The sequence below is a fragment of the Pelagibius sp. genome, from assembly GCF_965249265.1.
GTDB lineage: Bacteria > Pseudomonadota > Alphaproteobacteria > Kiloniellales > Kiloniellaceae > Pelagibius.
On sequence record NZ_OZ252224.1, the window covers coordinates 4,744,389 to 4,801,229 of the forward strand.

The window sequence follows — 56,841 nt, forward strand, 5'->3', positions numbered from 1 at the left end:
GCGTGACGGGAACCGTCTTCGGCTTCCAGTTCACGCTCGAGGATCAGATAGGGTTCGAAGAGCGGCTTGTCGTTGGCTGGATTGTCGTCGCCGTCAAGCACGTAAACGTTCGCCAGGGTGTAGGGAAAGTCCGCACCTTCCACCGTGCGCAGCAGGAAATCCAACCCGTAATTGAATTCATGATTGCCGATGTTGCCGGCGTCGTAGCCCAGCAGGTTCATGGCCTTGTAGATCGGATGAACGTCACCCTGCTTGAGGCCGCGACGCTGGGCCATGTAGTCGCCCAAGGGGTTCCCCTGAATGAGATCGCCGTTGTCGAAAAACATGCTGTTTTTCACTTCCGCCCGGGCCGCCTTCACCAGGTTGGCCACCTTCGCCAGGCCGACAGCGTTAGACTGGCTGTCGCGGTAGTAGTCGTAGTCCACCACATGCATGTGGATATCGGCGGTTTCCATCAGCCGCAGCTTGACCTTGTCCGCAGCATCGGCGGGAAAAGCGAGAACGGCGAGGGCGATAACCGCCAGGCTGGCGGCGAGAGGGGTCGATTTCATGTGTCTGACTCCGGCATAATCGGGGGATTCGGGGTCCAAACCAACACAACCCAGCCTAACCCGAACCGAGAAGATCTGTCAGCAACGGTGGCGCCCGACGAAAAGGCTGATTGCCGGCGCGGAGAGCCAAGACGGAGCGCAACGATGTCTGAAGCAGTTTCCCTGGCCGTCGCCGGTGCCGGGTTGGTCGGCAGACGCCATGTCGAGGCGATTGCCGCGTCACTAGGGGTTGCCGAACTGCACAGCATCGTCGATCCGTCACCGGCGGCACGGGACTATGCCCGGGGCCTGGGTATCGCCTGGTCAGCGGATCTTTCCTCCGCGCTGGGCGACAACAGGGCCGGCAGCAAGGCAGACGGGGTGATCCTGGCCACGCCGAACGCTCTGCATGTCAGCCAGGGTCTCGACTGCGTGGCCGCCGGGGTGCCGGTCCTGGTCGAAAAACCGGTAGCCGTCGACGTCGCCTCCGCCGGGGAACTGGTGGCGGCAGGCGAAGCTGCCGCGGTTCCGATCCTCGTCGGGCATCATCGGCGGCATAATCCCCTGATCGCCGCCGCCAAGGCGCAAATCGATGCGGGCGCCCTCGGCAAAATCGTCGCGGTTCAGGGCACCTGCTGGCTGATGAAGCCGGACGACTACTTCGATACCCCCTGGCGGCGGGAACCCGGGGCCGGGCCGATCCTGGTCAACCTGATCCACGACATCGATCTGCTGCGCCACCTCTGCTGCGAGATCGTCAGCGTCCACGCGCTGGCAACCAGCACAATCCGTGGTCATGCGGTGGAGGAGACCGCTGTCGCCTTGCTGCGCTTCGCCGGCGGCGCCCTCGGCACCATCACCCTCTCCGACACCATCGTCGCGCCCTGGAGTTGGGAGTTGACGGCCGAGGAAAACCCGCATTACCCGGCGACCGGCCAGGCCTGCTATCAGATCGGCGGCACCCTGGCTTCCCTGGAACTGCCGTCCCTGAAGATCTGGCGCAATCCCGGCGTGCGCTCCTGGCGGGAGCCCATCACCGCGACGCCCATCGCACGGCAGACACCAAAAGCTCTCTCCGGCGATCCGGTCGCCGCGGATCCGCTGGTTCGACAGATAGTGCATTTCGCCGCGGTCATCCGCGGCGACGCCCAGCCACTTGTATCGGGTCGCGAAGGTCTCAAGACCCTGGCTGTTATCGAGGCGATCAAGCAATCCGCCCGCAGTGGAAAGACCGTCGTCCCGGAGTCAGTATCCGGCCCAAAGGAGACGTAAGAACGGCGATGGGGGATGCCGGACGAGGCGCCGTCGTGGGAACAGCGCCTCGCCCGACTGGGAAAGCTGGGAGCCTCGTTGAGGCTGACTGACCCCGCCGCCACTTAGATGCAAATCGTGCCGGCAGGGTCCCCGGAATGGCTTTTAGCGGATCACGCGGTGGCGCGGATCACCCCCAGGGGTGAGCGAACCCCCGGTCACTCAGCAGCCCTGGCCACCACTGTCCGCTCCGCCGGCATATAGAGCGACACGGTCGTCCCATAACCTGGCCGGCTGTCAAGCTGGAGGCTGCCGCCGTGCAGCTCAATCAGGCGCTTGGAGAGCGGCAGCCCAAGCCCGGTGCCCTCGAACTTCCGGCTCAGCCTGCTGTCGACCTGGGCAAAGGGCTTCACGGCCAGTTCCATCTCCCCGGGCGTCATACCGATGCCCGTATCGCAGACCTGGATCACCACGCCGTTATCGTCGGCGCGATAGGCCTTGAGACTGATCTGGCCGTAGTCCGGGGTAAAACGCACCGCGTTGGCCAGGAGATTGATGAGGATCTGTTTGAGCTTCACCTTATCGGCGCGCAGACGCGGCAGTCCGGGCTCGATGTTCACATCGACATCGAGTTCGGTCTCGGTCGTTCGCCGCCGGACCATGATCAGGGACTCATCGATCATCGTCGCGATCTCGAAGTCGTCGTCCTTGACCGTCATCTTGCCGGCTTCGATCTTCGAGAGATCGAGCACATCATTGATGATCGCCAGCAGATGCTGGCCCGACAGAAGAATATCCCCGGCATAGTCAACATAGTGTGCGTTGCCGAGCGGACCGCGCACTTCTCTTTTCATGAGTTCGGAAAACCCGATGATGGCGTTGAGGGGCGTGCGGAACTCGTGGCTCATATTGGCCAGGAACTCCGACTTGGTCCGGTCCGCAAGCCGCGCTTCGGAGAGCGCCGCCGCCATCACCTTCTGATCATCTTCCAGGCGTGCAGCCATAGTGTTGAAGCTGCGCGCAAGTTCGCGAAATTCGGGCGGTGCGCTGGGCGAGCCATCCGCCACGCGCGCCGTCAACTGACCGCCGGCGATCTTGCGCGTGGCGGCCACAACAGCATCGATCGGGCGCATCAAAAGACCTGAGACAAACCACGACAATATGCCGGCAACGATCAGCCCCACCAGCATGACGGTGAAGGCGGCGCGCTGAAACGCCTGGGCACGCTCCTCCAACTCCTCAATCGGCTGGGGCACCATGACACCCCAGCCGACACCGGGCACGGTGGTAAAGCCGGAAACCATTTCTTTTTGCATGGCCGGAGAGAAGAACGTCGCCACACCGGTTTCACCGCCCATCATCCGACGTACCGGATCAACCTTCGCCAGGTTTTTCATCTGGCGCTGCCAGTCCGGATTGGGGTGCGCCAACACATTGCCCTGATGGTCAACGATGGCGGCATGGCCCTTACGCCCAAAGGCAATGGCCTGCTGCAGGCGAACCAGATAGTCGGTCGAAATGCGGCCGACGGCGAAGGTTCCGTCGTCGAGCCGGCGTACCAGCAGGATCGCCGGGCGGCCTGCGGGGTCGGCCAGAACCGGGCTGAACAAGCGGCCGTCCTCGGCAAGCGAAAGCACCTGGCGCAACACGCGCGGCGAAAGCGCGTCAACCGTCTCACCATCAAGACTGACCTGATTGTACGTGCGGCCAGCCTCGTCAACGAGACAGAAGTGCTGAAAGCCGAGTTGCTGAGCCAGGCTGGTCATGCTGTCGAGAAAACGGCCGGAGGCGGCAGCATCGGCGAAGACTTCAAAGGCGGCTTCAACATCCAGCGAGTAACGCTCCAGAGCGGCGGTCATATTGCTGGCGAGAAGCAAATGCTTCTCGTGCACGGCTGCCATCTCGGTCTCAAACGAAGAGCGCTGAACCCATACCCCCAAAAAGAGCACCGGCACGATGGCCACGGAAATGAAGGCCGCAGCCAGCAGGCGCCTGAAAGGCAAAGACATATCAGGCGCCCGGAGCCGCATCCCCATCCCCTGGGAGAAGGGCACGCTATTCGCCGCCCAACCCGTTAGCCAACGCACCGTTGCGACACTCCCCTTCGAACGCTCATCACCACGCCCGCACGCCGGCTTGCACAGGTGCCCGACCGGAACTAGGCGGCTTCCGGTTTTCGAACATCAATGAGCAGAGTTGAAGAACTGGACAGTCTCCCGAATCTGTTTCCTCAGCCAAACACTAGGCGCAACACCGTTTCCAGGCTTACGGCATCGAACCCGCGCTGCCGTCACCCCAAAACGTCACCCCAAACACGTTGATTTTGCTTAGATCGAGAGGGCAGTTACCGGCTTCGAAAACATCACCGATCCAACAAGTGCCATAAACACAACAGCTTGGGGCGGCCACGCTTCACCACTTCGACATGTTTCCGGCGCCAGCCATTGATCAATAACGGCACGCCGAAAAGGCAAACTACGATAAGGGTTCTTAAACCTAAGAGAGCTAATTTGCCCCGGAATTCAGTCGTATCCAGCAGCACATTTGAGAGCAGATGTGGTCCGCAAAATGACGGGAAGAGGCAAGGAACGCCGCAGGGATCGGCGCTGTCCGGTCGAACTGCCGGCGCTGCTCGGTGAACTCGCGGTCATGCTGACCGATATCTCTGTCGTCAGCTTCGGTGCCGTCGCCCGCATACGCAAGGCAAGCGGCCCGAACCTCTCGGTCGGCGACATCGACTCCCTGGAAGTCCAACTGACGCCCGACCGCGTCGTCCATCTGACCGTGGTAATCGAGCGCGCCCCTGACCCCGAGGGGCACTTCGGCGGCCGCTTCGTCAATCTTTCCGATGAGAACTACCGCCTGATAGAGGCGACAATCGTCGGCTGGAAGAACCAGAACTGAGACGGACAGACTTCAAGCTGATCCGCCTTAGCCGAAGTGTTCCTTGAACAAACCGATGCATTGGCGAAAGCCGGCCTCGAAGTCGCCATTGCCGGGGTGGTAGACGCCCTCAAAGGAAATCACCCCGTCGTAGCCGTCCCCGCGCAGGGCATCGGCTATGGGCTGAAACAGCGGCGCCAACTGTCCCTCGCCCATCTTGCGCACCTCCAGAGTGGCACGGGGGGTGTCGACCTGAACGTCCTTGATGTGAACATGGCCCAGATAGCCGTCCCGCACTTCCTCGTAACCGTCGGGATAGGCCAACTCGTGGCACCAGCAATTGTTGGCCGGGTCCCAAAGCACCTTCAGGGCGTCTTTGGCATCCAGGTCGTCGATCAGCTTCCGGGCCGTGTAGTTTGAGTTCACCATGGTGCCGTTGCCGGTCTCGACCACCAGGGTCATCCCCTCCGCCTTGGCCAGTTCGACCGCCGGTGCGATCAGGGGTGGCAGCGTGTCCCAGGCGCCTTTGGCGACGTTCCACTGTTCGGCCCCATTGCGGCCCCAGAGAATCTGCTCCTTCTTCGAGGTCATGATGCGGACCAGCGGCGAGCCGAGTTCATGAGCCATATCAATGACGCGCTTCAGGGCCTCCATGTGTTTTCGGTGCAGATCGTCACCCGGCCGGTTGGCCGTGGTCATGCCCGCGAAGATGTGGCGCGACAGACAGGAAACCGGCTTGTTGTGCCGCTCCAACAGATCTTTGATCTTCGCAATCTCTTCTTTGGAATGACTGCCGACTTCGTTGTCCCAGACATACTGCAGTTCGGCGTAGTCCAGGCCGAATTCATCCATCACTGTCAGGGTATGTGCCAGGTCACGGCTGATGCCGTCGCAGATAACACCCAGTTTCATTCTCTGATCCCCTTCAAGGCTGCGCCGCCGTGCGGAACAGAACTAACTGCCGTTGAAAAGTCTGCCCAATCCGGGCCGTGACGGGTCGAGGCCGGCAAGCGTCAGCATTTGCCACGCCAAGGCCAGATTGCTCGACAGCACCGGACGCCCGATACGCGCCTCCGCCTCTTCGACGATACCGGCGACCCGCAGATTCGTGCAGGCCACGAAAACTGCATCGCAATCGCCCTGGCCGGAAACGGTTTCGATGGCCGCGAGGATGGAGCCTTCGGTGATGCGGGCCACGCGCCGGTCGTCGCCTTCCTTGAACGATCCGAAGCCGACGATTGCACAGCCGTTGTCCTCCAGCATCGCGCGCATCTTCGCCGAAACCTCGGCGACATAGGGAGTCACAAAGCCGATGCGCCGCGCCCCGAGTGCACGGCAAGCCGCGATCGCGGCGCTGATTGGTTCGGCCACCAGCGCATCCGGCCACACCCGATGAATGGCGCGTGCCACGCCCTCGGGCCCGATCACGGCGGCCGCCGAGGTGCAGCCATAACCGATCACATCGAAGTCGAGAGAGATGGGAAACAGTTCGGCAGCCGCCGGCAGATCCTCTTCCATCTTGGCCAGGGTCTCCGACGAAACCTGCGGCGGCATGGGAATGCGGCTGTGATAGAGCGCGACACCGGGCCGCTTCATCAGCTGAACCATCTCGTGCTCGATGGTCTCGTCGGTCTGCAGCACGATCAAACCGAGGTTTGCCAGCGTTCCGATGCCCCCGTCGGTCTGATAGCGAAGCTGCATCCCGGCCCTCTACCCGATGATCGGGAGTTCAGGCGCCGCCCGTTCGGACAGCAGGGTCGGCGCGCCGTCCCGCACGACGATGTTTTCTTCGTGCACCATGATCTTCCCCGCGCCATAGCTGAGCGAAGGTTCCAGCGTCATCACCATGTTTTCCTGAAGGACGGTCCGGTCGAAAGCGGCGTTGGACGGCCACTCGGTCAGTTGCATGCCCAGGCCATGGCCCAGCCGCCCGACATCGCCCCCCTGATTGTTGTGGGCCTGATCGTCAAACTGCGCGATCACTGATTGCATGGCCTGGAATAAATCAGCGGCGGCGACACCGGGCCGCGCCGCCTTCAGGCCGGCCTCGGTCGCCGCATAGAGAACTTCATGGGCACGGCGCGCCTCGTCCTCGGCGGCACCAATGGCGAAGTTGCGGTCGAAGTCGCAGAAGTAGCCGTCGAAGACCGAACCGGTGTCCAGCATCAGCACATCGCCGATCTGAAGCGGGCGCGGCGACGGCGGCGAGATCACATCGGAATATCCGCCCCGACCGGCACCGCCCACGAGATAGGGCACATCGTCGGCGCCCTGGGTCAGACATTCGATCTTGAAAGCCCTGAAGGCCTCGGTCAGCGGTTGACCGGCGTGGAACAACCCATCCGCCGCGGCAAAAGTTCGCGAGGCAACGGCGCAGATATGCCCGATCTTCTCGATCTCCGCTTCGGACTTCACCATCCGCAGACTCTTCACCAGCGCGGTCGCGTCTCGGATCGTCAGACCGGGCAGGTGTTCCAGAAGCCGCTCGAAATCGCCCAGAGGCATTCGCAGATGGGTCTCATGCCCCTTCAGCATCCCCACCGCCGCACCTTTTTCGGCATAGGGTTCCAGCAGTTCCCGCAGCAAAGAGAGGCCGTCGTCGGCCGGGCTGGGAGCGGACCAGGTCCGGATGTCCCGCACCCAGGTCCGGCGCATCAGATCGGCACCGATTTCCGGGATCACCGCAACCGGCGCCCCCGTCTTCGGCAGGAAGAGAAACCAGGGCCGCGTCGGGCTCTGCCAGAACAAGGTGTGGAAGCCGCTGAAATAGCGGATCTCCGGCTCCGTGGTCAGAAGAACACCGCCAAGGCCCTCTTCGGCCATCAAGGCCTGGGCCCTGTCCAGCCGCCGCTCGAATTCGGCCTGCTCGAAGCCGCGGGCCGGGGCCGCGTCAGGCATGTTCCAGGGCCTGCATCATCTCGGCATGAACCGCCGCATCCGTGATCCCTTCGGAACCGATGACCATGACAACCGACTCGTTGTCCAGCTTCAGTGCCTCCCGCAGACTACGGCTGCGGGCCGCCATGATGGCAGCGGCCAGCCCGGCGACCGCGGACTCCCCTGCCTCGATAACCGGATCACCCGCGCCGGGGGACGCCAGCAGGCGCAGCGTCGGCGCCACCACCGCATCGGGAATGGTGACGAAATCCTCGGCCTCTTCGCGCAGGATGGCCCAGGCCATGCCCGAGGGCTCCCCACAGGAGAGGCCCGCCATGACGGTTTCTTCCTGGATCTGCACAGCCGTCGCTTCATCGGCCTTGGCGCTTTCAAAAAGACAGGCCGCCCGATCCGGTTCGACGATAACCACGCGCGGACTGGCGTCGCCCCAGTGTTGGCGAAAGGCCGCGCAGATGGCGGCCGCCATGCCGCCGACTCCGCCCTGCAGAAAGACATGGCTCGGGGCCCGGTCCAGCGCTTCGGTGATCTCGCCGACCAGAACGCCGTAGCCCGCCATGACGTCGCGCGGCGGCTCCGAGTAGCCTTCCCAGGAGGTGTCGGAGACCACGAACCAGCCATTGGCCTCGGCCTCCTCGCGCGCCAGGCGCACGGAGTCGTCGTAGTCGCCGTCGATGCGGACGACATGCGCCCCCAGATCGCGCATCGCCGCGGCCCGCCCCTCGCTTACCTCGGCATGGATATAGATGCGGCAGGGCGCCCCGAACCGCTGGCAGCCCCAGGCCAGCGAGCGGCCGTGGTTGCCGTCGGTCGCCGAGACCAGCGTTATCAGGGCGGCTTCCTCAGCAAAGCAGCCCTCGCGAATATCCCGCAGGGTGACAGCAGAGGTCCGCCCCTTGGCCGCCAGCGCCTTTCCAATCTCATGCTGCAGGACCCTGAGCGCGGCATAGGCGCCACCCAGGGCCTTGAAGCTGCCCAGACCGAAGCGGGGGCCTTCGTCTTTATAAAGAACACCGCCAAGACCCAGGCTCGCCGCCAGACCATTCAAATGGAGCAGTGGTGTGGCTGCATAGCCCTGCCAGGCCCTGATCTCGGCCGCCGCATCGCCGAAGGCCGCGGGCGGCAAGACCGTCCGATAAGCATCGCCGCGATGGGGCGTGAAACCAAAGTGGTCAAGCTTAGCCTGGTCGAAACTGGCGAGCATCTCGTCTCTCTCTGCACGGCGAAAGGTCTTCCGGCGGCGACAAGCGGCAGGCAAAGGGTTCTGCCCGCTGAGCCACCACAGTCATCCTAAGTCATAGTTACAAACCGAGCCCAAACAATTGTGCGGCCGGCGCTACCTTGGGGCGCAGCGGTCATGTTCCGCTCGCCTGGCCGCTTCCGGCATCGATCCCAATGCACGATCCCCACGGTTACGATACCGCGCTGCGCATGTAAGATGACCCGGTTGGGATGTCTTCGGGTAGAGTCTCTTCGGGTGGTCTGGCGGTTAGTTGGGAATGGCCCTTATCCACGCCGCCCTATGCGGAGAGACTGTAAACACCGGAGCTGGAATTGAATTCTGTGAACGGCTGTGTCCGACGTCTTTACCTCTGACCGCAAGTTGGCCCCCTACTGGTGGGATCGCAGCCCAAGGCCGGAGTTGGCCGAAGTCGCCTTCCCCGAAACCGTGGACGTGGCCATTGTGGGATCGGGCTATACGGGCCTCAGCGCCGCCCTGGTCGTCGCACGCGCGGGCCGTTCCACGCTCGTCCTGGATGCCGAGCACGCCGGCTGGGGCTGCAGCACCCGCAACGGCGGGCAGATCAGCACCTCCATAAAGCCGGATCACGAGACCTTGGCCCGTCGCCACGGCGGCGAAGCGGCATCGGCGATCATTCGGGAAGGGCAGAGCGCGCTGGCCTGGATCGGCGACTTCATCGCCGGCGAGGGAATCGACTGCGACTTCAAGGTCCCCGGCCGCTTTCATGCGGCGCACTCTCCCCGGCAGTATGAGCGACTCGCAAGGGCCATCGCCAGCCAACCGAAGGGACTGGCCGTGCCGGCCCATGTCGTGCCCCGTGACGAGCAACGCCGGGAGATCGGCAGCGATGCCTATTTCGGCGGCGTCGTCTTCGAGAAGCATGCCTGCCTGGATCCGGGCCGCTTTCACCAGGGCCTGCTCGAAAGGGTTCTCGGCGCCGGGGCAGCGGTTATGCCCTATTGCCCGGTCACGAGCATCGAAAGCGACGGGACCAGCCACACCCTCATCACCGCGCGCGGTAAAGTGCAGGCCCGCAAAGTGGTGGTCGCCACCAACGGCTATACCAGCGGGCTGTTCCCCTGGCAGCGCCGCCGCGTCATTCCGATCGGCAGCTACATGATCGCGACCGAGCCACTGGCGAAAGACGTCATGGACCAGGTGATGCCGACCGACCGCATCGTCAGTGACAGCCGCCGCGTGGTCTACTACTACCGCCCCTCGCCGGACCGTCGCCGCATTCTCTTCGGCGGCCGGGTCACCAGCGGCGAGACCGATCCCCTGCGCAGCGGCGCCCTGCTTCACCGGGATCTGGTACGGCTGTTTCCGGAACTCTCGGCGACCCGTGTCAGTCACTCCTGGATGGGCTTCGTCGCCTATACCTTCGATACCCTTGCCCACCTTGGCCGCCACAAGGGCGTCTACTACGCCATGGGCTATTGCGGCTCCGGTGTCTCCATGGCCGCCTATCTGGGGACCCGGGTGGGACAGAAAGTGCTTGGCCTGCCCGAGGGTCGCACCGCGCTTGACGACATCCCGTTCCAGACCCGCCCGCTTTACAGCGGCAGGCCCTGGTTCCTCGCCGCGCCGGTGGCCTTCTACCGTGTCTGCGACAGGCTCGGTCTCTGAACCCGCTCTAGACGGCGTCCTGAAGAATCAGGTCGCCGGCCTTCTCGCCGGTCATGATCGCCGGGGCATTGATGTTGCCCGACGTCAGGGTCGGAAAGATGGAGGCATCGGCGATTCGCAGCGCTTCGGCCCCATGAACCCGTAAGGCGGGATCGACAACGCAGGTCTTGCTGTCCGGCCCCATGCGGCAGGTTCCTGCCGGGTGATAGACGGTGACGCTCTCCTTGCGGGCGTAGGCAAGCAGGCTGGCATCGTCGTCCCCTTGCGGGCCGGTCTGCGCCTCTCCCGCAATCACGCGGCGCAGCGCCGGTGTTTCCGCAAGCTTCCGCAGGAAGCGGAGCCCCTCGACAACCTCCTGCCGGTCATGCTCGGTGGAGAGGTAGTTGGGCTGTATCTCCGGCGCCTCTGCAGGGTCCGGTGACTTGAGCCGCAGAAAGCCGCGGCTGGTCGGCCGACAGGGTGAGAAGCTGAGGTGGAAGGCGGCATAGGGGTCGGGGTTCATCAGCGGGCGCGTACCCGGCGGCGCCTTCAGATAGCTGAGCGGCGAGAAATAGAGTTGCAGGTTGGGGCGGTCGAGGTCGGGCCGGCTGCGGATGAAGCCGCCGGCGTGGTTGAGGCTGAGCGCCAGGGGGCCCCGTCGCTGCGTTACGTATCTCACGCCGGCCCAAAGCTTGCCCCACCAGGGATAGAGCTGATTGTTCAGGGTCGGCACCTTGCTTCGGTAGATGATCCCGAGATCCAGGTGATCCTGAAGGTGATGACCGACGGCCGGGCTGTCCATCACCGGTTCGATGCCAAGGCCTTTCAGTTCCCCCGCCGGCCCGATACCGGAGAGCAGCAGCAGCTTGGGCGTGTTCACGGCGCCGGCTGAGAGAATGACCTCTGCGGTCGCGCGTGCGTTTCGACGCTGACCTTTGCAGAGATACTCGATACCGACGGCACGCCGCCCCTCGAAGAGGATGCGCCGGGCCTCCGCCCCGGTTTCGATGTGCAGATTGGCGCGCCCGCGCGCCGGCCAGAGATAGGCGCGCGCGGCGGACATGCGCATCCCGTTTTTCACGGTGATGTGGTAGGTGCCGACGCCTTCCTGCCCGGCGCCGTTGAAGTCCGCATTACGGAACAGTCCGGCCTGCTTGCAAGCGCTCAGGAAATCCTCGCAGGTCGGATGCAGGTCGCGCGACGGGGCCATGACGTGCAAGGGGCCGGCGCCGCCGTGATGCGCGCTTTCACCCCAGGCGTGGCACTCCATGCGTTTGTAAAGCGGCAGGACATCCTGCCAGCCCCAGCCGGGGTTGCCCGCGGCGCGCCAGTCCTCATAGTCCTCGGCCTGACCGCGGATGAAGACCATGGCGTTGATCGAGCTGGAGCCGCCGAGCACCTTGCCCCGGGGCCAGTAGCTCGTCCGTGCGCCGAAACCGGGAACCGGCTCGGTCACATACATCCAATTGACCTGGGGATCGTAGAACGACCGGCCGTAGCCGATAGGCACCTGAACCCAGAAGCGGCGGTCGTCCGGCCCAGCTTCGAGAAGCAGAACCCTGTGACGACCGCTTTCGCTCAGACGGGCGGCCAGCGCAGAGCCCGCCGATCCGGCGCCGACGATGATGTAGTCATAGCTCTCGGTTTCAGGACTTGTCATGCTTGCAGACTATCCGCCGGATTTGTCCCGCTGGACCAGGATAGACAATAGGGCAAGCAAGCCCGAGCCGACCATCAGGAAAAAGGAAACCGCATTCAAAACCGGTGTCGAGCCGACCTTCGCCATGCGGTCGAACATGGTGATGGTCAGGGGCGCTTCGGAGCCGACAAGGAACAGGGTGGTGTTGAAGTTTTCGAAAGAAACGAGAAAGGCGACGATGCCGCCGGCAATCATGGCCGGGCGCAGAAAGGGCAGCGTAATCGTCGTCAGCACCCGCGCACGGCTGGCCCCCAGATTGAGCGCCGCTTCCTCCATCGCCGCATCGAACTTTTTCAGCCGCGCGATGATCACGAGGGAGGTGATGGTGGTCACGAAGGAGAATTGGCCGAGGACGACCAGCAGAATACCGGGGCGCAGAAACTCCAGCTCGATGCCGTAGCGGTCCTCCAGTCCATTGGCAACGGTGCTGGCGAGCACCAGGATCGAGATGCCGAGAATGACCCCGGGAATGACCAGGGGGACGATCATCACGATATAGAAGAAGTTCTTCGCCGGAAACTCGCGGCGCACGAAGAGGAAGGCGTTGCAGGTGCCGGCGGCAACCGACAGGGCCGCGACCGCACAGGCGATGATGAAGGAGTAGTAGAGGCCCCGCAGCAGCCGCCGGTCGTGGAACATCCCGAGCTGAGGCTCGGTATCGTTGAAGAACCAGTTCAGGGTGAAGCCCTGCCAGGGCAGGGCCGGGAACAGGGAGTCGTTGAAGGCGAAGGTTCCGGCGGAAACCAGGGGGGCGGCCAGGAAGATGAAGAAGGCCAGCACATAAACCCGGTACCCGATCAGGAAAGCCCAGTTGTTGCCGTTTTTCATCATGACGCTGCCCTCAACTCCGCGCGATAGTGCCGGCGAGGGTTTGGCGCGAAAGCTTCAGGCCAAGCCAGACAACGAAGGAAGTAAAGGCTAGCAGGAGGAAACCGAAGGCGGCGCCGGATTCCCAGTTGTAGCGGGTGATGAACTGTTCATAGATGGTCTCGGTGAACCAGCTTGAGTTCTTGCCGCCGAGCAGGATCGGCGTCAGGTAGCTGCCGGCGGTCAGCATGAAGACGATGATGCAGCCCGAGACGATGCCCGGCATCGCATAGGGAATGATGATTCGGCGCAGCACCGTCCAGCCGTTGCCGCCGAGGTTGTAGCCCGCCTCGATCATCGCATCGTCCATGCCGTCGAGGGTGGAGACCAGCGGCACGATCATGAACAGGATGACCGTGTAGACCAGCCCGATGACAACGGTGACGTCGTTGTAGAGCAGCTCGACCGGCGCGTTTAGAAGCCCGATGGTCTGCAGCATCGAGGAGACGACACCGGTTTCGCGCAGCAGCAGGATCCAGCCGAAGGCGCGGATAAGATCGCTGACCCAGAGCGGCACGAGGCAAAGCAGAAAGAGGGCGCCGCGCGTCCGCCAGCCGGCGACCTTGGCGATGTAATAGGCGATGGGAAAACCGGCCAGCAAGGCCAGGGCGGTCACCAGCAGCGACATGGAGCCCGTGCGCAGCAGGGTGTTCCAGTAGATCGGCTCCTGCAGGAACTCGATGAAGTTGCCGAACCCGAATTCATAGACCCGCGGCGCCACCTTCTCCCGCAGGGCCAGCACGCCCATACCGATGTGCGGCAGGACGATGAGCAGCAGAATCCACAGCGCAAAAGGCATGAACAGCAGGATCAGCGAAAGCCGCTTGATGTCGCTCTGGGACATTACCGGTCGGCCCGGGCGGCAAAGCAGAGCGCCTGGTCGGGCGACCAGGTCAGGATCACCGTCTCGCCGGGCTGCACGTCGTCCGCACTGCCGGTCAGGGTGACATCGGCTTCGATCAATTCACCGCTGCCGGTACGGACCAGAACCCGGCTGTTGGCGCCGTTGAAGAGCAAGCTGTCCACAACACCTTCCAGGTGATTGTGGTTCGCAGCGGGCGCGGCGCCGCCCTTGCCGGTGCGGATGAATTCAGGACGGACGAAGACCTCGACCGTGTCGCCGGTTTGCGGAGACTGCCCGCTGCCCGCTGTGCAGACCAGGCCGAGGCCCGCCGCCGTTTCAACCCTGATGCCGCCGCCGGCCGCCTCCAGGACCCGGCCTTTCCAGCGGTTGGCATCACCGACAAAGCCGGCGACGAAAGCACTGGCGGGATTGTGGTAGAGCTGCTGGGGAGAGCCGATCTGCTCGAACTTGCCGTGGTTCATCACGGCCACGTTGTCGGACATCACCAGCGCTTCCGACTGATCGTGGGTGATGTAGACGAAGGTAGTGTTGAACTGATGCTGAAGCAGTTTCAGCTCGATCTTCATGGCCTCACGCAGCTTCAGGTCAAGAGCGCCGAGCGGCTCGTCCAACAGCAGTACATCGGGGTCGAGCACCATGCAGCGGGCAATGGCGATGCGTTGTTTCTGGCCGCCGGAAAGCTGGTGGATCTCGCGCTCGCCCACATCCGGCAGGGCGATGCGTTCCAGCACGCGCTTTACCTTCTGCTCGATCTCGGCCCTGCCGGCGCCGTTGCAGCGCAGGCCGTAGGCGATGTTCTCGTAGACGTTCATCATCGGGAAAAGCGCCAGATGCTGGAAGACCATCTTCACGTTGCGCTTGTTCGGCGGCGTGTTGAGGACCGAGGCTCCCTTGATCTTGACGTCCCCGGCCGTGGGATCCTCGAGACCGGCGATCATCCGCATCAGGGTCGTCTTGCCGCAGCCCGAAGGGCCCAGGATCGAAAAGAAGGAGCCGCTTGGGATCTTGAAGGAAACTTCATCGACCGCGCGCAGGCGTCCGAAGTTCTTCGAGACGCCGGTGCATTCAAGGTCGTAGTCGTGGGAAGCGTTCATGCAATTGCCCGTCGGGGAGTAAAGGACCCCGGGAAGGAGAGACGCGGCCCCTGGTCAGAAACCTGACGGCTTAGACCAGGGACAGCGTCTCTGCGAACCGAACTGCCGGATCAGCCGCCGGTGGCAGCCTTGATCTTCTCGAGGGCCTTGCCCTCCATGTCTTCGACACCCGGCGGGATGTTCGCGAAGAACTGCAGGTTCGCGATGTCCTCGTCGGAGAAGGCAGCCGCGAAGGCCGCTTTCTTGTCGTCAGGCAGCAGTTCCTTGCTACCCTTCACCGCGGCGGCGCTGCCGGTGCTGGCGGACATCAGCTTCACGATCTCCGGCTGCAGCACGAAGTTGATCCACTTGTAGGCCGCATCATCGGCCTTGCCCTTGCGGGGCAGGGTGAAGGTGTCGATCCAGGCGAGAGCACCGGTCTCGGGCGGTACGAAGACGATGTTGGGATTCTGGTTGTAGAGCCGGTAGGCCGTGGAATCCCAGGTCTCGGAAGCGATCACTTCGCCGGAAAGTATCAGGGCGGAAAGGTCGTCCCCGCCTTTCCAATAGGTCTTGATGTTGTCTTTGCAGGCGATCAGCTTGTCGACAACCTTGTCGAGAATGGCCTGATATTTGTCGAGATCCGCATAGGCCGCGAAGGGATCCTCACCCATGGCAAAGGCCGTGCCCAGCAGAATGGTGCGCTTCAGGCGCATCGAGGTCTTGCCGGCGTACTTCGGATCGCAGAGATCGCCCCAGCCCTTGACGTCCGGCGCCTTGGTCTTGTCGGCCATCAGGCCGGAGGTGCCCCACTGGTGCGGTACGGAATAAACCTCGCCGTCGATCGTGGTGTTGGCCTTCACGCCGTCCAGCAGCTTGGACTGCATGACCGAGGTGTCGATCTTCGACAGGTCCATGGGCTTGTAGATATTGTATTCGAGCTGCGCTGCATAGATGCGGTCGTGGCTCGGCTGTGCCAGGTCATAACCGGCGCCGCCCGTCGCCCGCAGCTTCGCGATCATCTCTTCATTGTTGGAGAAGGTCACCTCGACATCGATGTCCGGGTACTTCTCCTCGAACAACTTGACGACTTCCTCCGGCGCGTAGGACCCCCAGGTCAGAAGCCGCAGCGTTTCGGCCTGAGCCGTCGTTGCCCCCATGAGGGCCCCCGTGAGAATGGTGGCAGCCATCAAGGCTGCGGTCAGTTTTCTGCTTGGCATTCAAGCCTCCCTTATTGGCCGGCCGCCCGAGCAGACAACCGGCAATTTGATGCCCGAGCCTAAAACGATAATGGACTGCAAAATATATCCATTGCCGATATTGGATCAGACCAATTTTCCTGCCAGTTCCGGCAGATGGCGCAGCTTGTCCACGCCGCGCCGGATTTCGTCCGGCGTAACCCCTCCGAAACCGAGAACCAGCCCTTTACGATCGATCGGCGCGGCGCTGTAGCTCGACAATGCCGCGAGCACGATGCCGCGCTGGCGGGCCGCGGTAACGATCGCCTCTTCATCGGCGCCATCGGGCAGAAAGCCGACGGTATGGAAGCCGCTGGCCGTCGGGCGGACATCGATCCTGTCGGTAAGGTCCGCAGCCGCCTCGATCAGGGCGTCGTGCCGGGCTTTGTAAGCCTGGCGCATGAGCCGGATGTGGGTCGAGAAGAGGCCCTCATTCATGAAATCCGCGACGATGGCCTGGGGCGCCGTCGGCACGCCGCTCAGCCAGGCCGCGCTGATCTCCGCAAAAGTGTCCTCCAGACCGCGCGGCGCCAGTACGAAACCCAGCCTGAGAGAAGGAAACAGCGACTTGGAGAAGGTGCCGACGTAGATCACCCGCTCCTGGGTATCGATGCTCTTCAGCGGCGGCTGCGGCTGGTCGCCGTAATAGAACTCCCCATCATAGTCATCCTCGACGATCAGGGCATCGGCATCCTCCGCCGCGCCCAGCAGAGCGAGGCGTCGGGAAAGGCTCATTACCATGCCCAAGGGCTGTTGATGGGAGGGCGTCACAAAGGCGAGACGGAAGTGCGGCGCCTTGCGCAGGCCGTCGCTAACGCTCAGGCCTTCGCCGTCGACCTCCACCGGCACGATATGGGCGCCGCCGGCGACGAAGGCATTGCGCGCGCCGATCGCACCGGGGTTTTCGAACCAGACATGGTCGCCGGGATTGAGCAGGAGGGTGGCGATCAGGGAAAAGGCCTGCTGGGCCCCGGATACGATAAAGATCTGCTGTGGATCGCACTTGATACCGCGCGCGGCGTTCAGATGGGTTGCAATCGCCTCCCTCAGGGGCTGGTAGCCGGAAGGATGGCCGTATCCCATCACATCCTCGCGGCCGGCCCGCCAGTGCCGCGCCGAAAGCCGTGCCCAATGGGCCATCGGAAACAGGTCCAGGGCCGGCAGCGCGGTAATGAACGCCTGGGACTTATGGGGCAACCAGGACCTCGGTGCGAGGTCACGCTGGGCATGACGCGCGGCACGGGAGAGATGATGGTCGGCGGGCTTGCTGTCAGCCGGGCGCGTTACCGCGGCTGCAGCTCGCTGGCCGGCCAGCGCTTCGCTGACGAAAGTGCCGGCCCCCACCCGGGCTTCCAGCAAACCCTCCGCTGTGAGCCGCTCCACCGCATCGATGACGGTGGTGCGCGAGACGCCGATTTCCTTTGCCAGGGTTCGCGTCGCGGGCAGCCGCTCGCCCGGATTCACGCCGCCGGTCAGCAGGATCTCCTTCAGGCCCATGTAGAGCTGGACGCTGATCTTTCGCCGCGCGTCGCGGTCGATCCGTATCGATGACAACAGCGCCCCGGCGTTTGTCTTCATCACTGCTTCCTCAGAATTGGCCTATAGAACGAACGAAAATGGACCTTAAATCAAGGCCAATTCAGTTTATCGTGGCGAATCTGTGATGCCTTTTTTAGGAAACGGCGCCTTTGGCCGCCGGCCGGGACAACTATGGAAATCGTCAGCGTCGAAACCTTCACGGACGAATTCGTCTGCTTCCTGCGGGTCCGCACCGGGGACGGCGAAGAGGGTTGGGGCCAGGTCGCGCCCTACAACGCTGACATCACCGCGCAGGTCGTACATCGGCAAGTGGCGCCCTATGCCCTGGGCGAGAGCGCCGCGAACATCGACTACCTCGTCGACATCATTCCCGAGAGAGAGCACAAGTTCCCCGGCGCCTATCTCAGGCGCGCTATCGGCGGCCTGGACACCGCGCTCTGGGATCTGCGCGGCAAGCGCGAAGGCAAAGCGGTCTGCGAACTGATCGGCGGCACGCCGGGGCCGCTGCGCGCCTACGGCTCCTCCATGAAGCGGGATATCACGCCGGCGCAGGAGGCGGACCGCCTGAAGGATCTGCGCGACCGCCTGGGGTTCGATGCCTTCAAGTTCCGTATCGGCGCCGAATGCGGCCGCGACGTTGACGAGTGGCCCGGCCGCACGGAGGAAATCGTGCCGACCATGCGCCGGGCAATGGGCGACGGCGTGGCCCTGCTGGTCGATGCCAATTCAGGCTTCTCGCCGGCGCGAGCCATAGAGGTCGGACATCTGCTGCAGGACAACGGCGTTTCGCACTACGAAGAGCCCTGTCCCTATTGGGAATACGAGCAGACCAAACAGGTGACCGAGGCCCTGGACATCGACGTCACGGGGGGCGAGCAGGACTGCTCGCTGGTCGACTGGCGGCGCATGATCAAGGGGTCTGTGGTCGACATCGTCCAGCCGGACATCTGCTACCTGGGCGGCCTGACACGCACCCTGCGGGTCGCGAAGATGGCCGAGAAGGCAGGTGTCCCGGTCACCCCCCACAGCGCCAACCTGTCGATGGTGACGCTTTTCACCATGCATCTGCTGCGCGCCATCCCCAATGCCGGCAAATATCTGGAGCTCTCCATCGAGGGCGCCGACTACTATCCCTGGCAGCAGGACCTTTTCGTCGAATCGCCCTACGAGGTCACGGCCGGAAAGGTCACAGTGAGCGACCGGCCGGGTTGGGGGGTCACCGTCAACCCGGACTGGCTCGCCAGATCCACTTACAGCATCAGCGCCTTGGAAGGTTGATCCGATGAAGAACCAAAAGGACCTGATTGACCGGGCACTGTCGGGCGATCCCTTTCCCGGCCTGCCGCAGGGCCACTTTATCGACGGGGCATTTTGCGCGGCCGCCGCCGGGCGCAGCATGGAGAGCCTGGACCCCGGCCGTGCCGAGGCTTTCGCCGCCTTTGCCCGCGGCGATGCCGCCGATGTGGATGCCGCCGTGGCCTCTGCCCGCCAGGCTTTCGAGACCCAGTGGCGCGATATGCCCGCGGCCGAGCGTGGACGCCTGCTCCAACGTGCTGCCGAACTGATCCGCGAAAACGCAGAAAGGCTGGCGGTGGTCGAATGCCTCGACAGCGGCAAACCGATCGGCGAGGCGCGAGGCGACGTACAGGGCGCCGCCCGCGCCTTCGAATACTATGCCGGCGCCTGCGACAAGCTGCAGGGCGACACCTTTCCCATCGGCCCCGCCTATCTCGGCTACAGCCTGCAGGAGCCGGTCGGCGTGGCGGCCCAGATCATTCCCTGGAACTTCCCGATCTCCACAGCGGCCAGGGGTATCGCCCCGGCGCTGGCGGCCGGCTGCACGGTAGTCGCCAAGCCCGCCGAGCAGACCCCCTTCACGGCGCTGTTGCTGGCGGAAATCCTCAAGGAAGCCGGCCTGCCTGACGGCGTCTGCAACGTGGTGACCGGCACCGGCGCCGAAGCCGGCGCGCCGCTGGCCGCCCACGACGGGATCGATCACATCACCTTCACCGGTTCGGTCGCCAGCGGCACGGCCGTCATGAAGGCGGCCGCGGAGAACGTGACCCGTGTCGTCTTGGAGCTGGGCGGCAAGTCCCCGGTAATCGTCCTCGGCGACTGCGACCGCGAAGCCGCGCTCGACGGCGTGATGGGAGCGATCTTCGAGAACGCGGGACAGATCTGCTCCGCCGGCTCCCGCCTGATCGTCGAGCGCAGCTTGCACGACGGTTTCGTCGAGGCGCTCTGCCGGCGCACCGAAAAGCTGACACTGGGGCACGGCCTCAGAGATCCCCAACTCGGCCCCGTGAATTCGGCCGAACAGCTCGCCCGTATTGCCGGCTTCATCGAGCGCGCCCGGGAAAGGGGCATTGAGGTGGCCACCGGCGGCGCCGAGACGACGGATCCGGAAACCGGCAAGGGGTGGTTCTTTCAGCCGACCATTGCCGCTGCCGACAGTCCGAACGACGAACTGGTGCAGGAGGAGATCTTCGGCCCCGTGTTGACAGTGCAGATCGCCGAAGACCCGGAACACGCGCTCACTCTTGCCAACAACAGCCAATACGCCCTGGTGGCCGGCGTCTATACCGGCAACTTCGCACACGCCCACCGCATGGCGCAGCGCCTGGATGCCGGGCAAATCTACATCAACGAGTACTTCGCCGGCGGCATCGAAGTGCCCTTCGGCGGCAACAAAAAATCGGGCTTCGGCCGTGAGAAGGGCCTGGAGGGCCTGCTGAGCTATTGCCGCACCAAGGCCGTCGCTGCCCGCATCTAGCGGCCGCACCGGTCCAGACGATTTCCTAAAGTCGCGCTGGCTGTGAGGTCCTTCGCGCTATGGCACTGTCGGCAATCACGACTCTTTCGACGTGCCTTCGACACTGAATACAGGTTGCGAATACAGGCTGCTATATTCTCGCACCTGCTGCCAGCTTCTGCCTTTTGCGGAAGCCTGACGCGTTGTTGCCCGCCGTGAGTTCCTGCCAACGACGCACAAGGTAGTTGTGTTCATCCATAATGGAGTTCCAGACGCCGATGTTGGCGAAACGCTGCCAGTACGACCCGCCGTTGCGGGACTCGCCGGCGCGCACGACGACCTTGCCATCCGGCCCCAGGAGATCGCAGGCGGCGACCTTGCCCATGTACCAGTAGTCCCATTCGTCGTCCGAAAGGTATTCACGAATCCGCTCCGGTGCCGAAAAGTAGTATCCCTGCCGCGCCATCATTGCGCCGGCCCAGCCCGACATCCACCAATTGAGGTAGTCGTAGACCACGTCAAGCGTCCGCCCTTCCGCGCGTGAAGAGATGCACATGCCGCCCTGCCAGGCCCGGTACCCCTGCTTTGGCGCGGCGTAGCGGACCGGAATGCCGCGTCCCTTGAGCCCCATCACGCTGGGCGACCACATGCTTTCTATCGCAACATCGCGCCGCGCCATCAGCTCGTCGGCTTCGGCGAAGGAATTCCAGAATGCCTTGAAGTATCCGGCCTTCTTTCTCTCCAGCAGGATATCGATCAGGCAGTCGATTTCCTGCAGCGTCATGTTTCCTATGTCGTTGAACGCCATCAGGCCCTGGGCTTCGGCGGCAAGCGCGGCATCGATGACGCCGATCGCCGGGTCGTTGACCAGGGCGACCTTGCCACGCCAGCGCTCGTCCAGCAGCCAGCCCCAACTCTCCGTCTCATAGGGAGTGCCGGCCGCCACCTCTTCCAGGTTATAGCCGAAGCTGTCGACGTTGTGGGCGGCCGGCAGCATGCTGATCTTGCCGGCGGGTGACGGCCCGAGCCCGCGTCCCGGATGGACATACAGCCGGTTCACCGGATTATCGCCATGCCCGAAGCGCGCTTCCGGGGTCAACCGCCCTTCCTTGGCCAGGGTATTGACCTCGTTCCAGGAATCGATGCGGCTGATGTCGATGGGTTGTATGGCACCGGACAGCCATAGCAACTCGACACTGTGAAACCACTGATCGTAAACGTCGTAGCAATCCGGCCGCATCACCCCTTTGGCCTGCGCCGTCACGCCATCAAGGGCCTCGTATTCCAATACGATACCAAGATCTTTTTCGGCCTTTTGCCTGACCGGCTCGATCAAGGTCACGCCGGTCCCCAGCACCCGCAGGACCGGCTTCCCCAAGGTGTGGACGCTCGGGGCCGCCGGCTTGCGCTTTTGGCGCGGCTTTACCACCCGCCCATCTTCTCAGAGGGCGCGGAACCTCGATCGTCGTGGGTTACCGCCGGCATCTTCAAACCTTTCGCCTGAGCACGTAAGACCCGCTCTCATGCAACAGGGCCTGCCAGTCCGGTTCAATAACAATCGTCGTGGTGACCTCCTCGATCACCGCCGGGCCGGCGACTTCGTCCCCGGCGCCGAGTTTCTCGCCGTCGTAAACCGGACAGTCGACAGCCTTGCCATCGCTGGAAAAGATCATCGGCCGCTGAGACTTCAGGGCGCCTTCAGCACCGCTGCCGGCCCCCAGGCGGGGCGGGTTCGGCTTCGCGACACGGCCGTAAATCGTGCTTTCGATGTTCACCACCTCCACCGCATTGTGGCGTTCGGAATAAGTGTAGAGCTGCTCGTGGCGCTGGTGAAAAGCCTCCTTCACCTGATCGGCGGTTCCGGCGGCGATATCGAAATTGCCGATATCGACGGTGCATTCATGGACCTGGCCGACGTAACGCATATCCATGCTGCGCCTGACATCGATGTTGTCACGCGCGAAGCCATCGGCCTCCAGATGCGCGATCCCCTGTTCTTCAATCTCGGAGAAGAGGCGGTTCAGCTGTGCGAAAGCCTCCTCGCCCTCGAAGCGCAGGGGTGCCGAGGCCATGTAGTTGTACTTCACATCGGAGATGACCTGGCCGAAGGCGCAGAGACCCGAGGCAAGCTTGGGCACCAGAACACTGTCGGTCCCCATCTCGCGGGCCAGGGCCGTGATGTGGGCAGCCCCCGCCCCGCCGGCTGCGACAAGCACGAAGTCCCGCGGATCGAAGCCGCGTTCCACCGACACCCGGCGAATGCCGTTGACCATGTTGTTGTTCACGATGGTGAAGATACCATAGGCGGCCTTCTCCACGGAAATCCCGAGAGGATCGGCAATACGCTGCTTTATCGCGGCATAGGCCTTGTCGCGATCCAGGGCCATGCGCCCGCCCAGCAGCGCACCGGGGTTGACGTATCCCAGGACGATGTTGGCGTCGGTGACCGTCGGCTCCGTTCCGCCCTGGCCGTAGCAAACGGGGCCCGGATCGGCGCCGGCGCTCTGCGGGCCGACCTGCAGCAGCCCCATGTCATCGATCCAGCCGATCGAGCCGCCGCCGGCCCCCAGGGTTTCCACCTGAATCATCGGCACCCCGATGCGGTAGCGCAGAAAATCGATGTTCTTGTTGAGGTTGGTATTGCCGTCCTTGGTGAGCGTTATGTCGAAGGAGGTCCCACCCATGTCAACGGTGATCACATTCTTCTGCTCGAAGGGATCGGAGACGAAAAGGCCAGCCTGCGGCGCCGAGGCGGGACCGGAGTTGATGGCATAGACCGAGCGGTCCGTCATCGCGCCACCGATGGCAAGCCCGCCGTTCGATTGGAAGTAACGCACCGGGTACTTGGCACCGTGATCCGCGAAATAACGGTCCACTGAGTCCACGTAGCGCTTCAGGGTCGGCCCGAGATAGGCGTTGGTCACTGCCGTCGAGGTGCGCGTGTATTCGCGCACCTGGGGATAGAGTTCACTGCCCACCGTCAGAAAGGCACCCGGCATCATCTCGCGAACGATCTCCGCCGCACGCCGCTCATGTGCCGGGTTGAGGACCGACCACAGCAGGGATATGGCCACCGCCTCCACCCCCTCTTCCAGGAAAAAGGTACAGGCCGCCCTTACATCTTCCTCGACGAGCGCGGTCCTGACGCTGCCGTTCGACAGCACCCGCTCCTGAACGCCGCGGCGCAGATAGCGCGGCACCAGCATCTGCGCCGGCGGATACTCGGCATCATAGCGATAGCCGTCTTCCTTATGACCGAGCCGGATCTCCAAAGAGTCCTCATGCCCCGCCGTGCAGATAAGGCCCGTTTTCGCACCCTTGTGCTGGATCAGGGCGTTCAGACCGACGGTCGTGCCGTTGATGCAGAGATCGCATTCGGAAATGATCTCTTCCTGCTTCAGGCCAAGGCCTTCGGCCATCAGCGACAACCCGTTCTCAATCGCCTTTGTCGGATCCTCAGGCGTGGACAGAGTTTTGAAAAGGCTGACATTTCCGGCATCCCCGGCCAGCACGAAGTCCGTGAACGTGCCGCCCGCGTCGACGCCCAGACGATACTTAGTACGCATAACCAAAACCTCCCCTTACCGGACACCGCCGCAGGCCTTGATCCCTGCCCGCCTGTCGTTTCGTGACTCCGCAGCACGCCATCACTGCGCCGCCGCCTGATCGGCCCGAAGACTGTCGGTCGCCACCTGATCGATCTCGAGTCCTTCCGCATCCTTGATAACGACGCCGTAATCGCGGCGCGCGCCTTCGATCGACACCAGACGGTTCTTCACGTCGTGCAGGACCTTCTCGACAGGCCGTTCGAAGGGATTGCCGTAGCCGCCGCCGCCCGGGTTCATGTTCGCCGCCCGCTCGCCGGGATTGATCGTCTCGATAACGTTGGTCTTGATCAGATCCACCCGATCTTCGCGGCTGATCTCGATGCGCCCGACCTTGGGTTCGACCATCTCGGACTTCGCGCCCGCCGCGCCGACCGCGGGAATGCGCCGCCCCTCGCCGAAGGTTATGAAGGTCATCGGTTTGTCGATCGGCTCGACCTCCCAACAGGTGCCGGAGCCGCCGCGGTATTTGCCCGCCCCGCCGGAATCGGTCATCAGGCTGTAGCGGTGAATGATGATGGGATAGGAGTATTCGAGCAGCTCGACATCGCCTGAGGTCAGCGCACCGAAGCAGCACTCCGGACCGCAGGCGTGCCAGCCGTCCTGCTGCGGCGTCGCACCGGCCCCGGAGATGATGGAGGCCAGCACCATGGTGACGTATTCCTCGTCGTGGCGGGTATCCCAACCGGCGATGTTACAGCCATTGGCATGCCCCCAGGAGGCCGAGACGAGATCCGGCACCGCCTGCTCGAAAGCCAGGCGAACCGCATCGGTCAGGGTTTCCATCGGGGTCGTCGTACAGTTCATATGGGGCGCCGGTTCCTTCGCGTTGCAAAGGGTGCCCTTGGGGCCCATGTCGACGGACACGCAGCGGTAAAGACCCTCGTTGTAGGGCGGCGGCAACTGGGCGAACATCATGACGCCCAGATAGACGCCTGAGTAGGAATTGCCCTCGTAGGAGTTGATGAAGTAGGGCACCTGCGGCGGGCTGCCGATCTTGATGTGGCAGCTGTCGTCGGCAATGGTCACCGTCGCCGTGATCTCCATATCGCCGAGGCCATGTCCGGCGTCCTCGACAATGGCCGAGCCACTGTAGACCCCGTCCGGCACCTTTTTCATCAGGCTGCGCATCTGGCGGTCGGCCATGCCCATCAACTCGTCGATGCAGGCACGCACCTCCTCCAGGCCGTACTTGTCCAGCAGAGCGATGAGATTGCGCTCACCGACCTGGACGGCACCCAGTTGAGCATTGAAGTCGCCTTCCTGATCGCGGCGCGCGCGCATGTTCGTCAGAATCATGTTCATGACGTCATAGCGCTTCTCCCCCTTGTCGAAGATCTTGACCGGCGGTATCCGCAGGCCCTCGGCATAGAGTTCCTTCGCATCGGGGTTATAGCCGGCGGGCACCGGGCCGCCGATGTCGGTGAGATGGCCCTTGCAGACCGTCCAGAAGACCAGTTCGCCCTGGTAGAACACCGGCTTGTACATGCAGGTGTCGATCATGTGCGATCCCATATAGGCCGGATCGTTGTGCAGCAGCACGTCGCCGGGATGGATATCGTCACCGAAATAGCCGGCAACGCACTTCATCGCCGGGATCAGGGAGCCGAGATGAATGGGGATGTCCTGGCCCTGCATGATCATTTCCGGAACGTGATTGAAGATCGCGTTGGAATAGTCGTGCGCCAGATTAAAGACGCTGGACCTTGCGGTGTTCTCCAGCGCCACAGTCATCTCGCGCTGGGTTGTCTCCAAAACGCCACGAACCACTGAGAGTGTAATGGGGTCGACTTTCTTCGCCATGGTCTTGCTCCTGAAAGTTCCTGCCGGCGCGCAAACTGCCGCCGGGTCTTACGCCGCGTCGGTTTTTCGATCGAGATCGCCTGCCAGTTCATTGAAGGCGGAGAGCGAGTCGGCAATCTCCGCCTTTGCGATGTCCCGGACGATGAAGACAATGCGCGAGCGCCTGTCGCCGTCCGGCCAGTCCTTCATATGCACAGGGGCGTGCACGACGTGCTGCACACCATGAATCACCACCGGCGTCGCCACCCCGGCGACGTTCAGTATGCCCTTCACCCGCAGGACGTCTTCGCCCCTGCTTTGCAACAGCATGGTCAGCCAGATGCCGAAGGCGGTCCAATCCATCGGCCTGTCGAAGGTCAAGGCGAAGGCGGTGATCCGCCGGTCATGACGGTTGACGTCGTGATGATGCGGTTTGCCATGATGATCGCCGGCATCATGCCGGCTCGCCTCAAGCCAGAGTTCCACTTCCCGCAGTTTGTGGTTTTCGTCATGAACATCCTGGGCCAGCAGCAGCGCAGGATCGACCGGGCCGCCGGCCGCTTCGATAACCGGCACCATGGGGTTGATCCGCCTGATCGCTTTTCGGGCTTTTCTCACGCCGCCCGGCTTGGCCAGATCGGTCTTGGTCAGCACGATCCGGTCGGCGACCGCAATCTGCTTGACCGATTCCGGTTGCCGGCGCAGATGCAGCAGAGCGTTCACCGCATCGACCGTTGCAATGACATTGCCGAGACGGAAGTGATGACGGATCACGGATTCGGAAGTGATGGTCGAGAGGATCGGCGCCGGATCGGCCAGGCCCGTGGTCTCGATCACAAGGCGTCGAAAGGCCGGAATCTCACCACGCTCCCGGCGGGAGTAGAGATCGCGGATCGCATCTTTCAGATCGCCCCTGATGGTGCAGCAGATGCAACCGCTCTGCAGCAACAGGGTGTTCTCGTCGATTTCCTCAAGCAGGTGGTGGTCCAGGCCGACCTCGCCGAACTCGTTGATCAATACGGCCGTGTCGGCAAAGGCTTCGGAGGTCAGCAGGCGCTGCAGCAAGGTGGTTTTCCCGCTGCCCAGAAAGCCGGTGATGATGTTGACCGGAATGGGATCGGGCGCGCCAGCCATCCCTCAGCCTCCCGCCGTCCGGGTGCGAAGGCGCGCCAGAACCGCCGGATCCATCGGATCGAGCGGGCGGCCGATCATCTGTTCCGCCGCCGGCCAGACCGCCATCAGGTTGTCGACGATTTCGGTTTTGCCGGTGCGGCTGCTCAGGATGAACGACTGCCCCTGCCAGTCATCGAGGCGCAGGGCAAAAATCTCCAGAATCTCGTTGATCAGCTTCACCCGGTGAAAGCGTTCCTGCCGCCGCGGTCTGACGGCGCCCTGGCCGCCAAAAGTTTCCGGGCTGGCCGACATGTCGGTCCAGTGATCTTCTCCCAGAAGTCCGCATAGGCTGCACATGGCTAAGGTTGCCTTCCCGCTTGGTGATCTTGCCTGCGGCGGCCGGAGAAGCCGAAGCGTCTCCGGCCGCCGCAGGCGGACAGTGCGCTACTTCTTTTTGCCTTTGCCTTTTGTCGCCGCCTTGGCGCGCCGCTTGCGCGGAGAGCGGCGGGCGAAGTCGTCGGCGATCTCGTCGAAGGTCAGGAACTTGACCCCCGGATGCTGGACGATGTGGTTGTAGAGACGCTCCAGCATCATCAGAACCTGCGGGCGGCCCGACACATCCGGATGAATGGTCATGGTGAAGACACCGTAGTCCATTTCGCGATAGACCCAGTCGAACTGGTCACGCCACATCTCCTCAAGGTGGCGCGGATTGACGAAGCCGTGGCTGTTCGGCGCCTTCTTGATGAACATCATCGGCGGCAGATCGTCGAGATACCAGTTCGCGGGAATCTCGATGAGGTCGGTCTCCGTACCGCGGACCAGCGGCTTCATCCATTCCTTGGGCTGTTTCGAATAGTCGATCTTCGTCCAGCTATCACCGACCCTCACATAGTAGGGCGTGAAGTCGTTATGCATCAGGCTGTGGTCGTACTTGATGCCCTTCTTCAGCAACAGTTCATTACTGACGGGGCTGAACTCCCACCAGGGCGCCACATAGCCGGTGGGGCGCTTGCCGGAGAGCTTGGTAATCAAGTCAATGCTCTTGTCCATGACCGCTTCTTCCTGTTCCGGCGTCATGGCGATGGGGTTTTCATGCGAGTAACCGTGCATCCCGACCTCATGCCCGGCCTGCACCACAGCCTTCATCTGCTTGGGGAAGGTCTCCACCGAGTGACCCGGAATAAACCAGGTGGTCTTGATGTTCAGGCGGTCGAAAAGCTCAAGCAGACGCATGGAGCCGACCTCGCCCGAGAACATCCCCCGGGAGATGTCATCGGGGGAGTCCTCGCCCGCGTAAGATCCGAGCCACCCGGCGACTGCATCGACGTCGATACCGAACGCGCAGAGAATTTCCTTAGCCATCTATATGATCTCCTCCGTTATCTCTTTATTTCGACTTCGACGAAAACGAAGTCATATTCGTTGGCATTGACGACGTCGTGTTCGACGCCGGCAGAGCGGGCATAAGACTGGCCGGCGGTAAGCTTGGCTGTCGACTCGCCTTCGGGACTCCTCAGCAGCAGGTTGCCGCTGGTCATCGGCACCACGACGTAATCCATCTCGTGGCGGTGATAACCGGTGGCCGCCCCGGGCGGGAAGCGCCACTCCGTCACCCTCACCGAGTCATTATCGACCTGGATAGTCGACCGCGCCCGGGGACGCTCATCAAGCATGACCGTCTCCCCGGATCGCACCGATGGCCCGCCACGCGAGAGGCATCAGCGCGGTAGCCTTGAAAACCAAAGAGTCGTTCCTTTGCGGCCAGAGGGCCGAGACCAGAACAGAATGCATATCTATTCGCTCCTCATTCTTTCCGGGCTAGCTCAGCGCCCCCCGAACCTTCTCAAGCAGCAGTCGCCGCTCCTTTCGCGCTTCCAGAGCCGCCGCCATGTCGACACGGACAAAGCGCGTTGCCGTGTGGGGCTGCAGCTGGCCGATAAAATCCATGTCCGCCGAGATCACCGCGCCCAGGGTGAAATAACCGCCACCCGAAACCGCATCGCGGTGCAGGACGATCGGTTCCGTCCCGCCCGGCACCTGTATGGAGCCGTAGGGGTAACAGCCGTCGACGATGTTGGAGGGGTCGGAACCGGCGCCGAAGGGCTGCTCGCGCGCCTCGAATTCGATCGGCCGGCCGCCCCGGAAGCGATAGCCCATGCGGTCCGCCTCCGGCGCCACTTTCCACTCGTCGTCGAAGAAGTTCTGCCCGGACTGCTCGGTGATCAAACGCCAGTAGAGACCGGGCAGCACCCTGAGTTCGGCCGGTGCGCCGGGCATACGGCGCAGCGCTTCGGGGACGCTGCGCCCTTCCGCCGCGCCGCCGCCTTCGCCCAGGGGCACGATGTCACCCACGGCCAGAGGGCGGCCTTCGACACCGCCAAGCGCGCCGATCGGATAGGTGGAGCGGCTGCCCAGCGCGGGCGGCGTGGCAATTCCGCCGGAGATGGCGATATAGATCCGCGCACCGGCCTTCAGGTAGTCGAAGGTCAGCAGTTGCCCGGCACGCACTTTGAACGCCGTCCAGCCCGGTTTCTCCTCGCCGTCCACACGCGCCGGCATGTCGGCCCCGGTAAAGGCAACCGTTGCATCGCTCTCGAACTCAAGCTGCGGGCCCAGGAACACGCATTCCAGCGCCGCGGCGCCTTCGTCGTTGCCGACCAGAAGATTGGCGGCGCGCAGGGCAAAGCGGTCCATGGCCCCGGAGATGGGAATGCCCAGATGGAAGTATCCCGGACGGCCGAGATCCTGGACAGTGCTCAAGAGGCCCGGGTTGACGACCTTAAACGCCATGGAGCGCCTCCATCAGCTTTGCGTTGTAGCCGTCGATGTCCGCGTTGAAGGCGGTCAGGTCGAAGGCGACCTCCTTGATGAGGGGCTCGTAGCGGTTGGCCTCGACATCGGCCAGGGTCGCGTCGTACTCCGCCCGGTCGATCGGTTTCCATTTCACGATGTCGCCGGGACTGAAGAACACCATGAAGTCCCGCAGGTAAGATGTCGTCTGGGCCGGGTCGTAGATGGTCATCGGGGTGATGCCGAACATCTGGTACCCGCCGGCGCCGCGCACCGAGTAGATGCAGGAGAAGCAGCCGCCGTAGCCCACGGTCTGTTTGGGGGTGTCGGTACGCGGGCGCAGATACTTCGGCACCTCGAGCTGACGTTCGCGCTCCACAAGCTGATAGAGAAACGGCAGGCCGGCGACGAAACCGACCATCGAGACGAACCAGGGCGAGGAATGGTGCGCGGTGATGAAGTCGGCGGCGCTGTCGTAGCCGTTGATCCGCGCCGCATAGTCCAGGTCCGTTCCCTCCGGGTCCTGATGGCGCTCGCGAAAGCGCATCAGCGTCTCATGGGTCCAAGGGTCCTGATAGAACACCGGGATCTCGATGATGCGGGTGTTGAGGCGTTTCTCGGCCTTCTCCGCAACCGCTTCCAGGGCCTTCAACTCAGCCAGCATGTCGTCCGGCTTTATCCTGTCGGGATCGAACTTCACCTGGAAGCTGGCATTGGCCGGGCAGACCTCGGTCACGCCGTCGATCTGCGCCGCACGCACCGCATTGGTCATGGAAAGGCTCTTGAAGAACGCATCGAGCGACATTTCTTCGTCCATCTCGACGAAGATGTGCTCGTCCCCTCCGAAGGTGTATCTCGTTTTCATCGTTCCATCACTCTCCCGTTCCTGACAGGCGGCCTGCGTTTTCTTCCAGCCAGTGTTCCAGCCAGCGCGTGTGAAAGGCGCCGCGCCGAACGTCTTCGTCGTCGGCCAGAACCGTGAACAGCGGCTTTGTCGTCTTCAGTGCGCCGAGATCGAGCTCCCGCAGCGCGCGGCGCAGGCGCTCGATCGCCGCCTCGCGCGTGTCGTCATGGACAATCAGTTTGCCGAGCAGAGAGTCGTAGAAGGGCGGGATGGCATAGCCGCCGTAAAGCATGCTGTCGAAGCGCACGCCCGGCCCGCCGGGGGCGGTAAACACGTCGACCGTGCCGGGAAAGGGCATGAAGTTCTTCGACGGGTCCTCGGCGTTGATCCTGACCTCGATGGCGTGGCCATGCAGCCGCACGGCGTCCTGTCGCAAGGAAAGCGGCTCGCCCGCCGCGACCCTGATCATCTCCCTTACCAGGTCGATACCGGTGACGAACTCTGTCACCGGATGCTCGACCTGAATGCGGGTGTTCATCTCGATGAAGTAGAAATCACCGCTGGCGTCGTCGTAGAGGAACTCCACCGTGCCGGCGCCGCGGTAGTTTACGGCGGAAGCAAGCTGCACCGCTGCGGCGCAAAGCGCCTCTCGGGCCGGTTGCGGCAGCGTTGCCGCCGGGGCTTCCTCCCAGACCTTCTGGCGGCGGCGCTGCAGCGAGCACTCGCGCTCGTAGCAGTGAATCGCATTCGCGCCGTCACCCAGCACCTGGACCTCGACATGCCGGGCGTCCCGGATGACCTTCTCTACGTAGATCCCACCATCGCCGAAGGCGGCCTGCGCCTCGGCCCGGGCTTGCGGCGCCATCTGATCGAAGGCCGCCAGATCATCGACAATGCGGATTCCCCGTCCGCCACCACCGGCGGCGGCCTTGATCATGACCGGAAAGCCGATCTCCTCGACCAGCCGCCGCGCTTCCGCCAGGTCGTCGATGCGCCCGTCGCTGCCCGGCACCGTGGGGACGCCGGCAGCGGCCGCCGTCGTGCGCGCGGCAACCTTGTCGCCCATCAGGCGAATGGTGTCGCCGGAGGGACCGACGAATATCAGGCCTGCCGCCACAACGGCATCGGCGAAGTCCGCGTTCTCAGAGAAAAAGCCATAACCGGGATGAACCGCATCGGCCCCGGTCTTGGCCGCTGCGTCCAGAAGCGCGGCGGCATTTAGGTAAGACTTCGCCGCCTGGGGCGGGCCGATGTTCACCGCCTCATCAGCCATTTTCACCGCCAGGGACTCGGCATCGGCATCGCTGTAGACCTGAACCGTGCGAATGCCCAGTTCCCGCGCCGCCCGGATAATCCGGACGGCGATCTCGCCGCGGTTGGCAATGAGAAGGGTCTCTATCTTCATATCGAACGATCCGGCCCCACCAACGTCAGCCTTCCAACTCGGCCAGTAGCTGACCCGCCGTCACCGGGTCCTCGTTCTCAACCGCGAAAGACTTGATGGTTCCGCCTGCTTCGGCCCTCACCTCGTGAAACGATTTCATCACCTCGATGAGGCCGATCACATCGCCCACGGCAACGCTGTCGCCTTCCGACTTGTATGGCGCTTCGTCCGGCGAAGGCTTGCGGTAGAACGTACCGGGCAGTGGCGAGAGTATCTGGGTCATCTTCTAATTCCTGTATCGGCTGATCTGAGTTTTTGCGTGGTCATGCAGCCTTGATGAAAGGCTGCAGAGCACCGCGCACCGCCTGCGCGACCTCCACGGCATTGGGCGTGTCGGAATGGACGCAGACCGTCTCCGCCCGCACCGGAATGTCGTTGCCCTCGACACTTGCAACGCGACCTTCCTGAACGGCCCGCAGGCAGCGCGCCGCGGAGTCTGCGGGATCGACGGCTTCGTGCTCACGGGTGATGATCAGCCCGCCGTCCTTGTCGTAGCCGAGGTCCGCGAAGTATTCGGCCAGAAAGGTCATGCCGCGGGCCCGGCAGACGTCTTCCTGCTGGGTGCCGGCGAGGCCATAAACAGGGACGCCGTAGACGGCAACCGCATCGCAGATGGCCTCCGCTACCGCCTTGTCCCGCGCAGCCATGCCGTAGAGGGAGCCATGCGGCTTGATGTGGTTCAGCGCCATACCCTCGGCATCGAGGAAGGCTTTCAGAGCCCCCACCTGATAGAGGATGCAGGCCGTCAGTTCGTCGGGGCGCATTTTCATCTCCCGGCGTCCGAAGCCTTGCAGGTCGGGCAGGGAGGGATGGGCGCCCACCCGCACGCCGTTGGCCTTCGCCAAACGCACCGTCTGGCGCATCACGGTCGGGTCGGAAGCGTGAAATCCGCAGGCGACGTTGGCTACGGTTATGAAAGGCATGATGCCCTCGTCATCGCCCATCTTGTAGAGCCCGAAGCTCTCACCCATGTCGCAGTTGATATCCAATGCCATCAGCTTTTCCCGTTCTCGAAAATCGGTTGATCGCCCATATCCCTTCACGCCACCTGCTGACGCATTTGCTCCCGCAACGCCTCAGTCGCCGGAAGGTCGACGTCCTCATCGTCGGTGATGACCACGCCGTAGGCCTGACGGGCGTGCTCCGTTGTGCAAAATCCATCGAGCACGTCCTCACAGACCTGCTCGGGCGAGCGCTCCAGCGGATCGCCGAAGCCGCCGCCGCAGGGTGCGTAGAAGGCCATCACATCGCCGGCTCTCACCGACACGCCCGAGAACTTGGCCGGCAGTTGCTCTATCCCTCTGTCTTCCAGGACGTTGTAGACCTCGACCTTGCCGACCGCGCCCGGCGCCCCGCCGAATGCGCCCCAGGGCGTATCGAGATGGCGCTCGTTCTCGTGGGTGATCGAACCATCGGTCAGCAGTCGCTGCGCCTTGACCACGCCGATTCCGCCACGGTACTGACCGGCCCCCGGCATGACGTCGTCGCGCAACTCATAACGGTCGCAGATCATCGGGAGGTGCATGCCAAGATCCTCGATCGGATTGTTGCGGGTGTTACACATCAGGTTGTCTATGGCATCGGGCCCGTCGGACTGTGGTCGCCCGCCATAAGCACCCTCATTGACCTCCAGAAACACCCAGTAGTCGCCGCTCGGCCGAATACCGGAATAGGCAACGAAGGAGAGGCTGGCGGAATTGCCTGCAGTGACCAGCTCCGGCAGAACCGGCGACAGCGCCTTCACGATGAGGTCGATAACACGGTTGCACTGGGTGAAACGGGCCTCGGCCGCTGCGGGGAACTCCGGATTGAAGATCGATCCCTTGGGCGCGATCACCTTGATCGGACGGAAAGACCCTTCGTTTTGTGGAACGTACTCCTCAGAGGTTGCGGTATCCAGAAGCAGCGCCCGGAAGGCGAAGAAACAGGCGACCTTGGTCGAGCCCTCGAAGGGGACGTTGAAGCCAGTCGGCACCTGGTCGGCCGAACCGGTCAGATCGACCTCGACCGAATCGCCCTGGACGCGCACGCAGACCTTGACCGGCAAGCGCGTGTCCCGGTTGCGCCCGTCATCGTCCAGGAAACCCTCGGCATAGTACTCGCCATCGGGAATCTCGGCGATCCTGCTGCGCAGAATACCTTCCGAGTAGTCCATCAACTGGCCGGAAGCGGTCAATACCGTTTCCTTGCCATAGCTTTCGATCAGTTCGACAAAGCGCCGGGCGCCAAGCTTGACCGAGGCGATCTGTGCCTCGATGTCGTCCTGCAACTGTTTGGGCATGCGGCTGTTGTGGCCGAGGAACTGCCAGATCGCCTCGTTCCGCTGGCCCTTTTCGTAGAGCTTGATGCCGGCAAACAACATACCCTCGGCGAAGACATCGGGTATGTCGATGATCAGGCCGGGGGTCGCCGAGCCGATATCGACATGATGGGCGGTATTGGCCGAGAACCCGACCAGCTCGCCCTGCCAGAAGATCGGCATCACCACGGCAATGTCCGGCGAGTGGCTGGCGCCGTAATAGGGGTGGTTATGGATGACGATATCGCCTTCGTGCCATACACCGCCCTGCAACGAGTCCTGGATGCCGCGCAGGTAGCCGGGAATCGAACCGATGTGCAGCGGCGTCGAGTCCGACTCGCAAAGCGTGTTGAAGTCAGCGTCGAACAACCCGGCGCCGAGATCCTGCGACTCCCGGATGATCGAGGAGAAAGACATGCGATAAAGCACATGCCCCATCTCCTGGGCGATGGTGTCGAAGGCACCGGCGATCACCTGTAGGGTGATGGGATCGACTTCCTTGCTGGTCATGTTTCGCTCTCCAACCTGAAATTAGACGGTCACATGCATGTTGCCGGATTCCAGAACCCGGGCCGTGCACCCCGGGGGTACCAACGTGGTCGAATTGTGTTGGATGACGATCCCCGGTCCCGGCACTTCATGGCCGGCCATGAGCTTTCCCCGGTCATAGCGCGGCGTCTCCAGTGTCTGGCCGTCATCGAAGGTCGTCGGCCGGTTGAACAGAAAGGCGCTGTCGATCCCGGCACCATTGGCTTTTGCGAGCTTCGGCCATTCCAGGCTCTCGACATCCGCAACGCCGATGACGCGCAGAGTCACGACCTCAACCAGCGAACCCTCAAAGGCGTAGCCATAATCCTGCTTGTGCTGGCGGTGAAAGTTCTGCATCACGATGTCCTTGTTCTCCAAGGTCACCGGACCACCCGGCATCTCCGCCCGCAGCTCGAAGCCCTGGCCCTGATAGCGGCATTCGGCGATCCTGACGAAGCGATGCTTCTCCGGCGGCACGCCGTCCGCCACCAGCCGTTCGCGGCAGAGCTGCTCAAGCTTCTCTGCATGAACATTGATGTTATCCAAGGTCTTCTGATCTGCATCGTTGAGGATGGCGAGGACCGAGCGGGTGAACTCGTACTGCATGTCGGTCACCAGCAGCCCCACCGCCGCCGTGATGCCCGGGGCGGGTGGCACGATCACCTCGTTGGCCGAGACGATGCGCGCCAGGGCGACGCCGTGTAGCGGGCCCGCGCCGCCAAAAGGCATCAAGGCGAAGTCGCGCGGATCAAAGCCACGGGCCACCGAGTTGGCGCGGATTGCCAGGGCCATGTTGTTATTGACGATCTTTATGATACCGAGGGCTGCCTCTTCGACCGACAGGCCCATGGGCTTGGCCAGTTTCTCGTCGATGGCCTGGCGCGCCAGGTCGGGATCGACTTTCAGGTCGCCGCCCAGCAACTTGTCGGCATCAAGCCGGCCGAGAACCACCTGTGCATCGGTGACCGTCGGCTCCTCACCGCCTTTGGCATAACACACCGGCCCCGGGTCGGCCCCGGCCGAGCGCGGACCCACACGAAAGGCGCCGCCTTCGTCGAGGTAGGCGATGGACCCGCCCCCCGCACCGATGGTCGCCAGGTCGATCATCGGTGCCAGAACCGGATAATCGCCGACGTAGGTATCGCGCGGGTTCATGATCTTGATGTCGCCGGCCGGGATCGTGCTGATATCGGCAGAGGTGCCACCGATATCAACGGTGATGAGGTTATCGACCCCCGACATCCCCCCGGCCCAGCGGCCAGCGATAACGCCGCCAGCCGGACCGGACATGAGGATCGTCACCGCCTTTTCCGAACATGTCTCGACCGTGCCGATCCCGCCATTCGACTGCATGATCCGCAGCTCTGCGTTGAAGCCTTCTTCCCTCAGGCTACGTTCCAGGTTTCGCAGATAACCGGAGGTCCGCGGCCCGACATAGGCGTTCATGGCGGTGGTGGAAAAGCGCTCGTACTCGCGAATGACATCGACCACCTCGGAGGAACAACAGACATAGGCGTCGGGAAGCACTTCCTGGATGATCTCCTTTGCCCGGCGCTCATGCTGGTTGTTCAGGAAAGAGAAAAGAAACGCGATGACCACCGCGGTCAGACCGCGTTTCTTGAACAACTCAGCCGCCTCTCGAACCTCCTGCTCATTGAGTGGTGTATCCACCGCACCGGAAGGCGGCAGAATCCGTTCTGAGATCGGGATCCGGTTGCGCCGTTTGATCAGCGGCTGCGACTGCCAGGGAACATCGAACTGCATCGAGAAATTATGCGGCCGCTTGTGACGGGCGATATGCAGGATGTCGCGGAATCCCCGCGTCGTCAGCATACCGACCTCGGCACCGTTGTGTTCCAGCGTGATGTTGGTGGCGACCGTCGTTCCATGCACAACAAGCTTTACCTCGCCCGGTTCGACCTGTGCCGCCTGGCAGATCTCCTTGATGCCGCGCAAAACGCCCTTTGATTGGTCCTCCGGCGTGCTGGAAACCTTGTGAACGTGCACCTGACTCGTGCCGTCCCTGGTGGTTTCGAGAACCAGGTCGGTAAACGTCCCGCCGACATCAACGCCAATCTTGGTCATTTCTCTTTCAACCTCCATCACTTCATCTTCTTCAGCCGGTCTGCCGCCTTACGAGAGAACACGCGGCATCAGACCTCTGACAGCGCGCTTTCAATCCCCAGCCCATAAGACAACAGCCTCTCGTCGTGACCGCCCGGCGCAGAGAACAGAATGCTGGTCGGCAGCCCTCTGGCATCGCGGCCGGAGGGCAGGGCAAGACCACAGGTGGCCAGAAAGTTTCCCAGCATGGTGTTGCGCAGCGTCTTCAGATTGACCTCATGGAACAGTTCGTCATCCGCCTCCAGGGGCGCGGCCTCGGGCGCGGTATGCACGACTGTCGGCATCGCAAGCAAAGCGCCGTCGATTTCCTTGCCAAAGGCGGCGATGAGGCGGTTGCGCTTATGCAGAACGCTGAGAAGATCGCGGGCCGACATGCGCTTGCCACCCAGAATCCGGTCGACGACACGGCGGTCGATCCTCGCGCAGTCATCCCCGTCGATACGCTCCTGGTGCACGAAATAGGCTTCGGCGGCGGTGAGAGAGCCGTGTTCGGCGGTCACCGCCTCGACTTCTTCGAACAGAGAAAAGCGTCGGCGCTCGATGCCGGCACCGGCTTCTGCCAGGCGCTCGATGCAGCGCTCGAAGTTCGCCGCGACGGCTTCCTCGATACCCTCGAAGACCACGCTTTCGGGAATGACGAGGCGCAGGCTTGAAAGGTCCGCCCGGCGCACGCCGCCGGTAACCTGGCCCCGCAGGACCATGTCGAGCAGCACCGCATCCTCGACCGAGCGCGTAAGCGGGCCGACGGTATCCAGCGTATCGGAGAGCGGGAAGACAGCGGACTTGTCGATCCGGCGCTCGGAAGTCTTGTAGCCGACGAGGCCGTTGAAAGCCGCGGGTATGCGCACCGACCCACCGGTGTCCGTACCGATCGAGCAGGGACTCGATCCCTCGGCGACGCTGACACCGGAGCCCGAACTGGACCCGCCCGGCACCCGCGTGACGGCCGCGTCATGGGGATTGGCAGGCGATCCGTAATGCGGGTTGAGACCGAGGCCCGAATAGGCGAATTCGGTCAGATTGACCTTTCCAAGGCAGACCATGCCCGCCGCCGCGGCGTTGGCGACCACCGGCGCATCCTGCCCCACCGCTTCGCTGTCACGCCATAAGGCGGAACCGGCCGTCGTCGGGCTGCCGGCAAGGTCAAACAGGTCTTTCCAGGATAGCGGCACGCCGTCGAGCGGCCCCACGGCCCGCCCTTCGCGATGACGCTTCAGGCTCGCTTCGGCCTCCCGCCGCGCACGCGCCGCCGTTACGCAGAGATAGACATTCCGTTTCTCGGCCTCGGCCGCTTCGGCAAGAAAGTGCTCGGCAACCTCCACTGGATCGGTGGCGCCGCTGACGATCAGACGACCGATGCCCGCTGCCGTGGTATGCGACAGTGCTTCTGCATCGATCATCCGTTACCCCTCCTTCAATCCTCAAACCGTCAAGGCTCACGCGGCGGCAATTACCGTGGCCTCGTTCGGCAACCACGACAGGTAGACCTGCGATGTGCCCGCCTCGAAGGCCTCGCTGTATTTTTCCGTATGGCTCTCGACCATCACTTCCTTGCCGTCCGGCAGCCTGATCACGTAGGAGACGGTATGGCCGACCACGTCGGCGGTCTCGACCAGGCCTTCGATCACATTGCCCCGGTAGCGTTCGGCCAGGGCATTGCGGTCGGCAGTCAGCGGATGCACGTCGATGGCCTCCGACGGCACCACGGCGATGATGCTCGTACCCTCATCCAGGGAGCCGTCGGTCAGATGCCCCTTCAGCGCCCCATAGGGTGTATCGACAACCGCCTGGCCGCCGTCCCGCCCCCGAAGGCGGCCGGGGATATTGGTGTTCCGCCCGATGAACTGGGCGACGAAGCTTGTCTCCGGCCGTGTATAGAGCTCGTAAGGTCCGCTGATCTGCTCCACCTCGCCGCGGTTCATCACGATGACCCGGTCCGACAGCACCAGGGCCTCGGACTGGGCATGGGTGACGAAGACGAAGGTGATGCCGAGATTGCGCTGCAGAAGCTTCAACTCGTTCTGGATCGACTTGCGCAGGTTTGCATCGAGAGAGCCCAGTGGCTCATCCAGCAAAAGAATGTCCGGTTCGACCACCAAACCCCGCGCCAGGGCGATGCGCTGGCGCTGGCCGCCGGAGAGGCCTTCGTGGCGCCGCTCCGCAACATCGAGCAGTTCCAGCTTGCACATGATGCTGTCCGCCTTCTCATGCCGCTCCGCGGCCGGCAGGCCCTTTACCGCCAGGCCGTATTCGATGTTTTGGCGCACGGTCATATGCGGGAACAGCGCGTAGTTCTGGAAAATCGTGGATGTCGGGCGCCGCTCCGCCGGCAAGTCGTTGATGCGCTCGCCACGGATGCGCACTTCTCCGGAGGTGATCGATTCGAAGCCCGCGATCATGCGCAGCGTCGTCGTCTTGCCGCAGCCGGACGGCCCGACGAAGGAAATGAATTCGCCCTTCTCGACTTGAAGGTCGAAGTTTCGAACGGCCAGCGTGCCGTTGTCGTAAACCTTCTCGACGCCGATCAGTTCCAGATCGTATGCCACGAACAGTCTGCCTCCAGTAATCGGAGCGCCGGGTCGGACCGAAGCATCCAGGATGCTCCGGCCCAATCCTTCGCTCTTTCGACGGGAAGAATCCTCAAGCGTTGAGGAATTCGTCCCACTTTGCGATGACGTGGTCGTACTCGTCGGGCCACTGGTGCCAGTAGGCGACGCTGGACGCGCGCTCGGCCAGCGAACCGCCGTCCCGCAGGTCGCCTTCCTGAATCCCGCGCGAGGGGGCGCCCTTCCAGGGAGCGCCTTCGTACCAGAAGGCATAGCGGTCGGGATCCATCGCATCCTTCACGTTGGTGGTCGGCGAGTAGTAGCCCTGCTCGGAGACGGTGATGGCCGGCGGCCCGGACAGCCAGTAATCGGCATAGGCATTGACGGCCCCCTTGTTGGGCGTACCGGCGATCGGCGTGATGCCGATGGACCAGGCACGGTAACCTTCCTTCGGCACCGCATAGCGGCAGGGCGTTCCCTGCGCCTTGACCGCCATCACCGCCGGCTGCCAGGCATCACAGACCACCATCTCGCCGGAAGCCAGAAGGTTCACCAACTCGCCGAAGTCGCCCCAGAGCGCGCGGAACTGGCCTTCCTTCTTCTTCGAGATGAGGAATTTCATCGCCTCATCGATTTCCGCCTGATTGGGATTCCCGGGGTTCTTGACGTCGGACATGCCCAGGCTGTTCATCGCCAGAACGGCCTGACCCAGCGCGATCAGGGGATCGGTATTGAGGCCGGAGCGCCCCTTCCACTTCTTGTCGAAAATCGCGGTCCAGGTGTTTGCCTCTTCATCGCTGACCACGGAGGGGTTGTAACCGATCGAGTCATAGTTATAGACCGTCGGCACCATGTAGAGCTTGGTCTGTGCATCGTCTGCCCAGATCTGACCGGTGATCTGTGCCCGCTTCTCCCACTTGGGATCCACCTTGGTGAAGGTGTCGCGGATGTTGCCCCAGTTCTTCAGGTCGGAGGTCGCAACCGGATCGACATTGTTGGTCATCACCACCGCGGGCAGGCGCTCGCCGATGGTCTCCCAGCAATCGAAGTCCTTCGAGCCGGAGAGGATCTTGGTCTGGGCATCGGGGAACGTCGCCGCCGTGCCCGTGGTGCCGCCGACACCGGACTTGCTTCGGAATTCGTCAAGGATGCGTTCCTGCACCGTCACCGAGAGGCCGATGGTGCGCAACTGCTGCTTCGAAATGTCGGCTGCCGCCGCATAGGCTTTACGCGAGTTCAGAAACGGCGTTCCGCCGCCCAGAGCCAACGCCGTTGTAGCAACCGTTCCCTTTAACGCCGCAGACAGAACATCGCGGCGAGAGTGCTGATTTTTCACAGACATCTGTAGTGTCTCCCTTCAATGACTCTCGTTCGAATGGCCAATGACCTGAACAGCCTTCCTGCGTATCAGTACCTCCCCACAAGAAGGCCGCCATCGACCACAACTGTCTGCCCGGTCATGTAGCGGGCAGCATGCGACGCCAAGAAAACGGCGACGTCGGCAATATCATCGGGTTCTCCAACCCGGCCGATCGGTATGAACGCGGCCGCCTTTTCCAGGCCGGCCGGCCCAAGTGAATGTTCTTCCGAGAGCGCCTGGGCGGTGCGGACATAGCCCGGCGCGATGCCGTTGACCCGGATGCCGTCGCGGGCGAGCTCGACGGCCAGCCCGCGTACCAGTCCGACAACGCCGGACTTGGCGGCGGAGTAGTGAACATGCTCGTCCCAACCGTAGGCGACACCCATGATGGAGGAGAGCGCGACGATGGCCCCGCTTCCTTTCGCCCGCATCGCTGGAGCGGCGGCCCGCGCAACGCGCATGATGCCTTTCAGGTCGATGTCGAAGGTATGATCCCACTTCTCATCGGACATCGCTGCCAGGGGCACCCTGTGGGCGATCCCGGCATTGGCGACCACCACGTCGAGCGCGCCGAACTGCGCCTCGGCGGCTGCGACCACGGCGTCGGCATTCTTACTGTCCGTGACGTCCAGATGCTGGAACTGCGCCGCCCCGCCGCCGCCGTTGATTTCCGCCGCGACCGCTTCGCCCTCCTTGTCGAGAACGTCGGTTACGATGACGTGGTAGCCGGCTTCGGCGAAGGCGAGGGCGGTCGCGCGCCCGATGCCGATGCCGCCGCCGGTGATAAGTACGCTCCCTTGATCCGTCATCGCCTTCATCAACCTTTGTTTCGTCCTTGGGCTTCCGGCTGCAAACCGAAAGCGTTGCGCCCTAAAGCATCACATCCCCGGAGTTCGGCCCCAGTGTCTGTCCGACGTAGATCCGGGCCGCCGGCGAAGCCAGGAACGCCACCGTGTCGGCAACGTCCTCGGGCTCTCCGAAATGACCGAGCGGCAGTTCGCCGGCCTTCGCCTTGCGCCAATCCTCCGAAAGATTGCGCACCAGCTCGGTGTTGATCGGCCCCGGCGCCACCGCATTGACCCGCACGCCGCGTTTGCTGACTTCGCGCGCCAGCGCCTTGGTAAGACCGATGATCCCCGCCTTCGCGGCGCTGTAGTGCACCAGTTCGACCCCGCCGATCTGCCCCAGTTGGGAAGCGATGTTGACGATCACCCCCTCACCCCGCTGCAGCATCGGCACGACCGCGGTCCGGGCGCAGAGAAAGGTGCCGCGCAGGTGCACGGCAATCATGCGATCCCAGTCTTCGACGGAGAGCTCTTCGAAAAGCGATTGCTGAACGATGCCGGCGTTGTTGACCAGCAGGCTGCAGTCACCGAATACCTCGGCGCAGTGCCGGAAAATCCGGGAAACATCATCAGGGTCGGAAACATCGCCCGCGACCGCCGTGGCAGCACCACCATCGGCAGTTATCGCTGCCGCAATCCTTTCGGCGGCCGCCATCTGCAGATCGTTGACGACGATCTTGGCGCCGGCATCGGCCAGGCGCCGGGCAATGGCCGCGCCGATGCCGTTCCCGGCACCGGTGACCACGGCGATATGATCCGCAAGCGGGCTCATTGGATGTCTTCCTGAATGGCGGCTTTCTTTGCCCGCCGCACCGAAAGCGACATCAGGATTCCGTAGACGGCGAGAATGGAGAAAGAGAACAGTGTCGTCAGAACGCCGAAGGCAAAGATGTTCGGATGGATCTCGACAGAGAAGGTGCCGTAGATCGCCAGCGGCAGGGTCAGGTCGGCACCAGCAGCGAAAAGTGTGCGCGGGAACTCGTCGTAGCTGAGCGTGAAGGCAAACAGCATGGAGCTGAGCACGCCGGGGAAGATCAGCGGGAAGGTGACCTTTCTGAAGGTGCGCGTCGGCGTCACACCGAGGCTCCAGGCCGCCTCTTCCACCGATCTGTCGAAACGATTGAAGATCGCCAGCATGACCAGGAAGGCAAAAGGAAAGGTGTAGAGAACATGGGCCACATAGGTGGTGCCCCACCAGGCGCGGGAGATGCCCAGATTGTTGGCGACCAGCGCCAGGCCAAGGCCGACCAGAACGCCGGGAACGATCATGCCCAGCACGACCAGATAGAAGACGAAGCTGGACCCTTTGAACCGGCGGCGGAAAGCCTGGGCCGTCATGGTGCCGAGAACGGTCGAGGTCACCATGGTCATGAAAGCCAACGTCAGAGAGCGGACGATCGCCTCGCCGATCGGCAGGGGAGCGATGCGCGAGGGCGGCGTCAGACCGAAGATGTGCTCGTACCAGTAGGTCGACCATTCGATGATCGGAAACTGCGGCCCGCCTTCGGGTCCGGCCTGGAAACTGAGGATCCCGAGCACCACGAAGGGGGCGTAGAGAAAGCCGATGAAAAGCGCCGTGTAGAGCGCCAGGGCGGAGCGAAGGAAGGGCCGGTTCTCCATGGGCTAGAGCTCCTTCCTCAGATCCACGAAGCGCAGCAGGACCGCCACGACGACGGCCATGACGGCGGTCAGGATCACGCCGGCAACGGCGGCAAAGGCCCACTTCAGGGAACCCACCTGGGTCACGATGATATTGCCGAGCAGGTTGACCTTGCGCCCGGACAGCGCGGCCGAGGTGGCAAACTCGCCCAGCACCATGACCGAGACGAAGATCGCCCCGACCACGACGCCGGGCAGGCTGAGCGGAAAGATGATGGTGCGGAAGATGCGCCAGGTACCCGCGCCGAGATCACGCGCAGCCTCGATCAGACTGGGATCGATACGCGAGAGCATGAAGGCGATGGGGCCGACCATGAAGACCACGTAGATCTGGGTCATGCCCACCACGACACTGAACTCGGTGAACAGCAGCACCTCGATGGGCTCCGCGATCAGTCCCAGTTTTTCCAGAACGATGTTCACCGCCCCTTCCTTGCCGAGCATCGGGCGCCAGGCCAGGACGCGGATCAGGAATGAGGTCCAAAAGGGCACCACGCAGAGCACCAGGACGATGGTCTGCACGGTCTTGTTCTTGATGAAGAGACCGATGAAGAGCGCGGTGGGATAACCCAGCGCAAAGGTCGTCGCCAGAACGATCAGCCAGATCTTGATCGTTCTCAGCAGCGCGGCGAAGTAGGTCTCGCTGGAAAAGAAGGCAACCCAGCTGTCCGCGGTCAGGGTCGGCTCGATGCTGAAGGTCTTCTGAGTCCAGAAACTGACGTAGACCATCATCAGCATCGGCACGACCAGGAACAACAGCATCCAGATCGTCCCCGGTGCGATGAGCATCGCCGTGATCCGGCGGGCCGAGGAATCGCCGCCTCCGGATACTGTCTTCACGCCCTCTTCCGTTGGCCCGCTTTCAGGCCCGCCTTCGGACAGAACATCGTTACCGCGACTAGCGTCCATCATCGGCCTTGAGGTCTCTCATTGGAAATAGACAAGCGCTTCATCGGGCGACCACGACAGCCAGTAGTCGTTACCGGCGGCGAATTCTTCAGGACGCCGATGGCTGAGGTGGTACTCCACCTCAAGCACCTTTCCGTCGGCGCCGCGGAAGAAATAGGTAATGCGCGGCCCCGCATACTCGCTGGTGATGAAGGTCGCCCGGACGCCGGTGCCGCCGTCTGCCGACAACTCCTGCAGCGGAACCACCCTGATCTTGTCGAAACGCACGCAATAGACGCCGGCCGCCGCAGCCCCGGGCGAACAGGCAAAGCTGCTGGTGCCGGCGTGAAACGCGCCTTCTTCATCACGGCGCCCCTCAAACATGTTGTAGCAGTTGAGAAACTTCGCCACGCGGGCCGACTGCGGGCGGTTATAGACGGCGTCGGGGTCGGAGATCTGCGCCAGCCGGCCGCTGTCGAGAACGGCCACCCGGTCGCCCATCGCCAGCGCCTCTTCCTCGTTACCCGTCACATGCATGAAGGTGATTCCAAGCTGCTGGCGAATGCGCCGGAGCTCGACGCGCATGCGCGCCCGCAAGTTGGCGTCCAGGGCACCAAGCGGTTCGTCGAGCAGGATAATCTTCGGGTCGGCGACCAGGGTCCGCGCCAAGGCGACTCTTTGCTTCTGGCCGCCGGATATCTGATCAATGCCACGATCGCCGAGATCGGAAAGCCCGACCAGGGCCAACATCTCATCGACCCTGCGGCGAAGCTCCGCTTCATCCTCCAGGGGGTCGACTTCGCGATTGCGCAGCCCGAATGCCACGTTCTCGAAGACCGTAAGATGGGGAAAGAGAGCGAACCCCTGGGACACAAAGCCAATGCCCCGCCGATAGGCGGGCACCTGGGCGAGAGAGCGCCCCTCCAGAAGAACGTCGCCGGCATCTGGCTTCTCGAAACCGGCAATGACCTTCAGAAGAGTTGACTTCCCGGAACCGCTGGGGCCAAGAAGCGAAATGTATTCGTTGGCCTCCAGCGTCACCGACAGACTGTCGAGGGCGGTGTCGTCTCCGTAGCGCTTGGTGACGTTCTTGAGTTCCAGAATGGCGGTCATGCGGCGGAGGCCATGGAGGCACGATTGACGGTGCTCTTCGCAGCCTGGCCCCGACCACGCGGTTCGGGCCCGGCCGCCGGGCGCAAAGAGCCCGACCCGCGCCGGGGAGCAATGCCTGCCCTGCTCCAGGGAACAACGAAACGATCGTGAGTTTCGATTTTCACGCCAGCCCCCCTGATTTGTTTGCCGAGGACGCGTTGCTGGACAGCGTCATCCGGTTTCCGCGTTGCCTTAACGGCCTTAGCGGTTGTGTATTTTCAAAACGGTATCTGAAATGAATTTTGCATGCAATAATCTTTTATTGAAGTGCGCTGCCTTCGTAACATTCGACATCGGCCTACAAACAGATGTGTTCATTCTAAAAATATAAGTTATTAGAAATATTATTTCCTGATGGAGAAGCTCGCTAAGATGAAAAATGACCTTCGCATGCAATCTTCGATTTTAGGATCAAATGCCGACTCTGCAGCTCCGGCGTGCTGGCAGGTTCGAAACAGTCGCACTAGAGTGTGCGCGAATCTCTTGTCCAGCCATGCCTAGCGCCTTAGTGAATCAATCCCTCCCGACACCGGCACCGCCGACCGTCGTCTGCACGCAAACGCCGCAAGCCCTGCGGCAATCGGCCGGCTGCGGTCAGGTCACCAGGCAAACGTTTCGATGAACACCGACCCGAGAGCGCCGGAAAGACTCTACGAGCTCGTCTATCGCGTCCTGCGCGATCATCTGGAGGCCGATGAACTTCCGCAGGGCCTGGTCCTGCTTGAAGGGCCGCTCGCCGACTTTTTCGGCACCAGCCGCGCCCCGGTCCAAAAGGCCCTGCGGATGCTCAACGAGGAGAAACGGATTCTCCGCTTCGAAGGCCGGGGATATGTCGTCTCAAAGGCCGGCGGCGATACCGTTCCCATTCGCATGGACATCCGGCAGTCGGGGCTGACGCTGCCGGGCGACATTGACGAAGCAATGCAGTCGCGATCATCATGGCAGCGCATCTACGGCAGGATCGAACAGGAAGTCGCCACAGCCGCCGCTTTCGGACGCTACCGGATCCACGAAGCACGGCTCGCAAGCTTGTTTCAGGTTAGCAGAACGGTCGCCCGGGATGTCCTGGGCCGGCTCCACGAGCGTGGCCTGGTGCAGAAAAGCTCCAGTTCCCGGTGGATCGCCGGCCCGCTGACGGCAGCAGCGATGAAAGAGATGTACGAGATCCGCAAGCTGCTGGAGCCAGCCGCCTTGATCAATGCGGCGCCGCGCCTCGACAGGACCGTTCTGACCAGCATGCGCGATCACATGCTGACGCTGGAACTCGACCACAGCAGCCTGACACCCGAACTGCTGCAGCAGTTCGACCGCTTTCTGCATGTCGAATGCCTGATGAAGATCGACAACAAACGCATGACATCGATCATTCGCCAGAACCAGCTTCCGCTTGCAACGGCGCAGACCTTTCAGCAGTACCTCGGCTTGGCGGATGAAAGCGCAACGCTTTCCGAACACCGTCTGGTGCTTGAGTTGCTGATCAAGGAATCGGTGGACGCCGCCGCGGCGGCCCTGGTTGCCCATCTGGAATCGGCACAGAAGCGAACGCTCGCCCGCCTCAAGGTCTTTTCGGTCGTCCCTGCACCGCAGTTCTCACCCTTTCTCGTCAAAACCCGCTGAGCGGGTTTCACGAGAGGCAAAGCGTTCTATGCATGGCCTATCCAGCCGTGCCATGTGAGGGCCGAATAGAACGACCGCGCGTCGCGAAACCCGCCTTGCCGCAATATCGCTTCATCCTCTTCCGGGCCGAGCATCATCTTGCTTGCTTCAATTGCATCGCGTGCACCCGTCGCCTTGTCAGGGTCAGCACCCGAGGCAATCGCGAAGGCGGCATAGCGGTCAAGCCAAAGCGAGCGTTCTTTCGGCTGTTGAGGAAAGCTCCCGTGCGCCGCGACGAAGGGAGCGCCGGGCCGCAGGCGCCGGTGAACCTCCCGGACCGTTCTCTCCCGCTCATCCGTAGGCAGAAAGTGCAGCGCAAGCATGCAGGTCGCCGCGTCGAAAGGCCCTGCCGGTGCGTCGTCGATGTAGCCTTCCACCAATTCAACCCTCTGCATCAACGGGCCAAGCGTGCGCTCCGCGAGACGAAGCATTTCCGGAGCAGGATCGACACCAAGGAAGGTCCACTGGGGATGCGCTTCCGCCAAAGCCCTCAGTTCGAGGCCACCGCCTGCGCCGAGCACAAGCACGCGGGCATTCGGCGGTGCGCGTTCGGCCAGGAGAACGGCGGTCATTCTGTGCAGCCCGTCGAGACCGGGCACGAAGCGTCGCACGCCTTCCGCGTAGCCGGAGACGGCGTCGGGATTGGAGAAGTTCTTTAAAAACTGCGATGCACCGTCGGCCTCGTCATCCTGCATGGTTTTCCTTTCTCGACTTGGATTGTGGACCGCGATCAAGGCGCTCGCGAAAATCGGCCTCGAGGGTTGCGAGCGACACTCTGTCGAACGACGCAACGAGGATTTCTTCCGCCTCCTTCAGCGCGTCGTCCAGCGCCGCATTGACAGCCTGTTCCAAAAGACAACCCGGCGTCTCGTTGCGGTTCCCTATGGCGAAGAGCGCGGGGTGCCCCAGCGCTCTGTAAACATCGCCCAGCGTGACCGCGCTCAAGTTGCGCTCAAGCGTCCAGCCCCCGCCATGCCCTCTCTCAGAGCCCACGATCCCCTGCTCCTTCAGCCCCGACAAGGTCCGCCGGATAACGACAGGGTTGGTCCGCATGAGCCGCCCAAGCGCCTCAGAGGTTAGAGGGCCTTCGGCCTCAGCCATGTGCAACAGAAGGTGGAGAATACCGGAAAGGCGGCTGTCGCGTTTCATGTAACATACAATGTTACATTACAGACTTTCAGTCAATGGAAGCCTTCGACGGCACGTCTGAAGCCGACATCACAAGATAAAGCGGCCGTCGCTTGCTGTCTCCGCCAGCACCGACAAAGAATCCCTTTGGCGAGGCATTCACCGCTACGGAAAGCCAAAATGAAAAGTCTCGCACTCTGGGATATGGCGGAGAGGGTGGGATTCGAACCCACGAGGCAGTTTCCCACCCACACGCGTTCCAGGCGTGCGCCTTAAGCCACTCGGCCACCTCTCCTACCGCGCCTCGGCACCCTGTTTTACTACATCCGCGTTGCGCAAAGATAAACCGCGAAACGCTGGGCCAGGGCGCCCGGCGGCGCGAACCTAGCCGAGGGCGGCCCGGGATGCAATCTCTCCCGAAAGCGGGAGCCGGGCGCCGGCCAAAAAATCCCGCCTGCCGGTGGCCGCAACCATCGTGGGCTGCTAATATCCCGCCGGTCGCCGCCCTGATAAGGCCCGAGCCGCCGGGATTCGCAGACCCGGCGGTGCAGGAGGCGACATTGGGGGATTCATGATTGTAGGCCGCGTTCTCGGCTGGTTTTTGCTGTTTGCCGCTCTGGTCCTGCTCGGTTGGGACGGCGTCTCCTCCCTGAGCAGCGGGGAATGGCGTTTTGCGGTATTGGGCCAGCGTTGGTTCGAGATCGATCAGGCCATGGGCGGCGCCAGCCTCAACACCCTGCAGGCCGGCATCGAGCGCAATATCTCCGTCGACCTCTGGGACAACATTTTTCAGCCACTGCTGCAGTGGTGGGCCTGGGCCGTGTTCTTTGTGCCCGGGGCACTGCTGGTCCTGCTGTTCCGGCGCTGGGGCGGCGAGCGCCAGCCCAAGCGCTTCTCCAGCCGCGGCCGGCGCTGAGGCGACAGTGAAGGACGGGAAAGCGCCCTAGCCGTCGCCCATCTTGAGCGCCGCCAGGAAGGCCGACTGGGGAATCTCCACATTGCCGACCTGGCGCATACGCTTCTTGCCGGCCTTCTGCTTCTCCAGGAGCTTGCGCTTGCGGGAGACGTCGCCGCCGTAGCACTTGGCGGTCACGTCCTTGCGCAGGGCGGAAATGGTTTCCCGCGCCACCACCTTGCCGCCGATCGCCGCCTGGATCGCGATCTTGAAGAGCTGCCGGGGAATCAGTTCCTTCAGGCGTTCGCAAAGTACCCGCCCGCGCGGTTCGGCCTGGGCGCGGTGGACGATGATGGCCAGGGAGTCGACCGGCTCCTGATTGACCAGGATCGACACCTTCACCAGATCGCTCTCGCGGTATTCCTCGATCTGGTAGTCGAAGCTGGCATAGCCGCGGGAGACCGATTTCAGGCGGTCGTAGAAATCGAAGACCACCTCGTTCAGCGGCAGGCGGTAGACCAGCATGGCGCGGGTCCCGGCGTAGGTCAGGTCGATCTGCTCGCCGCGGCGGTCTTCGCAAAGCTTCAGGATCGGACCCAGAAACTCGTCGGGCACCAGGATCGTCGCCTTGATCCAGGGTTCCTCGATCTTGGCGATCTTCATCACGTCCGGCATGTCGGCCGGATTGTGCAGTTCGATCATGTCGCCCTTGGTCAGGTGGATCTTGTAGACCACCGAGGGCGCCGTGGTGATGAGGTCGAGGCCGAACTCCCGCTCCAGGCGCTCCTGAACGATCTCCAGATGCAGCAGGCCCAGAAAGCCGCAGCGGAAGCCGAAACCCAGGGCCGCAGAGGTCTCGGCCTCGAACTGGAAGGAAGAGTCGTTGAGCGCCAGCTTGCCGAGGGAATCCCGCAGCGTCTCGTACTCCGCCGCATCGACCGGAAAGAGTCCGCAGAACACCACCGGGACGGAAGGCTGGAAGCCCGGCAGCGGTTCCGACGCCAGGCGCTTCTCCTCGGTGATGGTGTCGCCGACGTTGGTGTCGGCCACCGACTTGATGCTGGCGGTGAGGAAACCGATCTCGCCGGGGCCCAGCGCCGCCAGGCTGGCCATCTTCGGCGTAAAGGCGCCGACCTTTTCCACCAGATGGGTCGACTTGCTGCCCATCATGCGGATTTTCATGCCCGGCTTCAGCGTACCGTCGACCACCCGCACCAGGGTGATGACGCCGAGGTAGGTGTCGTACCAGCTGTCCACCAGGAGCGCCTTCAACGGCGCCTCGGGATCGCCCTGGGGCGCCGGCAGGCGCGTGACCAGCGCCTCCAGCACCTCGGCAACGCCCTCGCCGGTCTTGGCCGAGATCGGCAGCGCCTCGCTGGCGTCGATGCCGATCACTTCCTCGATCTGTTCCTTGATGCGCTCGGGCTCCGCCGCCGGCAGGTCGACCTTGTTCAGGACCGGCACGATCTCGTGGTCGTTGTCGATGGCCAGATAGACGTTCGCCAGGGTCTGCGCCTCGACACCCTGGCTGGCGTCGACCAGCAGCAGCGATCCCTCGCAGGCCGCCAGCGAGCGGCTGACCTCGTAGGAGAAGTCGACATGGCCCGGCGTGTCGATGAGGTTCAACTGATAGGTCTCTCCGTCGGCCGCCTTATAGCTGAGCCGCACGGTCTGGGCCTTGATGGTGATGCCGCGTTCGCGCTCCAGCTCCATGGAATCCAGAACCTGTTCCTTCATCTCCCGGTCGCTGAGCGCGCCGCAGAGCTGGATCAGCCGATCGGCCAGGGTCGACTTGCCATGGTCGATATGGGCGATGATGGCGAAATTCCGGATGTGAGAAAGGTCGGTCATGGTGCTCTGGTGAAACTGCCTGGAACGCGGGTCGCCGCCACTTTCGGCGCGCCGCAAGATAGGGCGCACGGGCCCCTTGTTCAACGCCTTGATGCAGAGACCGGCGGGTGGCGCAAAACGCGACCGCCGCAGCCTTCTAATCGCCCAGATATACCCCGGAAAGGGCGAATTTGTCCCGAAGTCGTCACACCTTCGAGGATAGACGCCGTGTTAGCTCTCAAACGAGTGGGCTATGGAGGACACCTTGAAGCGGCACAATATCTTGATCGAACCCTGGCGGGAGACATCAAGCTTTACCTATGAACGCGGCGAATTGCAGTTTCGCTGGACCGTGACCTTTGAGCGCAACGGCCTGCGCTATGAGCAGGGCACGGCGAGAACCCATGCGGAGGCCAGGGCGGCAGCCGAAGCATTCCTGGAGGACCAGGGAGTCGAGTTGCACTGGCAGCAACCGCCCAGCGCCACCACCCGCGTCCTGACCCCCCGGGCCGGCCAACCAAGGTTCTTTCAATATTAGCCGTCCCTTGCACCAACCCGTTTCTGCTCTGGGTTTCTAACTTTAAGCATAGGGTTAATACTGCTAGAGTATTTGGGATTTGGGGTGCATTGCCTCGATTCTTCACGGAATCTCAACGCCGTCGGGGAATATTGGGGGGATCTCAGCGTTCTCGAGGAAGAACACTGAGGAAACACGATGCGGAGAGGTTTCATGGGCAAGATCTTTACGACAGCGGGAAGCGGCCTGCGTTTTACGGCTTGCATTGCCGTCGCGGGCTTCGTGCTCGCAACATCGGCGTCCCCCGCCGCCGCGCGCAACGAAGCGCGGTGGTATCAGCAGAATTTCTGCATGGTGAAGGCATACGAAGCGCTCGGTAAGAAAGACGCCGCCACCTACAACAGGAACGCGCGTCAGTCGCGCGCCAAGTTGATCAAGGGTGGTGTGCCGGAGCACCACATCCGTGAGTTGGAAGCTTTCATCAAGCGGACCATCGACAAGACCCGGGCCGGCAACAAGGCCCATCAGGGTCCGCGCATCTGCATGCAGTGGTACAGCACCTGACAAGCCAGTTTAACGGTCCGTTCTGACCCCACCAAGCCTGGGATCGTCAGACGGGCGAAAAGCTCCAAGCGATCGATCTGATAGAGGAGCCCGGTTCTCAGGAACCGGGCTCCTTCTCTTTTTGGGAAAGACCGTCAGTTTCAGAACGCCGGTCTCAAAACTGTTGCATCCTTGCCACGGCCAGTGCGCAAATAACACAGTTTGGCGAAGTTTAACCTTTCGTTAACCATGGTCGGCCGAGGCTCCTATTTCTCGAAAACCGAGAGATGGGCAGGGAAAGACTGGCAATGGATCGGAGAATCAGCGAAGCCGAAGCGCGCGAATATGCCGCCATGACTTGGGCGTTGGCGGCCCGTGCCGAAGCGGCCGGAAACATCAAACTTGCGAAGGAACTGGTTGCCAAGGCCCGCCGGGCCGACGAACTCTGGGCCCGCAACAGCGAAAGCCGACAGTTCGCCTCGCGCTGATACCGGCGCGATCCCTTTCAGATTGAAGCCGCCGTCAGACGCGCAGAACGCCCCTGGGGCCGTTTAGGCGCGCAAAATCGCACCGGCACCGTCAGGTGCGCAAAACCCCACCCGTCGCACCGGTCACCTGCTTCACCACCTTGGCCGCCACCGCATCGATCTCCTGATCGGTCAGCGTCGCCTCGCGCGGCTGCAGGGTGACGGCAATGGCCAGCGACTTCTTGCCCGGCTCCACCCCCTTGCCGCGATAGACATCGAACAGCGTGACATCGCTGATCAGCGCCTTGTCCGCCCCACGGGCGGCGCGCAGCAGCTTTTCCGCCGGCACTGTCTCGTCGACCAGGAAGGCAAAGTCGCGCGACACCGGTTGAAAGGCCGATAGCGTCAGCAAGGAAGGCTTCTGCTTGCCGGCGCGCGGCAGGGGCACGCGGTCGAGGAAAACCTCGAAGGCAACTGCCGGCCCTTTGAGGTCCAACGCCTTCAGCACCCGGGGGTGCAACTCGCCGAACTGCGCCAGTACGTTGGGGCCGAGCCTGAGGACGCCGGAGCGGCCCGGATGATACCAGGCCGGTGCATCGGGCGTGACCTGCAGATTGCCGGTCGGCGCGGCGCAGGCCGCCAGCACCGCCTCGGCGTCGCCCTTGGCGTCGAAGGCATCGACCGGGCGCGGCGCGGCGCTCCAGTCGCGCGCCCGGCTCTCGCCCGCCCGGATACCGGCGGCCACGGTCGCCTGACCTTTGGGGCTGTCGTCGTGATACTGCGGACCGACTTCGAAAAGCGCCAGATCGCCATAGCCGCGGTCGGCGTTGCGGACCGCCGCAGAGGCCAGATTGGCCAGCGGTGTCGGGCGCATGACGTCGAGGTCTGCGGAGATCGGATTGTCCAGGCGCAGCGCATCCGGCACGCCGCCGAACAAGGCTGCCTCCTTGCTGGAGACGAAGGAGAAGGTCACGCCCTCCAGCATGCCGCGCCAGGCCAGCGCCGTGCGGGTCGCCGCGACCCGGCGCTGGGAGGGACTGAGGGCCGCTTTGGGTAGATAGGTCTCGCGCGGCATGTCGACCTCGGGAATGGCGTCATAGCCGTGGATCCGCAAGACCTCCTCGACCAGACAGGCCTCGCCTTCGACGTCCGGGCGCCAGGAGGGCACCGCCGCCGTCAGCCGGTCGCCGTCCCTGCCGACGGCAAAGCCAAGCCGTTCGAGGATCTCACCCTGGCGATCGGCAGCGATCTCGACGCCGCAAAGGGTCGCCGTGCGGTCCGGGCGCAGGCTGACCTGACGCTCCCAGACCGGCAGTTCGCCGGCGGTCACCACTTCGCTGGCCTCGCCGCCGCAGAGCTCGAGGATCAGGCGGCTCGCCACTTCGACACCAGGCAGCACGAAGTTCGGATCGACGCCGCGCTCGAAACGGTAGCGCGCGTCCGAATGGATGCCCAGCTTGCGCCCGGTTTCGGCGACGCGCACGGGATCGAAAAGCGCCGCTTCGAGGAAGACGTTGGTGGTCTCCTCGGTGCAGCCGGAGACCTCGCCGCCCATGATGCCGCCGATACCCTCGGGCCCGGCGTCATCCTCGATCACCACCATGGTCTCGTCGAGACTGTAGGTATCGCCGTCCAGCGCCACGATCTCGCTGCCCGGCTTGGCCAGGCGCATCACCACATCGCCCTTCACCTTGTCGGCATCGAAGACGTGCAGCGGACGGTTCAGGCCGAAGGTGACGTAGTTGGTGATGTCGACCAGGGTCGAGATGGGCCGCAGGCCGATGGCGCGCAGGCGGTCCTGCATCCACTTCGGGCTCGGGCCGTTCTTTACGCCCCGGAAATAGCGCCCGGAGACGAAGGGGCAGAGGTGCTGCTGATCATCCGGCAGGTCGCGCCGCCATTTGATCGGGCTTTCAAAGACACCGGCAACCGGCGTTTCGTCCAGCGGCTTCAAGGTGCCGAGCCCGGCGGCGGCCAGGTCCCGCGCGATACCGCGCACCCCCAGACAGTCGCCGCGGTTGGGCGTGATGGCGATCTCGATCACCGGGTCGTCGAGGCCGGCGACCTGGGCGAAAGGCGTGCCCAGCGCCACCTCTTCGCTCAGCTCGATGATGCCTTCGTGATCGTCTGAGAGGCCCATTTCGCGCTCGGAGACCAGCATGCCGTTGGAATCCTCGCCGCGGATGTTGCCGGCCTTCAGGGTGATCTCGGTTCCGGGGACGTAGCTGCCCACCGGGGCGAAGACGCCCAACATGCCGGTCTTGGCATTGGGCGCGCCGCAGACCACCTGGACCTCCTCGGTGCCGGTGTCGACGATGCAGACCCGGAGCCGGTCGGCATTGGGGTGCTGGCGCGCCTCCTTCACGCGGGCCACGGTGAAGGACTTCAGGGCTTCGGCGCGGTCCTCGATACCTTCGACCTCCAAGCCGATCATCGACAGGGTGTCGGTAATCTCCTTGAAGGAGGCCTCGGTTTCCAGATGGTCTTTCAGCCAGGAGAGGGTGAACTTCATCGCGTCAGCTCCCCCGCACCAGAGACGGCAGTTCCAGCGGCACGAAGCCGTAATGCTTCAGCCAGCGCAGATCGGTCTCGTAGAAGATCCGCAGATCGGGGAAGCCGTACTTCAGCATGGCGATGCGCTCGATGCCCATGCCGAAGGCGAAGCCCTGATAGACCTCCGGGTCGATGCCGCAGTTGGCCAGGACCTTGGGGTGCACCATGCCGGAGCCGAGAATTTCCAGCCAGTCCTTGCCCGGCCCGATCTTCAGTTCGCCGCCCTCGCGGCTGCAGCCGATATCGACCTCCGCCGAAGGCTCGGTGAAGGGGAAGTAGCTGGGCCGGAAGCGCAGCGGCAAGTCGTCGACGCCGAAGTAGGCGCGGCAGAAAGCGGTCAGCGTGCCCTTCAGGTGGCCCATATGGGTCTTCTTGTCGATCACCAGCCCCTCGACCTGATGGAACATCGGCGAGTGGGTGGCGTCGTGATCGGCGCGGAAGGTGCGGCCCGGCACGATGATGCGGATCGGCGGCTTTTCCGACAGCATGGTGCGGATCTGCACCGGCGAGGTGTGGGTGCGCAGCACCTTGCGGGCGCCAGCTTCGTCCGGGCGCAGGTAGAAGGTGTCCATATCCTGGCGGGCAGGATGGGACTCGTGGATGTTCAGCGCCGTGAAGTTGTGGAAGTCGTCCTCGATGTGCGGGCCATCGGCGACCGAGAAGCCCATCTCGCCGAAGATCGCCACCAGTTCTTCCCAGGTCTGGCTGATCGGATGAATGCGGCCCATCTCGGCCGGGCGGGCGGGCAGGCTGACGTCGATGGCCTCCGCCGCCAGGCGGGCCTCCAGATCGGCCTCCTCCAGATCGCCGCGGCGCGTTTCGATCGCCGCCGTAACCGCTTCCTTGATCCGGTTGAGGCCCTGGCCGGCTTCCTTGCGCTCGTCCGGCGACAGGCTGCCCAGGGTCTTCAACCGCTGGGTCAGTTCGCCCTTTTTGCCGAGCGCCTGAACGCGCAGTTGCTCCAGGGTTTCCAGATCGGCGGCTTCCGCCACCCGATCGATCAGGCTGCTTTGCAGCTGCTCAAGACTATCCATGACCTCTGTCCGCCTTTGCCGTCCCGCCCGGGGATTACGTGATCGGGGAACACATGATCGGGGGCGGGTCCGGCCGGTCTGCCGGCGGCTGCCTTAGCAGGCGCACCGCCGGGCCAGGAGAGGCGTCAGGCCCTTGCGGCCTTCGCCTGTTCCACCAGGGACTTAAAGGCTTCCGGCTCGCGCACCGCGAGGTCCGAAAGCACCTTGCGGTCCAGCTCGATACCGGCCAGCTGGATGCCGTTCATAAACTGGGAATAGGTCAGGCCGTGCTCGCGGGCACCGGCGTTGATGCGCTGGATCCACAGGGAGCGGAAGTTGCGCTTCTTCACCCGGCGGTCGCGGTAGGCGTACTGCAGGCCCTTTTCGACCCGCTCGATCGCGACGGTGAAGACGTTCTTGCCGCGGCCGCGGTAACCCTTGGCGCGCTTGATGACCTTCTGATGGCGGGCGTGCGTGGTGACGCCGCGTTTTACTCTTGCCATGGCTGCCTCTCCTTACTTCGCGTAGGGCAGGAAGTTACGCCGGACGATCTTGGCGTCGGCGTCGCAGAGCAGGGTCGAACCCCTGGCGTTGCGGATCATCTTCTGGGGGCGCTTGCGCATGCCGTGGCGTTTACCCGCCTGGTTCATGCGCACCTTGCCAGTGGCAGTGAGCCGGAAGCGCTTCTTCGCTCCGGACTTGTTCTTCAGCTTGGGCATTTTGCATCCTTTCTGAACGAAACGAGACTGTATAAGCGGCTGGGCATGCCCTTTTCGCCGGACCGCTCGGTAAGGAACGCGGGGTTATAGCGGCCCCC

The 56,841-nt window shown here is 63.2% G+C and carries 51 protein-coding genes and 1 tRNA gene (1 of these 52 cut by a window edge); 10 read left to right on the forward strand and 42 right to left on the reverse strand.

The features are described 5' to 3' along the window. Positions 1 to 551, reverse strand: the beginning of a protein-coding gene (locus ACP146_RS22140) for a bifunctional 2',3'-cyclic-nucleotide 2'-phosphodiesterase/3'-nucleotidase (RefSeq protein WP_422368924.1). It extends 1,393 nt beyond the left edge of the window; the window shows 551 of its 1,944 coding nt (coding positions 1-551); it begins with the start codon at positions 549 to 551; the stop codon falls past the left edge of the window. Positions 552 to 695: 144 nt separating this feature from the next. Between ACP146_RS22140 and ACP146_RS22145 the strand changes: the two genes are divergently transcribed. Then, on the forward strand, positions 696 to 1,802 hold the full coding sequence (locus ACP146_RS22145; RefSeq protein WP_422368925.1) for a Gfo/Idh/MocA family protein: 1,107 nt from the start codon (positions 696 to 698) through the stop codon (positions 1,800 to 1,802). 197 nt (positions 1,803 to 1,999) lie between these two features. Here ACP146_RS22145 and ACP146_RS22150 read toward each other — a convergent pair whose 3' ends face one another. Beyond that, on the reverse strand, positions 2,000 to 3,790 hold the full coding sequence (locus ACP146_RS22150) for a sensor histidine kinase (protein WP_422368926.1): 1,791 nt from the start codon (positions 3,788 to 3,790) through the stop codon (positions 2,000 to 2,002). 559 nt (positions 3,791 to 4,349) lie between these two features. Here ACP146_RS22150 and ACP146_RS22155 point away from each other — a divergent pair. After that, positions 4,350 to 4,685: a hypothetical protein gene (locus ACP146_RS22155; RefSeq protein ID WP_422368927.1), complete on the forward strand. Its 336-nt coding sequence runs from the start codon at positions 4,350 to 4,352 to the stop codon at positions 4,683 to 4,685. Positions 4,686 to 4,712: 27 nt separating this feature from the next. On the opposite strand, the gene ACP146_RS22160 is transcribed toward ACP146_RS22155, so the two are convergent. The 4 genes from ACP146_RS22160 to ACP146_RS22175 are packed head-to-tail and all read right to left on the reverse strand — an operon-like array spanning position 4,713 to position 8,763. After that, entirely contained in the window at positions 4,713 to 5,576 is an 864-nt protein-coding gene (locus ACP146_RS22160) for a sugar phosphate isomerase/epimerase family protein (protein ID WP_422368928.1), read from the reverse strand. A gap of 42 nt (positions 5,577 to 5,618) precedes the next feature. Beyond that, positions 5,619 to 6,365, reverse strand: a complete 747-nt coding sequence (locus ACP146_RS22165) for a maleate cis-trans isomerase family protein (RefSeq protein ID WP_422368929.1) — start codon at positions 6,363 to 6,365, stop codon at positions 5,619 to 5,621. Between the two features lie 9 nt (positions 6,366 to 6,374). Next, a complete protein-coding gene (locus ACP146_RS22170) occupies positions 6,375 to 7,562 on the reverse strand; it encodes a M24 family metallopeptidase (RefSeq protein ID WP_422368930.1) in 1,188 nt (395 codons plus the stop codon). Then, complete coding sequence (locus tag ACP146_RS22175; protein ID WP_422368931.1) at positions 7,555 to 8,763, reverse strand: diaminopropionate ammonia-lyase; 1,209 nt, start codon at positions 8,761 to 8,763, stop codon at positions 7,555 to 7,557. Before ACP146_RS22175 ends, ACP146_RS22170 begins: the two co-directional genes overlap by 8 nt. A gap of 369 nt (positions 8,764 to 9,132) precedes the next feature. Between ACP146_RS22175 and ACP146_RS22180 the strand changes: the two genes are divergently transcribed. Beyond that, positions 9,133 to 10,428 (forward strand): NAD(P)/FAD-dependent oxidoreductase, encoded by a 1,296-nt coding sequence (locus tag ACP146_RS22180; RefSeq protein ID WP_422368932.1) that lies wholly within the window; start codon positions 9,133 to 9,135, stop codon positions 10,426 to 10,428. A gap of 7 nt (positions 10,429 to 10,435) precedes the next feature. Here the strand turns inward: ACP146_RS22180 and ACP146_RS22185 are convergent, their stop codons facing one another. The 6 genes from ACP146_RS22185 to ACP146_RS22210 form a co-directional block, all read right to left on the reverse strand. Next, positions 10,436 to 12,067: a GMC family oxidoreductase gene (locus tag ACP146_RS22185; protein ID WP_422368933.1), complete on the reverse strand. Its 1,632-nt coding sequence runs from the start codon at positions 12,065 to 12,067 to the stop codon at positions 10,436 to 10,438. Between the two features lie 9 nt (positions 12,068 to 12,076). Further along, a complete protein-coding gene (locus ACP146_RS22190) occupies positions 12,077 to 12,937 on the reverse strand; it encodes an ABC transporter permease (RefSeq protein WP_422368934.1) in 861 nt (286 codons plus the stop codon). 10 nt (positions 12,938 to 12,947) lie between these two features. Beyond that, complete coding sequence (locus ACP146_RS22195) at positions 12,948 to 13,817, reverse strand: ABC transporter permease (RefSeq protein WP_422368935.1); 870 nt, start codon at positions 13,815 to 13,817, stop codon at positions 12,948 to 12,950. Next, positions 13,817 to 14,932 (reverse strand): ABC transporter ATP-binding protein, encoded by a 1,116-nt coding sequence (locus tag ACP146_RS22200; protein ID WP_422368936.1) that lies wholly within the window; start codon positions 14,930 to 14,932, stop codon positions 13,817 to 13,819. The genes ACP146_RS22195 and ACP146_RS22200 overlap by 1 nt, the downstream gene beginning before the upstream one ends. Positions 14,933 to 15,042: 110 nt before the next feature. Further along, positions 15,043 to 16,131, reverse strand: a complete 1,089-nt coding sequence (locus tag ACP146_RS22205; protein ID WP_422368937.1) for an extracellular solute-binding protein — start codon at positions 16,129 to 16,131, stop codon at positions 15,043 to 15,045. A gap of 105 nt (positions 16,132 to 16,236) precedes the next feature. Further along, positions 16,237 to 17,727 carry a PLP-dependent aminotransferase family protein gene (locus tag ACP146_RS22210; protein WP_422368938.1) on the reverse strand — a complete coding sequence of 497 codons (1,491 nt, stop codon included), beginning with the start codon at positions 17,725 to 17,727 and terminating at the stop codon, positions 16,237 to 16,239. Positions 17,728 to 17,859: 132 nt separating this feature from the next. Between ACP146_RS22210 and ACP146_RS22215 the strand changes: the two genes are divergently transcribed. Together ACP146_RS22215 and ACP146_RS22220 are read left to right on the forward strand one after the other, a co-directional pair. Continuing rightward, the gene (locus ACP146_RS22215) at positions 17,860 to 18,966 is read left to right on the forward strand and encodes a mandelate racemase/muconate lactonizing enzyme family protein (protein WP_422368939.1); all 1,107 of its coding nucleotides are present in this window, start codon (positions 17,860 to 17,862) and stop codon (positions 18,964 to 18,966) included. Between the two features lie 4 nt (positions 18,967 to 18,970). Beyond that, entirely contained in the window at positions 18,971 to 20,461 is a 1,491-nt protein-coding gene (locus tag ACP146_RS22220; RefSeq protein WP_422368940.1) for an aldehyde dehydrogenase family protein, read from the forward strand. Positions 20,462 to 20,591: 130 nt separating this feature from the next. Here ACP146_RS22220 and ACP146_RS22225 read toward each other — a convergent pair whose 3' ends face one another. The 22 genes from ACP146_RS22225 to ACP146_RS22330 all read right to left on the reverse strand — a co-directional run bounded on the left by ACP146_RS22225 (position 20,592) and on the right by ACP146_RS22330 (position 45,383). Next, entirely contained in the window at positions 20,592 to 21,869 is a 1,278-nt protein-coding gene (locus tag ACP146_RS22225) for an ABC transporter substrate-binding protein (protein WP_422368941.1), read from the reverse strand. Positions 21,870 to 21,927: 58 nt separating this feature from the next. Then, positions 21,928 to 24,006, reverse strand: a complete 2,079-nt coding sequence (locus tag ACP146_RS22230; protein WP_422368942.1) for a hydantoinase/oxoprolinase family protein — start codon at positions 24,004 to 24,006, stop codon at positions 21,928 to 21,930. Positions 24,007 to 24,087: 81 nt separating this feature from the next. Beyond that, on the reverse strand, positions 24,088 to 25,848 hold the full coding sequence (locus tag ACP146_RS22235) for a hydantoinase B/oxoprolinase family protein (protein WP_422368943.1): 1,761 nt from the start codon (positions 25,846 to 25,848) through the stop codon (positions 24,088 to 24,090). Between the two features lie 48 nt (positions 25,849 to 25,896). Beyond that, positions 25,897 to 26,961, reverse strand: a complete 1,065-nt coding sequence (locus ACP146_RS22240; protein ID WP_422368944.1) for a CobW family GTP-binding protein — start codon at positions 26,959 to 26,961, stop codon at positions 25,897 to 25,899. Between the two features lie 3 nt (positions 26,962 to 26,964). Continuing rightward, positions 26,965 to 27,297, reverse strand: coding sequence for a hypothetical protein (locus ACP146_RS22245; RefSeq protein ID WP_422368945.1), 333 nt, complete (start codon positions 27,295 to 27,297; stop codon positions 26,965 to 26,967). An 87-nt stretch (positions 27,298 to 27,384) separates the two neighbouring features. After that, positions 27,385 to 28,305 carry a polysaccharide deacetylase family protein gene (locus ACP146_RS22250; RefSeq protein ID WP_422368946.1) on the reverse strand — a complete coding sequence of 307 codons (921 nt, stop codon included), beginning with the start codon at positions 28,303 to 28,305 and terminating at the stop codon, positions 27,385 to 27,387. Positions 28,306 to 28,322: 17 nt separating this feature from the next. Continuing rightward, positions 28,323 to 28,616 (reverse strand): cupin domain-containing protein, encoded by a 294-nt coding sequence (locus tag ACP146_RS22255; RefSeq protein ID WP_422368947.1) that lies wholly within the window; start codon positions 28,614 to 28,616, stop codon positions 28,323 to 28,325. 145 nt (positions 28,617 to 28,761) lie between these two features. Beyond that, the gene (locus tag ACP146_RS22260) at positions 28,762 to 29,733 is read right to left on the reverse strand and encodes a biotin-dependent carboxyltransferase family protein (protein ID WP_422368948.1); all 972 of its coding nucleotides are present in this window, start codon (positions 29,731 to 29,733) and stop codon (positions 28,762 to 28,764) included. Beyond that, on the reverse strand, positions 29,723 to 30,598 hold the full coding sequence (locus ACP146_RS22265; RefSeq protein ID WP_422368949.1) for a 5-oxoprolinase subunit B family protein: 876 nt from the start codon (positions 30,596 to 30,598) through the stop codon (positions 29,723 to 29,725). The genes ACP146_RS22260 and ACP146_RS22265 overlap by 11 nt, the downstream gene beginning before the upstream one ends. Positions 30,599 to 30,605: 7 nt before the next feature. Next, entirely contained in the window at positions 30,606 to 31,982 is a 1,377-nt protein-coding gene (locus ACP146_RS22270) for an acetyl-CoA carboxylase biotin carboxylase subunit (protein WP_422368950.1), read from the reverse strand. A gap of 25 nt (positions 31,983 to 32,007) precedes the next feature. Beyond that, positions 32,008 to 32,244 carry an acetyl-CoA carboxylase gene (locus ACP146_RS22275; protein WP_422368951.1) on the reverse strand — a complete coding sequence of 79 codons (237 nt, stop codon included), beginning with the start codon at positions 32,242 to 32,244 and terminating at the stop codon, positions 32,008 to 32,010. Positions 32,245 to 32,284: 40 nt separating this feature from the next. Beyond that, the gene (locus ACP146_RS22280) at positions 32,285 to 33,016 is read right to left on the reverse strand and encodes a LamB/YcsF family protein (protein WP_422368952.1); all 732 of its coding nucleotides are present in this window, start codon (positions 33,014 to 33,016) and stop codon (positions 32,285 to 32,287) included. A 44-nt stretch (positions 33,017 to 33,060) separates the two neighbouring features. Next, entirely contained in the window at positions 33,061 to 34,830 is a 1,770-nt protein-coding gene (locus ACP146_RS22285; RefSeq protein ID WP_422368953.1) for a hydantoinase B/oxoprolinase family protein, read from the reverse strand. A 21-nt stretch (positions 34,831 to 34,851) separates the two neighbouring features. Further along, complete coding sequence (locus tag ACP146_RS22290) at positions 34,852 to 36,933, reverse strand: hydantoinase/oxoprolinase family protein (protein ID WP_422368954.1); 2,082 nt, start codon at positions 36,931 to 36,933, stop codon at positions 34,852 to 34,854. A gap of 68 nt (positions 36,934 to 37,001) precedes the next feature. Further along, positions 37,002 to 38,372 carry an amidase gene (locus ACP146_RS22295; protein WP_422368955.1) on the reverse strand — a complete coding sequence of 457 codons (1,371 nt, stop codon included), beginning with the start codon at positions 38,370 to 38,372 and terminating at the stop codon, positions 37,002 to 37,004. Between the two features lie 36 nt (positions 38,373 to 38,408). Further along, complete coding sequence (locus ACP146_RS22300) at positions 38,409 to 39,518, reverse strand: ABC transporter ATP-binding protein (RefSeq protein ID WP_422368956.1); 1,110 nt, start codon at positions 39,516 to 39,518, stop codon at positions 38,409 to 38,411. A 94-nt stretch (positions 39,519 to 39,612) separates the two neighbouring features. Continuing rightward, a complete protein-coding gene (locus tag ACP146_RS22305; RefSeq protein ID WP_422368957.1) occupies positions 39,613 to 40,860 on the reverse strand; it encodes an ABC transporter substrate-binding protein in 1,248 nt (415 codons plus the stop codon). A gap of 65 nt (positions 40,861 to 40,925) precedes the next feature. Further along, positions 40,926 to 41,687 carry an SDR family NAD(P)-dependent oxidoreductase gene (locus ACP146_RS22310; protein WP_422368958.1) on the reverse strand — a complete coding sequence of 254 codons (762 nt, stop codon included), beginning with the start codon at positions 41,685 to 41,687 and terminating at the stop codon, positions 40,926 to 40,928. Between the two features lie 61 nt (positions 41,688 to 41,748). Further along, positions 41,749 to 42,495, reverse strand: a complete 747-nt coding sequence (locus tag ACP146_RS22315) for an SDR family NAD(P)-dependent oxidoreductase (protein WP_422368959.1) — start codon at positions 42,493 to 42,495, stop codon at positions 41,749 to 41,751. Further along, entirely contained in the window at positions 42,492 to 43,343 is an 852-nt protein-coding gene (locus ACP146_RS22320) for an ABC transporter permease (RefSeq protein WP_422368960.1), read from the reverse strand. Before ACP146_RS22320 ends, ACP146_RS22315 begins: the two co-directional genes overlap by 4 nt. A gap of 3 nt (positions 43,344 to 43,346) precedes the next feature. Continuing rightward, positions 43,347 to 44,222, reverse strand: a complete 876-nt coding sequence (locus ACP146_RS22325) for an ABC transporter permease (protein ID WP_422368961.1) — start codon at positions 44,220 to 44,222, stop codon at positions 43,347 to 43,349. Between the two features lie 87 nt (positions 44,223 to 44,309). Next, entirely contained in the window at positions 44,310 to 45,383 is a 1,074-nt protein-coding gene (locus tag ACP146_RS22330; RefSeq protein WP_422368962.1) for an ABC transporter ATP-binding protein, read from the reverse strand. Positions 45,384 to 46,040: 657 nt separating this feature from the next. On the opposite strand from ACP146_RS22330, the gene ACP146_RS22335 reads away from it, so the two are divergent. Next, positions 46,041 to 47,039, forward strand: coding sequence for a GntR family transcriptional regulator (locus ACP146_RS22335; protein ID WP_422368963.1), 999 nt, complete (start codon positions 46,041 to 46,043; stop codon positions 47,037 to 47,039). Between the two features lie 26 nt (positions 47,040 to 47,065). Here the strand turns inward: ACP146_RS22335 and ACP146_RS22340 are convergent, their stop codons facing one another. The 3 genes from ACP146_RS22340 to ACP146_RS22350 all read right to left on the reverse strand — a co-directional run bounded on the left by ACP146_RS22340 (position 47,066) and on the right by ACP146_RS22350 (position 48,501). After that, positions 47,066 to 47,773 (reverse strand): class I SAM-dependent methyltransferase, encoded by a 708-nt coding sequence (locus ACP146_RS22340; protein WP_422368964.1) that lies wholly within the window; start codon positions 47,771 to 47,773, stop codon positions 47,066 to 47,068. Continuing rightward, complete coding sequence (locus tag ACP146_RS22345) at positions 47,763 to 48,227, reverse strand: RrF2 family transcriptional regulator (protein ID WP_422368965.1); 465 nt, start codon at positions 48,225 to 48,227, stop codon at positions 47,763 to 47,765. Before ACP146_RS22345 ends, ACP146_RS22340 begins: the two co-directional genes overlap by 11 nt. A 184-nt stretch (positions 48,228 to 48,411) precedes the next feature. Continuing rightward, positions 48,412 to 48,501 (reverse strand) — tRNA-Ser (locus tag ACP146_RS22350). 276 nt (positions 48,502 to 48,777) lie between these two features. Here ACP146_RS22350 and ACP146_RS22355 point away from each other — a divergent pair. Then, a complete protein-coding gene (locus tag ACP146_RS22355) occupies positions 48,778 to 49,122 on the forward strand; it encodes a hypothetical protein (protein ID WP_422368966.1) in 345 nt (114 codons plus the stop codon). 27 nt (positions 49,123 to 49,149) lie between these two features. Here the strand turns inward: ACP146_RS22355 and lepA are convergent, their stop codons facing one another. Beyond that, positions 49,150 to 50,952: a translation elongation factor 4 gene (gene lepA / locus ACP146_RS22360; RefSeq protein WP_422368967.1), complete on the reverse strand. Its 1,803-nt coding sequence runs from the start codon at positions 50,950 to 50,952 to the stop codon at positions 49,150 to 49,152. 232 nt (positions 50,953 to 51,184) lie between these two features. Between lepA and ACP146_RS22365 the strand changes: the two genes are divergently transcribed. The 3 genes from ACP146_RS22365 to ACP146_RS22375 all read left to right on the forward strand — a co-directional run bounded on the left by ACP146_RS22365 (position 51,185) and on the right by ACP146_RS22375 (position 52,479). Then, positions 51,185 to 51,469, forward strand: coding sequence for a hypothetical protein (locus tag ACP146_RS22365; protein ID WP_422368968.1), 285 nt, complete (start codon positions 51,185 to 51,187; stop codon positions 51,467 to 51,469). Between the two features lie 192 nt (positions 51,470 to 51,661). Beyond that, positions 51,662 to 52,012 (forward strand): hypothetical protein, encoded by a 351-nt coding sequence (locus ACP146_RS22370; RefSeq protein ID WP_422368969.1) that lies wholly within the window; start codon positions 51,662 to 51,664, stop codon positions 52,010 to 52,012. Between the two features lie 287 nt (positions 52,013 to 52,299). Further along, entirely contained in the window at positions 52,300 to 52,479 is a 180-nt protein-coding gene (locus ACP146_RS22375) for a hypothetical protein (RefSeq protein ID WP_422368970.1), read from the forward strand. A gap of 91 nt (positions 52,480 to 52,570) precedes the next feature. Here ACP146_RS22375 and pheT read toward each other — a convergent pair whose 3' ends face one another. From pheT to rpmI, 4 genes are all read right to left on the reverse strand, one after another. Next, positions 52,571 to 54,970, reverse strand: a complete 2,400-nt coding sequence (gene pheT, locus ACP146_RS22380; RefSeq protein ID WP_422368971.1) for a phenylalanine--tRNA ligase subunit beta — start codon at positions 54,968 to 54,970, stop codon at positions 52,571 to 52,573. A gap of 4 nt (positions 54,971 to 54,974) precedes the next feature. Further along, positions 54,975 to 56,045: a phenylalanine--tRNA ligase subunit alpha gene (gene pheS / locus ACP146_RS22385; RefSeq protein ID WP_422368972.1), complete on the reverse strand. Its 1,071-nt coding sequence runs from the start codon at positions 56,043 to 56,045 to the stop codon at positions 54,975 to 54,977. Between the two features lie 125 nt (positions 56,046 to 56,170). After that, on the reverse strand, positions 56,171 to 56,527 hold the full coding sequence (gene rplT / locus ACP146_RS22390) for a 50S ribosomal protein L20 (RefSeq protein ID WP_422368973.1): 357 nt from the start codon (positions 56,525 to 56,527) through the stop codon (positions 56,171 to 56,173). Positions 56,528 to 56,539: 12 nt separating this feature from the next. After that, positions 56,540 to 56,743 carry a 50S ribosomal protein L35 gene (gene rpmI, locus ACP146_RS22395; RefSeq protein ID WP_299396389.1) on the reverse strand — a complete coding sequence of 68 codons (204 nt, stop codon included), beginning with the start codon at positions 56,741 to 56,743 and terminating at the stop codon, positions 56,540 to 56,542. Positions 56,744 to 56,841: the final 98 nt, after the last annotated feature.

Bases quoted from the DNA above. Each gene is read 5' to 3' on its own strand.
- ACP146_RS22145 (WP_422368925.1), top strand. From the start codon at position 696: ATGTCTGAAGCAGTTTCCCTGGCCGTCGCCGGTGCCGGGTTGGTCGGC.
- ACP146_RS22150 (WP_422368926.1), bottom strand. From the start codon at position 3,790: ATGTCTTTGCCTTTCAGGCGCCTGCTGGCTGCGGCCTTCATTTCCGTG.
- ACP146_RS22155 (WP_422368927.1), top strand. From the start codon at position 4,350: ATGACGGGAAGAGGCAAGGAACGCCGCAGGGATCGGCGCTGTCCGGTC.
- ACP146_RS22160 (WP_422368928.1), bottom strand. From the start codon at position 5,576: ATGAAACTGGGTGTTATCTGCGACGGCATCAGCCGTGACCTGGCACAT.
- ACP146_RS22165 (WP_422368929.1), bottom strand. From the start codon at position 6,365: ATGCAGCTTCGCTATCAGACCGACGGGGGCATCGGAACGCTGGCAAAC.
- ACP146_RS22170 (WP_422368930.1), bottom strand. From the start codon at position 7,562: ATGCCTGACGCGGCCCCGGCCCGCGGCTTCGAGCAGGCCGAATTCGAG.
- ACP146_RS22175 (WP_422368931.1), bottom strand. From the start codon at position 8,763: ATGCTCGCCAGTTTCGACCAGGCTAAGCTTGACCACTTTGGTTTCACG.
- ACP146_RS22185 (WP_422368933.1), bottom strand. From the start codon at position 12,067: ATGACAAGTCCTGAAACCGAGAGCTATGACTACATCATCGTCGGCGCC.
- ACP146_RS22190 (WP_422368934.1), bottom strand. From the start codon at position 12,937: ATGATGAAAAACGGCAACAACTGGGCTTTCCTGATCGGGTACCGGGTT.
- ACP146_RS22195 (WP_422368935.1), bottom strand. From the start codon at position 13,817: ATGTCCCAGAGCGACATCAAGCGGCTTTCGCTGATCCTGCTGTTCATG.
- ACP146_RS22200 (WP_422368936.1), bottom strand. From the start codon at position 14,932: ATGAACGCTTCCCACGACTACGACCTTGAATGCACCGGCGTCTCGAAG.
- ACP146_RS22205 (WP_422368937.1), bottom strand. From the start codon at position 16,131: ATGCCAAGCAGAAAACTGACCGCAGCCTTGATGGCTGCCACCATTCTC.
- ACP146_RS22210 (WP_422368938.1), bottom strand. From the start codon at position 17,727: ATGAAGACAAACGCCGGGGCGCTGTTGTCATCGATACGGATCGACCGC.
- ACP146_RS22215 (WP_422368939.1), top strand. From the start codon at position 17,860: ATGGAAATCGTCAGCGTCGAAACCTTCACGGACGAATTCGTCTGCTTC.
- ACP146_RS22220 (WP_422368940.1), top strand. From the start codon at position 18,971: ATGAAGAACCAAAAGGACCTGATTGACCGGGCACTGTCGGGCGATCCC.
- ACP146_RS22230 (WP_422368942.1), bottom strand. From the start codon at position 24,006: ATGCGTACTAAGTATCGTCTGGGCGTCGACGCGGGCGGCACGTTCACG.
- ACP146_RS22235 (WP_422368943.1), bottom strand. From the start codon at position 25,848: ATGGCGAAGAAAGTCGACCCCATTACACTCTCAGTGGTTCGTGGCGTT.
- ACP146_RS22240 (WP_422368944.1), bottom strand. From the start codon at position 26,961: ATGGCTGGCGCGCCCGATCCCATTCCGGTCAACATCATCACCGGCTTT.
- ACP146_RS22245 (WP_422368945.1), bottom strand. From the start codon at position 27,297: ATGTGCAGCCTATGCGGACTTCTGGGAGAAGATCACTGGACCGACATG.
- ACP146_RS22250 (WP_422368946.1), bottom strand. From the start codon at position 28,305: ATGGCTAAGGAAATTCTCTGCGCGTTCGGTATCGACGTCGATGCAGTC.
- ACP146_RS22255 (WP_422368947.1), bottom strand. From the start codon at position 28,616: ATGCTTGATGAGCGTCCCCGGGCGCGGTCGACTATCCAGGTCGATAAT.
- ACP146_RS22260 (WP_422368948.1), bottom strand. From the start codon at position 29,733: ATGGCGTTTAAGGTCGTCAACCCGGGCCTCTTGAGCACTGTCCAGGAT.
- ACP146_RS22265 (WP_422368949.1), bottom strand. From the start codon at position 30,598: ATGAAAACGAGATACACCTTCGGAGGGGACGAGCACATCTTCGTCGAG.
- ACP146_RS22270 (WP_422368950.1), bottom strand. From the start codon at position 31,982: ATGAAGATAGAGACCCTTCTCATTGCCAACCGCGGCGAGATCGCCGTC.
- ACP146_RS22275 (WP_422368951.1), bottom strand. From the start codon at position 32,244: ATGACCCAGATACTCTCGCCACTGCCCGGTACGTTCTACCGCAAGCCT.
- ACP146_RS22280 (WP_422368952.1), bottom strand. From the start codon at position 33,016: ATGGCATTGGATATCAACTGCGACATGGGTGAGAGCTTCGGGCTCTAC.
- ACP146_RS22285 (WP_422368953.1), bottom strand. From the start codon at position 34,830: ATGACCAGCAAGGAAGTCGATCCCATCACCCTACAGGTGATCGCCGGT.
- ACP146_RS22290 (WP_422368954.1), bottom strand. From the start codon at position 36,933: ATGACCAAGATTGGCGTTGATGTCGGCGGGACGTTTACCGACCTGGTT.
- ACP146_RS22295 (WP_422368955.1), bottom strand. From the start codon at position 38,372: ATGATCGATGCAGAAGCACTGTCGCATACCACGGCAGCGGGCATCGGT.
- ACP146_RS22305 (WP_422368957.1), bottom strand. From the start codon at position 40,860: ATGTCTGTGAAAAATCAGCACTCTCGCCGCGATGTTCTGTCTGCGGCG.
- ACP146_RS22310 (WP_422368958.1), bottom strand. From the start codon at position 41,687: ATGACGGATCAAGGGAGCGTACTTATCACCGGCGGCGGCATCGGCATC.
- ACP146_RS22315 (WP_422368959.1), bottom strand. From the start codon at position 42,495: ATGAGCCCGCTTGCGGATCATATCGCCGTGGTCACCGGTGCCGGGAAC.
- ACP146_RS22320 (WP_422368960.1), bottom strand. From the start codon at position 43,343: ATGGAGAACCGGCCCTTCCTTCGCTCCGCCCTGGCGCTCTACACGGCG.
- ACP146_RS22330 (WP_422368962.1), bottom strand. From the start codon at position 45,383: ATGACCGCCATTCTGGAACTCAAGAACGTCACCAAGCGCTACGGAGAC.
- ACP146_RS22335 (WP_422368963.1), top strand. From the start codon at position 46,041: ATGAACACCGACCCGAGAGCGCCGGAAAGACTCTACGAGCTCGTCTAT.
- ACP146_RS22340 (WP_422368964.1), bottom strand. From the start codon at position 47,773: ATGCAGGATGACGAGGCCGACGGTGCATCGCAGTTTTTAAAGAACTTC.
- ACP146_RS22345 (WP_422368965.1), bottom strand. From the start codon at position 48,227: ATGAAACGCGACAGCCGCCTTTCCGGTATTCTCCACCTTCTGTTGCAC.
- ACP146_RS22355 (WP_422368966.1), top strand. From the start codon at position 48,778: ATGATTGTAGGCCGCGTTCTCGGCTGGTTTTTGCTGTTTGCCGCTCTG.
- lepA (WP_422368967.1), bottom strand. From the start codon at position 50,952: ATGACCGACCTTTCTCACATCCGGAATTTCGCCATCATCGCCCATATC.
- ACP146_RS22365 (WP_422368968.1), top strand. From the start codon at position 51,185: ATGGAGGACACCTTGAAGCGGCACAATATCTTGATCGAACCCTGGCGG.
- ACP146_RS22370 (WP_422368969.1), top strand. From the start codon at position 51,662: ATGGGCAAGATCTTTACGACAGCGGGAAGCGGCCTGCGTTTTACGGCT.
- ACP146_RS22375 (WP_422368970.1), top strand. From the start codon at position 52,300: ATGGATCGGAGAATCAGCGAAGCCGAAGCGCGCGAATATGCCGCCATG.
- pheT (WP_422368971.1), bottom strand. From the start codon at position 54,970: ATGAAGTTCACCCTCTCCTGGCTGAAAGACCATCTGGAAACCGAGGCC.
- pheS (WP_422368972.1), bottom strand. From the start codon at position 56,045: ATGGATAGTCTTGAGCAGCTGCAAAGCAGCCTGATCGATCGGGTGGCG.
- rplT (WP_422368973.1), bottom strand. From the start codon at position 56,527: ATGGCAAGAGTAAAACGCGGCGTCACCACGCACGCCCGCCATCAGAAG.
- rpmI (WP_299396389.1), bottom strand. From the start codon at position 56,743: ATGCCCAAGCTGAAGAACAAGTCCGGAGCGAAGAAGCGCTTCCGGCTC.